General features: G+C 63.6%; 54 protein-coding genes, 2 tRNA genes and 1 pseudogene (2 of these 57 cut by a window edge). 20 read left to right on the top strand and 37 right to left on the bottom strand.

Translation table 11 applies throughout. From position 1 onward, the window contains the following. Positions 1 to 1774 carry the 5' portion of an ATP-dependent helicase gene (locus tag CXR43_RS13680; RefSeq protein ID WP_103334600.1) on the bottom strand. Its footprint begins 605 nt before the window's first position, so 1774 of the gene's 2379 nt are visible here — the first part of the coding sequence; its start codon is at positions 1772 to 1774; its stop codon lies beyond the left edge, outside the window. Between the two features lie 228 nt (positions 1775 to 2002). Between CXR43_RS13680 and CXR43_RS13675 the strand changes: the two genes are divergently transcribed. Beyond that, entirely contained in the window at positions 2003 to 5464 is a 3462-nt protein-coding gene (locus CXR43_RS13675) for a pyruvate carboxylase (RefSeq protein ID WP_103334599.1), read from the top strand. Positions 5465 to 5615: 151 nt separating this feature from the next. Then, positions 5616 to 5690, top strand: a tRNA-Gly gene (locus CXR43_RS13670). Between the two features lie 56 nt (positions 5691 to 5746). Here CXR43_RS13670 and CXR43_RS13665 read toward each other — a convergent pair. Beyond that, positions 5747 to 6073, bottom strand: a complete 327-nt coding sequence (locus CXR43_RS13665) for a hypothetical protein (RefSeq protein ID WP_103334598.1) — start codon at positions 6071 to 6073, stop codon at positions 5747 to 5749. Positions 6074 to 6264: 191 nt separating this feature from the next. Further along, positions 6265 to 6348 (bottom strand) — tRNA-Tyr (locus tag CXR43_RS17940). A 142-nt stretch (positions 6349 to 6490) separates the two neighbouring features. Between CXR43_RS17940 and rlmB the strand changes: the two genes are divergently transcribed. Then, positions 6491 to 7300, top strand: coding sequence for a 23S rRNA (guanosine(2251)-2'-O)-methyltransferase RlmB (rlmB, locus tag CXR43_RS13660; RefSeq protein ID WP_103334597.1), 810 nt, complete (start codon positions 6491 to 6493; stop codon positions 7298 to 7300). Positions 7301 to 7439: 139 nt separating this feature from the next. Continuing rightward, positions 7440 to 7865: a CoA-binding protein gene (locus CXR43_RS13655; protein ID WP_103334596.1), complete on the top strand. Its 426-nt coding sequence runs from the start codon at positions 7440 to 7442 to the stop codon at positions 7863 to 7865. Between the two features lie 58 nt (positions 7866 to 7923). Here the strand turns inward: CXR43_RS13655 and CXR43_RS13650 are convergent, their stop codons facing one another. The 3 genes from CXR43_RS13650 to hisA form a co-directional block, all read right to left on the bottom strand. Then, positions 7924 to 8241 (bottom strand): phosphoribosyl-ATP diphosphatase, encoded by a 318-nt coding sequence (locus CXR43_RS13650; RefSeq protein WP_103334595.1) that lies wholly within the window; start codon positions 8239 to 8241, stop codon positions 7924 to 7926. Further along, a complete protein-coding gene (hisF, locus tag CXR43_RS13645) occupies positions 8238 to 8999 on the bottom strand; it encodes an imidazole glycerol phosphate synthase subunit HisF (protein WP_103334594.1) in 762 nt (253 codons plus the stop codon). The genes CXR43_RS13650 and hisF overlap by 4 nt, the downstream gene beginning before the upstream one ends. A gap of 96 nt (positions 9000 to 9095) precedes the next feature. Further along, positions 9096 to 9815, bottom strand: a complete 720-nt coding sequence (gene hisA, locus CXR43_RS13640) for a 1-(5-phosphoribosyl)-5-[(5-phosphoribosylamino)methylideneamino]imidazole-4-carboxamide isomerase (protein WP_103334593.1) — start codon at positions 9813 to 9815, stop codon at positions 9096 to 9098. 133 nt (positions 9816 to 9948) lie between these two features. On the opposite strand from hisA, the gene CXR43_RS13635 reads away from it, so the two are divergent. Continuing rightward, positions 9949 to 10344 (top strand): DUF2147 domain-containing protein, encoded by a 396-nt coding sequence (locus CXR43_RS13635; protein WP_103334754.1) that lies wholly within the window; start codon positions 9949 to 9951, stop codon positions 10342 to 10344. A gap of 73 nt (positions 10345 to 10417) precedes the next feature. Next, positions 10418 to 10654, top strand: coding sequence for an Ada metal-binding domain-containing protein (locus CXR43_RS13630; protein ID WP_103334592.1), 237 nt, complete (start codon positions 10418 to 10420; stop codon positions 10652 to 10654). On the opposite strand, the gene CXR43_RS13625 is transcribed toward CXR43_RS13630, so the two are convergent. The 7 genes from CXR43_RS13625 to CXR43_RS13595 form a co-directional block, all read right to left on the bottom strand. Beyond that, complete coding sequence (locus CXR43_RS13625; protein ID WP_103334751.1) at positions 10624 to 11544, bottom strand: glutaminase; 921 nt, start codon at positions 11542 to 11544, stop codon at positions 10624 to 10626. The genes CXR43_RS13630 and CXR43_RS13625 overlap by 31 nt on opposite strands. After that, entirely contained in the window at positions 11541 to 12179 is a 639-nt protein-coding gene (gene hisH / locus CXR43_RS13620) for an imidazole glycerol phosphate synthase subunit HisH (RefSeq protein ID WP_103334591.1), read from the bottom strand. Before hisH ends, CXR43_RS13625 begins: the two co-directional genes overlap by 4 nt. 70 nt (positions 12180 to 12249) lie before the next feature. Further along, positions 12250 to 12837, bottom strand: coding sequence for an imidazoleglycerol-phosphate dehydratase HisB (gene hisB, locus CXR43_RS13615; protein WP_103334590.1), 588 nt, complete (start codon positions 12835 to 12837; stop codon positions 12250 to 12252). A gap of 29 nt (positions 12838 to 12866) precedes the next feature. Beyond that, positions 12867 to 13736, bottom strand: coding sequence for a metal ABC transporter permease (locus tag CXR43_RS13610; protein WP_103334589.1), 870 nt, complete (start codon positions 13734 to 13736; stop codon positions 12867 to 12869). Next, positions 13729 to 14586 carry a metal ABC transporter permease gene (locus CXR43_RS13605; RefSeq protein ID WP_103334588.1) on the bottom strand — a complete coding sequence of 286 codons (858 nt, stop codon included), beginning with the start codon at positions 14584 to 14586 and terminating at the stop codon, positions 13729 to 13731. Before CXR43_RS13605 ends, CXR43_RS13610 begins: the two co-directional genes overlap by 8 nt. Next, positions 14583 to 15389: a metal ABC transporter ATP-binding protein gene (locus CXR43_RS13600; RefSeq protein ID WP_103334587.1), complete on the bottom strand. Its 807-nt coding sequence runs from the start codon at positions 15387 to 15389 to the stop codon at positions 14583 to 14585. The genes CXR43_RS13605 and CXR43_RS13600 overlap by 4 nt, the downstream gene beginning before the upstream one ends. Further along, positions 15382 to 16344 (bottom strand): metal ABC transporter solute-binding protein, Zn/Mn family, encoded by a 963-nt coding sequence (locus CXR43_RS13595; RefSeq protein ID WP_103334586.1) that lies wholly within the window; start codon positions 16342 to 16344, stop codon positions 15382 to 15384. Before CXR43_RS13595 ends, CXR43_RS13600 begins: the two co-directional genes overlap by 8 nt. 208 nt (positions 16345 to 16552) lie before the next feature. Here CXR43_RS13595 and CXR43_RS13590 point away from each other — a divergent pair, with 208 nt between their 5' ends. After that, positions 16553 to 17554, top strand: a complete 1002-nt coding sequence (locus CXR43_RS13590; RefSeq protein ID WP_210402094.1) for a GT-B fold glycosyltransferase domain-containing protein — start codon at positions 16553 to 16555, stop codon at positions 17552 to 17554. An 11-nt stretch (positions 17555 to 17565) separates the two neighbouring features. Here the strand turns inward: CXR43_RS13590 and CXR43_RS13585 are convergent, their stop codons facing one another. Further along, positions 17566 to 18159, bottom strand: a complete 594-nt coding sequence (locus CXR43_RS13585) for a LysE family translocator (RefSeq protein WP_103334585.1) — start codon at positions 18157 to 18159, stop codon at positions 17566 to 17568. A 72-nt stretch (positions 18160 to 18231) separates the two neighbouring features. Between CXR43_RS13585 and CXR43_RS13580 the strand changes: the two genes are divergently transcribed. Together CXR43_RS13580 and CXR43_RS13575 are read left to right on the top strand one after the other, a co-directional pair. After that, on the top strand, positions 18232 to 18684 hold the full coding sequence (locus tag CXR43_RS13580; protein WP_103334584.1) for an Lrp/AsnC family transcriptional regulator: 453 nt from the start codon (positions 18232 to 18234) through the stop codon (positions 18682 to 18684). Between the two features lie 176 nt (positions 18685 to 18860). Then, positions 18861 to 20153, top strand: a complete 1293-nt coding sequence (locus CXR43_RS13575) for an O-acetylhomoserine aminocarboxypropyltransferase/cysteine synthase family protein (RefSeq protein ID WP_103334583.1) — start codon at positions 18861 to 18863, stop codon at positions 20151 to 20153. A 79-nt stretch (positions 20154 to 20232) separates the two neighbouring features. Here the strand turns inward: CXR43_RS13575 and CXR43_RS13570 are convergent, their stop codons facing one another. Then, positions 20233 to 20937 (bottom strand): SIMPL domain-containing protein, encoded by a 705-nt coding sequence (locus CXR43_RS13570; protein ID WP_103334582.1) that lies wholly within the window; start codon positions 20935 to 20937, stop codon positions 20233 to 20235. 173 nt (positions 20938 to 21110) lie between these two features. On the opposite strand from CXR43_RS13570, the gene CXR43_RS13565 reads away from it, so the two are divergent. Continuing rightward, the gene (locus CXR43_RS13565; protein WP_103334581.1) at positions 21111 to 24299 is read left to right on the top strand and encodes a hypothetical protein; all 3189 of its coding nucleotides are present in this window, start codon (positions 21111 to 21113) and stop codon (positions 24297 to 24299) included. Between the two features lie 16 nt (positions 24300 to 24315). Here the strand turns inward: CXR43_RS13565 and cobT are convergent, their stop codons facing one another. Then, positions 24316 to 25323 (bottom strand): nicotinate-nucleotide--dimethylbenzimidazole phosphoribosyltransferase, encoded by a 1008-nt coding sequence (gene cobT / locus CXR43_RS13560; protein ID WP_103334580.1) that lies wholly within the window; start codon positions 25321 to 25323, stop codon positions 24316 to 24318. 79 nt (positions 25324 to 25402) lie between these two features. Between cobT and CXR43_RS13555 the strand changes: the two genes are divergently transcribed. Continuing rightward, the gene (locus CXR43_RS13555) at positions 25403 to 26158 is read left to right on the top strand and encodes an adenosylcobinamide-GDP ribazoletransferase (protein WP_246831389.1); all 756 of its coding nucleotides are present in this window, start codon (positions 25403 to 25405) and stop codon (positions 26156 to 26158) included. A 45-nt stretch (positions 26159 to 26203) separates the two neighbouring features. On the opposite strand, the gene CXR43_RS13550 is transcribed toward CXR43_RS13555, so the two are convergent. The 5 genes from CXR43_RS13550 to CXR43_RS13530 all read right to left on the bottom strand — a co-directional run bounded on the left by CXR43_RS13550 (position 26204) and on the right by CXR43_RS13530 (position 31274). Next, entirely contained in the window at positions 26204 to 26713 is a 510-nt protein-coding gene (locus CXR43_RS13550; RefSeq protein ID WP_103334578.1) for a CarD family transcriptional regulator, read from the bottom strand. Between the two features lie 323 nt (positions 26714 to 27036). Then, positions 27037 to 27375, bottom strand: coding sequence for a ferredoxin FdxA (gene fdxA / locus CXR43_RS13545; protein ID WP_103334577.1), 339 nt, complete (start codon positions 27373 to 27375; stop codon positions 27037 to 27039). 51 nt (positions 27376 to 27426) lie between these two features. Further along, entirely contained in the window at positions 27427 to 27747 is a 321-nt protein-coding gene (locus CXR43_RS13540) for an RNA-binding S4 domain-containing protein (protein WP_103334576.1), read from the bottom strand. A gap of 3 nt (positions 27748 to 27750) precedes the next feature. After that, complete coding sequence (locus tag CXR43_RS13535; RefSeq protein WP_246831388.1) at positions 27751 to 30690, bottom strand: helicase-related protein; 2940 nt, start codon at positions 30688 to 30690, stop codon at positions 27751 to 27753. Positions 30691 to 30716: 26 nt separating this feature from the next. Then, positions 30717 to 31274, bottom strand: a complete 558-nt coding sequence (locus CXR43_RS13530; RefSeq protein WP_103334744.1) for a tetratricopeptide repeat protein — start codon at positions 31272 to 31274, stop codon at positions 30717 to 30719. A gap of 68 nt (positions 31275 to 31342) precedes the next feature. Between CXR43_RS13530 and CXR43_RS13525 the strand changes: the two genes are divergently transcribed. After that, entirely contained in the window at positions 31343 to 31630 is a 288-nt protein-coding gene (locus CXR43_RS13525; RefSeq protein ID WP_103334575.1) for an SCP2 sterol-binding domain-containing protein, read from the top strand. Next, positions 31627 to 32574: an alpha/beta fold hydrolase gene (locus tag CXR43_RS13520; RefSeq protein ID WP_246831387.1), complete on the top strand. Its 948-nt coding sequence runs from the start codon at positions 31627 to 31629 to the stop codon at positions 32572 to 32574. Before CXR43_RS13525 ends, CXR43_RS13520 begins: the two co-directional genes overlap by 4 nt. Before the next feature lie 24 nt (positions 32575 to 32598). On the opposite strand, the gene CXR43_RS13515 is transcribed toward CXR43_RS13520, so the two are convergent. The 5 genes from CXR43_RS13515 to CXR43_RS13495 all read right to left on the bottom strand — a co-directional run bounded on the left by CXR43_RS13515 (position 32599) and on the right by CXR43_RS13495 (position 37352). Then, entirely contained in the window at positions 32599 to 33321 is a 723-nt protein-coding gene (locus tag CXR43_RS13515; RefSeq protein WP_103334574.1) for an Ntn hydrolase family protein, read from the bottom strand. A 92-nt stretch (positions 33322 to 33413) separates the two neighbouring features. Further along, on the bottom strand, positions 33414 to 34079 hold the full coding sequence (locus CXR43_RS13510) for a hypothetical protein (protein WP_103334573.1): 666 nt from the start codon (positions 34077 to 34079) through the stop codon (positions 33414 to 33416). Positions 34080 to 34175: 96 nt separating this feature from the next. Then, positions 34176 to 35003, bottom strand: a complete 828-nt coding sequence (locus CXR43_RS13505; protein WP_103334572.1) for a transglutaminase family protein — start codon at positions 35001 to 35003, stop codon at positions 34176 to 34178. Then, a complete protein-coding gene (locus CXR43_RS13500) occupies positions 35003 to 35953 on the bottom strand; it encodes an alpha-E domain-containing protein (RefSeq protein ID WP_103334571.1) in 951 nt (316 codons plus the stop codon). Before CXR43_RS13500 ends, CXR43_RS13505 begins: the two co-directional genes overlap by 1 nt. Positions 35954 to 35960: 7 nt before the next feature. After that, the gene (locus CXR43_RS13495; RefSeq protein WP_168219841.1) at positions 35961 to 37352 is read right to left on the bottom strand and encodes a circularly permuted type 2 ATP-grasp protein; all 1392 of its coding nucleotides are present in this window, start codon (positions 37350 to 37352) and stop codon (positions 35961 to 35963) included. 191 nt (positions 37353 to 37543) lie between these two features. Here CXR43_RS13495 and CXR43_RS13490 point away from each other — a divergent pair, with 191 nt between their 5' ends. The 3 genes and pseudogenes from CXR43_RS13490 to CXR43_RS17930 all read left to right on the top strand — a co-directional run bounded on the left by CXR43_RS13490 (position 37544) and on the right by CXR43_RS17930 (position 42273). Continuing rightward, positions 37544 to 38596, top strand: coding sequence for a ligase-associated DNA damage response exonuclease (locus CXR43_RS13490; RefSeq protein WP_103334569.1), 1053 nt, complete (start codon positions 37544 to 37546; stop codon positions 38594 to 38596). Continuing rightward, a pseudogene (locus CXR43_RS17935) lies at positions 38593 to 40152 on the top strand (ATP-dependent DNA ligase); the annotation flags it as partial. The gene CXR43_RS13490 and the pseudogene CXR43_RS17935, both read left to right, overlap by 4 nt. A gap of 294 nt (positions 40153 to 40446) precedes the next feature. Beyond that, positions 40447 to 42273 (top strand): M3 family oligoendopeptidase, encoded by a 1827-nt coding sequence (locus CXR43_RS17930; RefSeq protein ID WP_168219840.1) that lies wholly within the window; start codon positions 40447 to 40449, stop codon positions 42271 to 42273. 10 nt (positions 42274 to 42283) lie between these two features. Here CXR43_RS17930 and CXR43_RS13480 read toward each other — a convergent pair whose 3' ends face one another. The 7 genes from CXR43_RS13480 to CXR43_RS13450 form a co-directional block, all read right to left on the bottom strand. Continuing rightward, complete coding sequence (locus tag CXR43_RS13480) at positions 42284 to 43105, bottom strand: cobalamin B12-binding domain-containing protein (protein WP_103334567.1); 822 nt, start codon at positions 43103 to 43105, stop codon at positions 42284 to 42286. 191 nt (positions 43106 to 43296) lie between these two features. Further along, positions 43297 to 44289, bottom strand: a complete 993-nt coding sequence (locus CXR43_RS13475) for a Gfo/Idh/MocA family protein (protein WP_103334566.1) — start codon at positions 44287 to 44289, stop codon at positions 43297 to 43299. 73 nt (positions 44290 to 44362) lie between these two features. After that, positions 44363 to 44986: a class I SAM-dependent methyltransferase gene (locus tag CXR43_RS13470; protein WP_103334565.1), complete on the bottom strand. Its 624-nt coding sequence runs from the start codon at positions 44984 to 44986 to the stop codon at positions 44363 to 44365. A 1-nt stretch (position 44987) separates the two neighbouring features. Then, positions 44988 to 45743, bottom strand: a complete 756-nt coding sequence (gene pssA, locus CXR43_RS13465) for a CDP-diacylglycerol--serine O-phosphatidyltransferase (RefSeq protein WP_103334564.1) — start codon at positions 45741 to 45743, stop codon at positions 44988 to 44990. Next, positions 45740 to 46432: a phosphatidylserine decarboxylase gene (locus tag CXR43_RS13460; RefSeq protein WP_103334563.1), complete on the bottom strand. Its 693-nt coding sequence runs from the start codon at positions 46430 to 46432 to the stop codon at positions 45740 to 45742. Before CXR43_RS13460 ends, pssA begins: the two co-directional genes overlap by 4 nt. Positions 46433 to 46654: 222 nt before the next feature. Next, positions 46655 to 47548 carry an RNA polymerase sigma factor RpoH gene (rpoH, locus tag CXR43_RS13455; protein ID WP_103334562.1) on the bottom strand — a complete coding sequence of 298 codons (894 nt, stop codon included), beginning with the start codon at positions 47546 to 47548 and terminating at the stop codon, positions 46655 to 46657. 167 nt (positions 47549 to 47715) lie between these two features. Further along, positions 47716 to 48774 (bottom strand): RluA family pseudouridine synthase, encoded by a 1059-nt coding sequence (locus CXR43_RS13450; protein ID WP_103334561.1) that lies wholly within the window; start codon positions 48772 to 48774, stop codon positions 47716 to 47718. Here CXR43_RS13450 and CXR43_RS13445 point away from each other — a divergent pair. After that, positions 48773 to 49081 carry a DUF6476 family protein gene (locus CXR43_RS13445; protein WP_103334560.1) on the top strand — a complete coding sequence of 103 codons (309 nt, stop codon included), beginning with the start codon at positions 48773 to 48775 and terminating at the stop codon, positions 49079 to 49081. The genes CXR43_RS13450 and CXR43_RS13445 overlap by 2 nt on opposite strands. Before the next feature lie 3 nt (positions 49082 to 49084). On the opposite strand, the gene irrA is transcribed toward CXR43_RS13445, so the two are convergent. Next, positions 49085 to 49501: an iron response transcriptional regulator IrrA gene (gene irrA, locus CXR43_RS13440; RefSeq protein ID WP_103334559.1), complete on the bottom strand. Its 417-nt coding sequence runs from the start codon at positions 49499 to 49501 to the stop codon at positions 49085 to 49087. A gap of 164 nt (positions 49502 to 49665) precedes the next feature. On the opposite strand from irrA, the gene fabA reads away from it, so the two are divergent. From fabA to CXR43_RS13425, 3 genes are read left to right on the top strand one after another with little or no spacing between them, the layout of a single operon-like run. Further along, the gene (gene fabA / locus CXR43_RS13435) at positions 49666 to 50175 is read left to right on the top strand and encodes a bifunctional 3-hydroxydecanoyl-ACP dehydratase/trans-2-decenoyl-ACP isomerase (RefSeq protein ID WP_103334740.1); all 510 of its coding nucleotides are present in this window, start codon (positions 49666 to 49668) and stop codon (positions 50173 to 50175) included. Positions 50176 to 50196: 21 nt separating this feature from the next. Then, complete coding sequence (gene fabB, locus CXR43_RS13430; protein WP_103334558.1) at positions 50197 to 51426, top strand: beta-ketoacyl-ACP synthase I; 1230 nt, start codon at positions 50197 to 50199, stop codon at positions 51424 to 51426. A 10-nt stretch (positions 51427 to 51436) separates the two neighbouring features. Continuing rightward, entirely contained in the window at positions 51437 to 52225 is a 789-nt protein-coding gene (locus CXR43_RS13425; RefSeq protein ID WP_103334737.1) for an enoyl-ACP reductase FabI, read from the top strand. 51 nt (positions 52226 to 52276) lie between these two features. Here CXR43_RS13425 and CXR43_RS13420 read toward each other — a convergent pair whose 3' ends face one another. The 3 genes from CXR43_RS13420 to CXR43_RS13410 all read right to left on the bottom strand — a co-directional run. After that, the gene (locus CXR43_RS13420; RefSeq protein ID WP_103334557.1) at positions 52277 to 53671 is read right to left on the bottom strand and encodes a glutamine synthetase family protein; all 1395 of its coding nucleotides are present in this window, start codon (positions 53669 to 53671) and stop codon (positions 52277 to 52279) included. Between the two features lie 7 nt (positions 53672 to 53678). Continuing rightward, on the bottom strand, positions 53679 to 55043 hold the full coding sequence (locus tag CXR43_RS13415) for an aspartate aminotransferase family protein (RefSeq protein WP_103334556.1): 1365 nt from the start codon (positions 55041 to 55043) through the stop codon (positions 53679 to 53681). Between the two features lie 152 nt (positions 55044 to 55195). After that, positions 55196 to 55931, bottom strand: the 3' portion of a protein-coding gene (locus CXR43_RS13410; protein WP_103334734.1) for a quinone-dependent dihydroorotate dehydrogenase. The gene runs 323 nt beyond the window's last position; the window shows 736 of its 1059 coding nt (coding positions 324–1059); its start codon lies beyond the right edge, outside the window; its stop codon occupies positions 55196 to 55198.

The raw sequence follows: 55931 nt of genomic DNA, 5'->3' as shown, positions 1-55931 counted from the left end.
CGAGGCCCTTGGCGGCGTGCAGGGTCATGATCGAAATCTTTTCCGACGCCTCTTCGGTCTCGTTGTCCATGATCAGGCTGACGTGTTCGAGAAAGCCTTGAAGATTGTCGAACTGTTCCAGCGCCTTGACCAGTTCCTTGAGATTTTCCAGACGGCCCGGTCCTTCCGGTGTCTTGTCGTTCTGCCACATGGCGGTGTAGCCCGATTCGTCGAGGATCTGCTCGGCGAGGGCGATGTGGTTGTATTCGGGTACCAGTGTGGCAGCGTGCCAGCGGTCCACCCCTTCGACGAACTGGCGCAGCTGGCCGCCGCCCTTGCCGCCGATCGTGCCCTTGGCCACCGCCTCGCGCGCGCCATCCAAGAGCGGCACACCGGCGGCGCGCGCCATGCGCTGGATGTCGCCCTGCGCCTTGTCACCTAGGCCCCGCTTGGGGGTGTTGATGATCCGCTCAAAGGCCAGATCATCCTCGGGCGAGACGGCGAGGCGGAAATAAGCCATGGCGTCGCGGATTTCGAGGCGCTCGTAAAAGCGCGGGCCGCCGATGACGCGGTAGGGCAGGCCGATGGTCAGGAAGCGGTCCTCGAAGGCGCGCATCTGGTGTGAGGCGCGGACCAGAATCGCCTGATGATCAAGGCTGACCGGACCCATGCCACGGGTGCCGCGTTGCACGGCCTCGGCCTCCTCCCCGATCCAGCGCGCCTCTTCCTCCCCATCCCAATGGCCGATCAGGCGCACCTTTTCGCCCGGCTCCCCCGCCGTCCACAGGGTTTTGCCAAGGCGGCCCTTGTTGGCGGAAATCACTCCGCTTGCGGCGGCGAGGATATGGGCGGTGGAGCGGTAGTTCTGTTCCAGCTTGATCACGGTCGCGCCGGGAAAGTCCTTTTCGAACCGCAGGATATTGCCGACCTCGGCCCCGCGCCAGCCGTAGATGGACTGGTCGTCATCACCCACACAGCAGATGTTCTTGTGCGATTGCGCCAAGAGGCGCAGCCAGAGGTATTGGCAGACGTTGGTATCCTGATATTCATCCACCAGAATATAGCGGAACCAGCGCTGGTACTGGCCCAGCACATCGGGGTGGGCCTGAAAGATGGTGACGCAATGCAGCAGAAGGTCGCCGAAATCGGTGGCATTGAGCGTGCGCAGACGATCCTGATAGGCGGCGTAAAGCTCGGTCCCCATGTTGTTGAAACCCGACGCCTCGGCCGATGGCACGTTCATCGGCGTCAGCGCGCGATTCTTCCAGCCGTCGATCATCCCGGCCAACATCCGGGCGGGCCAGCGTTTTTCGTCAATATCGGCGGCGGCGATCAGTTGCTTGAGCAAGCGGATCTGATCGTCGGTGTCCAGAATGGTGAAATTTGGCTTGAGGCCCGCCAGTTCGGCATGACGGCGCAGGATTTTCACCGACAGCGAGTGGAAGGTGCCCATCCATGGCATGCCTTCGGCCACCTGGCCCAGCAGGCGGCCGACGCGCTCTTTCATCTCGCGCGCGGCCTTGTTGGTGAAGGTCACCGACAGGATTTCATTCGGACGGGCGCGCTGGGTGTTCAGAAGGTGCACGATACGGCTGGTCAGCGCCTTGGTCTTGCCGGTTCCGGCGCCTGCCAGCATCAGGACCGGGCCATCCAGCGCCTCGACCGCCGCGCGTTGGGCGGGGTTCAGGTCATCCAGATAGGGCGCGGGCCGGGCGGCCATGGCGCGCTGCGACAGCGGCACGGGCTGCGGTGCGGTGGCGGCCTCGAAGGCATCATTTTCATCCCAATCGGTCATGAGCCATTTATACGCCGGATTGGCGGGATGAAAAGCGTCTGTTCGTGACTTGTTCACATTTTCACCCGCGGAAAGCGGAATATCGCGGCGCGCGCGCCGCTGGTGCAAAAGTTGCAAACTTTAGGCTCTGGCCGCACAGCGCCCTTGCGCTGCAGTGCAGCGCCAATAGAGTGAGACGCAATGCCGCGCCATTGCCGCGCCGCCGCCACCTCTTTGATGGAGTGACCGATGCCCGAATTCCGCAAGATCCTTGTCGCCAACCGGGGCGAAATCGCCATCCGGGTGATGAGGGCCGCCAATGAAATGGGCAAAAAGACGGTGGCGGTCTTTGCCGAAGAGGACAAGCTGTCGCTGCACCGGTTCAAGGCCGATGAAGCCTACCGGATCGGCGAGGGCCTGTCGCCGGTGGGGGCTTACCTGTCGATCCCGGAAATCATCCGCGTGGCCCGGATGTGCGGCGCGGATGCGATCCACCCCGGGTACGGCCTGCTGTCGGAAAACCCGGATTTTGTCGATGCCTGCGATCAGGCCGGGATCACCTTCATCGGGCCACGGGCGGAGACGATGCGCGCCCTTGGCGACAAGGCATCGGCGCGGCGGGTGGCCATCGAGGCCGGGGTGCCGGTGATTCCGGCGACCGAAGTGCTGGGCGAGGATATGGCGGCGATCAAGGCCGAGGCCAAGGCGGTTGGCTATCCGCTGATGCTCAAGGCCAGCTGGGGCGGCGGCGGTCGCGGCATGCGGCCGATTGCGTCCGAGGAAGAGCTGGAAGCCAAGGTCCGCGAAGGCCGGCGCGAGGCAGAGGCGGCCTTTGGCAATGGTGAAGGCTATCTGGAAAAGATGATCCTGCGCGCCCGCCATGTCGAGGTGCAGATCCTGGGCGACAAGCAGGGCCAGATCTATCACCTGTGGGAGCGCGATTGCACCGTACAGCGCCGCAACCAGAAGGTGGTGGAGCGGGCCCCTGCCCCGTATCTGACCGAAGCACAGCGCGCCGAGGTCTGCGAGATGGCGCGCAAGATCTGTGCCCATGTGAATTACGAATGCGCCGGAACGGTCGAGTTCCTGATGGATATGGATGATGAGAAATTCTATTTCATCGAAGTGAACCCGCGCGTGCAGGTGGAGCACACCGTCACCGAGGAAGTCACCGGCATCGATATTGTGCAGGCGCAGATTCTGATCGCCGAGGGCAAACCGCTGGCCGAGGCCACCGGTGTGGCCGATCAGACCGGGGTCAAGCTGAACGGCCATGCGCTGCAATGCCGGGTCACCACCGAAGATCCGCTCAACAACTTCATCCCCGATTACGGGCGGTTGACGGCCTATCGCTCGGCCACCGGCAATGGCATCCGGCTGGATGGCGGCACCGCCTATGCGGGGGGGGTGATCACGCGCTATTATGATTCGTTGCTGGTCAAGGTCACCGCCCATGCGCAGACGCCGGAAAAGGCCATTGCGCGGATGGACCGGGCGCTGCGCGAATTCCGCATCCGGGGCGTGGCGACAAATATCGAATTCGTCATCAACCTGTTGCAGCACCCGACATTCCTTGATGACAGCTATACCACCAAATTCATCGACACGACGCCGGACCTGTTTGCTTTCCGCAAGCGGCGCGACCGGGCAACCAAGATCCTGACCTATATCGCTGATATCACCGTGAACGGGCATCCGGAAACGGCGGGGCGCGCCAAGCCCGCGGCCGAGGCCAAGGCGCCCAAGGCGCCAAAGGTGCGGGCGGAACCGGCCATGGGAACCCGCAACCTGCTGGAGCAAAAGGGCCCGCAGGCGGTGGCAGACTGGATGCGCGCGCAGACCAAGGTGCTGATCACCGACACCACCATGCGCGACGGCCACCAGTCGCTGCTGGCCACGCGGATGCGGTCGATCGACATGATCAAGGTGGCCCCTGCCTATGCCGCCCATCTGCCGCAACTGTTCAGCGTGGAATGCTGGGGGGGGGCCACGTTCGACGTGGCCTACCGCTTCTTGCAGGAATGCCCGTGGCAGCGGCTGCGCGACCTGCGTGCGCAGATGCCGAACCTGATGACCCAGATGCTGCTGCGCGCCAGCAACGGTGTGGGATACACCAATTACCCTGACAATGTTGTGCAGGCCTTTGTCAAACAGGCGGCGGAAACCGGGGTAGACGTGTTCCGCGTGTTCGACAGCCTGAACTGGGTGGAAAACATGCGCGTGGCGATGGATGCCGTGCTCGACTCCAACAAGGTCTGCGAAGGCAGCATCTGCTATACCGGCGATCTGCTGGACCCGGACCGCGCGAAATACGATCTGAAATACTACGTCGAGCGCGCGCGCGAGCTGAAGGGGGCGGGCGCGCATATCCTTGGCCTGAAGGATATGGCCGGCCTGCTGAAGCCGGCGGCGGCGCGGGTGCTGATCAAGGCATTGAAGCAGGAGGTGGGCCTGCCGGTGCATTTCCACACCCATGACACCAGTGGCGCGGCGGCGGCGACGATTCTGGCCGCCTGTGACGCCGGGGTGGATGCGGTGGATGCGGCAATGGATGCGTTTTCGGGCGGAACGTCGCAGCCCTGCCTTGGGTCCATTGTCGAGGCCTTGCGCCATACCGAGCGCGACACCGGGCTGGACATCGCCGCGATCCGCGAGATTTCCAACTATTGGGAACAGGTCCGCGCGCAATATGCCGCCTTCGAATCGGGCACCCCTGCCCCGGCATCGGAGGTTTATCTGCACGAAATGCCCGGCGGCCAGTTCACCAACCTGAAAGCGCAGGCGCGGTCCTTGGGGCTGGAGGACCGTTGGCCCGAGGTGGCGCAGGCCTATGCCGATGCCAACCAGATGTTCGGCGATATCGTGAAGGTCACGCCATCCTCAAAAGTGGTGGGTGACATGGCGCTGATCATGGTGGCGCAAGGGTTGAGCCGGGCGCAGGTGGAAGACCCGTCGGTCGAACTGGCCTTCCCCGACTCGGTGGTCGATATGCTCCGGGGCAGTCTGGGGCAGCCGCATGGCGGTTGGCCCGAAGGCATCCTGAAAAAGGTGCTGAAAGGCGAGGCCCCGCTGACCGAACGGCCGGGCAAGACCTTGCCCCCGGTCGATCTGGATGAGGTGCGGGCCAAGCTGGCGCAGGAACTGCATCTGGGCCAGGACGAGGCCGATGGCGAGATGCTGGATGAGGAAGACCTGAACGGATATCTGATGTACCCCAAGGTCTTCATGGATTACCGCGCCCGCCACCGGCTCTATGGCCCGGTGCGGGTGCTGCCGACCCGCACATTCTTTTACGGCATGGCCTCGGGCGAGGAAATCACCGCCGAAATCGACCCCGGCAAGACGCTGGAAATCCGGCTGCAGGCGGTGGGCGATGTATCGGAAGACGGCGATGTGAAAGTGTTCTTCGAGCTGAACGGCCAGCCACGGGTGATCCGTGTGCCCAACCGTGCCGTCAAGGCCAAGACCGCGGCGCGCCCAAAGGCGGCCGAGGGCAATGCCGCCCATATCGGCGCGCCAATGCCGGGGTCAGTGGCCAGCATCGCGGTCAGTGTGGGCCAGACGGTGCGGGCAGGCGATTTGCTGCTGACCATCGAGGCGATGAAGATGGAAACCGGGCTGCACGCCGACCGAGAGGCCGTGATCAAGGCGATTCATGTGCAGGCGGGCAGCCAGATCGACGCCAAGGATTTGCTCGTCGAACTGGAATAGGTAAATATTCCAGATGCTTGAAGGCCCCGCCCTTGGGACGGGGCCTTTCTTTCAGCCGCCAGACAAGACGGCGCGAAAAATGCGGCGGGCCGTGCATTTTCCTCTTGCAGGCACCCGCGCCATCCCCTAAATCACCGCTTACCGAAACGGTGCGGGCGTAGCTCAGGGGTAGAGCATAACCTTGCCAAGGTTAGGGTCGGGCGTTCGAATCGCCTCGCCCGCTCCATTTCGGTCTGAAACGGGCAGCATTCGCTGCCCTTTTTCATTTGTGCGAAGCGACCATCATTCCGGCTTGTGCATCACCAGCACGGCCGCAAGCGCAAGGGTCACGCCAAGCCCATCGCGCAGGCCGAAACTTTCCCGAAACACCATTACACCCAGCAAGGTCAGCAGGATCAGCGTGGCGGTGGAATACAGCACCGCGACCATTGCAAGGCTATGGGTCTGCATCAAAGCATACCAAGCAACGGCAGGGGCCCCATAACACAGTGCCCCGATCGCAAACTGTGCCGACCGCAGACCCTGCGGTGACAGCGTTGCAAGCTTGATCAGATAATCGCCCATAATCGTCAACAAAGTCGCAAGCGCAAGCCAGAACAAAGTGGCCATAAGAACCTCTTAAAAACTAGGAAACGTGAGAGTCGCAGGAAATTACGCGCAGATCGTGCGGATGGCGCCCTGATCTGTCAAGAATGAGGAACAGCGTCCCAAGGGGGAACGCCGCGCCATCCCTCCGATTGCAACGCCAAAAAAAACCGCCCGAAGGCGGTTTGTTTTGTCGGTGTCATCCCCATGAAACATGGTGGGTGACCCTGGAATCGAACCAGGCGTGGGTCGCCCCGGCGGAGTTACAGTCCGCTGCCGCACCTTGCAGCTCGTCACCCGACGGGGGCGGAATACCCAAGGGGCCGGGGGGCGTCAAGCACCGAATGCAAAACCGATTGCATTGGAGCGCCAAGAGTTTTGGCTTGCGCATCCCCCCCGCCCCGCCGCATTCTGCACCACTGAAAAACCAAAGGCTGCGAGATGAAGACCGGAACCACCAAACCGACCTGGGTGATCGACAAGGAACGCGGCAAGCGGGCCGAGGCCAAGGAAACCGTCTGGCTGTTCGGCCTGCACGCGGTACGCGATGCGCTGGTCAATCCGGCGCGTGAAAAGCTGCGGCTGGTGCTGACCAAAAATGCGCTCGACAAGCTGGAAGAGGCCGTGGCGCAGTCGGGGATCGACCCCGAGATTGCTGACCCGCGCAAGTTCGACGTGCCGATCGACGAAGGCTCGGTGCATCAGGGCGCGGCGATGGAAGTGCGCCCGCTGAATTGGGGCAAACTGGCCGATGTGGCGATTTCGGGCGCAGGCGCGCCGCTGGTGGTGCTTCTGGACCGGGTGACCGATCCGCATAACGTGGGTGCGGTGCTGCGCAGCGCCGAGGTCTTTGGCGCGCGGGCGGTCATCGCCCCCCGCCACCATTCGGCACCGGAAACCGGGGCCCTGGCGAAAACCGCAAGCGGTGCTCTGGAGCGCCAGCCCTATCTGCGGGTGGGCAATCTGTCCGATGCCATGCAGGAATTGCGCGACATGGGATATATCCTGATCGGGCTGGAGGGCGAGGCCGAGCACACGCTGGAAGGCGCATTGGATCTGGCCAGCAAGCGCCCCACCGCGCTGGTGATGGGGGCCGAAGGGCCGGGATTGCGCGAAAAAACCCGCGAGACCTGCGATTATCTGGCGCGGATTCCTTACACGGGTGCCTTTGGCAGTCTGAATGTTTCAAACGCGGCGGCAGTGTCGCTTTATGCAGCCAGCCAGCGGCTGGTTCACAAAACCGCGACATGAGCTTTAAGCCCGAACAAAACTGCCTATTTGACGTTGAGGGGATGCGGGCTGGAACTCCCGCCTCTCAATCACTGTCCCTCGTTCCGCGACTGGCGCCCGGGCTTACCCCCGTGGCGCCTTTTTCTTTACAGGTGATCTGATGACCAAGACCGAAGACGCGCGCATCGCCGGGCTTCTGACCCGCTGCCGCACGATTGCACTGGTTGGCTGGTCTCCCAACCCGGACCGGCCAAGCCATCGGGTGGCGGCGTTTCTGGCGCGGCAGGGCTACCGCGTGATCCCGGTCAACCCCGGTCAGGCCGGGCAGATCGCGCTGGGGGAAACGGTGCGCGCCAGTTTGGGCGACATTGAGGGCCATGTCGACATGGTGGACATTTTCCGCCGGTCCGAGGCGGCGGGCGCGGTGGTGGATGACGCCTTGGCCCGGTTTCCCGAACTGGTCTGCGTCTGGATGCAGCTGGGCGTCGAGGATGAGGCGGCCGCCGCACGCGCCCGCGCGCGCGGGGTGGAGGTGGTGATGAACCGCTGCCCCGCCATCGAGATTCCCCGGCTTGGGCTGGGATAAAAAAGCGCGGCTTGCAGCCTTGCGCTCCTTGCTGACCGGTGGGCACGAAGACCCGCGGTCAGGGCTGCCGGGCAGCTTTTTCGGCCAGGCCGGACAAGCCTTCGCGCCGGTCGAGTTCTGCCAGAACTTCCGTCAGCGCCACATCACGCGCCGCAAGCATCACCAGCAGGTGATAGAGCACATCCGCTGCCTCGGATGTCAGTTTGGCGCGGTCGCCCTTCACCGCCTCGATGATCGCCTCAATTGCCTCTTCACCGAATTTCTCGGCGCATTTCTCGGGGCCCTTGGCCAGCAGTTTGGCGGTCCAGCTTGAGTCGGGGTCCGCGCCCTTGCGCGCGGCGATTGTGGCGGCAAGGCGGTTGAGGGTATCGGTCATGTCAGCCGCACCGGGATACCGGCTGCGGCCATATGAGCCTTGGCCTGACCGATGGTGAACGTGCCAAAGTGGAAGATGCTGGCCGCGAGCACGGCGCTTGCATGGCCGTCGGTTACCCCTTCCACCAGATGGTCCAGCGTCCCGACCCCGCCCGAGGCGATGACGGGAATGCTGACCGCATCGGCAATGGCCCGGGTCAGCGGCAGGTTGTAGCCGCCCTTGGTGCCGTCCCGGTCCATGCTGGTGAGCAGGATCTCTCCCGCGCCCTTGGCGGCTACGGTGCGGGCAAAGGCGACCGCGTCGATGCCGGTGGGTTTGCGGCCGCCATGGGTAAAGATCTCCCATTTGCCGGGGGCGACGGTCTTGGCGTCGATGGCCACCACGATGCACTGGCTGCCGAAGCGGTCGGCAGCATCGGCCACCACATCGGGGTTTGCCACCGCCGCCGAATTGAAGCTGACCTTATCGGCCCCGGCCAGCAGCAGTGCCCGCACATCGTGATGCGTGCGCACCCCGCCGCCAACGGTCAGCGGCATGAAGCACTGTTCCGCCGTGCGGGTCACCAGATCGAACATCGTGCCCCGGTTTTCATGGGTGGCATGGATGTCGAGGAACGTCAGCTCATCCGCGCCCGCCGCATCATAGGCGCGCGCGGCAGCGACCGGGTCGCCGGCGTCGATCAGGTTGACGAAGTTCACGCCCTTGACCACGCGGCCATCAGCGACATCAAGGCAGGGAATGATGCGGGTTTTGAGCATATGCAGAGCCTAGCGCCTGTGGGGGGCCGGGGAAAGGGGGGCGCTGCCCCCCGCGCGTGCCGCGCTCCCCCCGGGATATTTGGAAACAGATAATGATCAGTCTTTGAGCCTGTTCAGGGCTGTGGCGAGGTCGATGGCCCCGTCATAGAGCGCGCGGCCCGAGATGGCGCCTGCGATGACCCCGGTGGCCTTCAGTGCCGCAAGGTCGGCCAATGAGGAGACGCCGCCGCTGGCGATCACGGGGATCGTGACAGCGCGCGCGAGGGCCTCGGTTGCCGAGATGTTGGGGCCCTGCATTGCGCCGTCGCGGTCGATGTCGGTGTAGATGATCGCGGCGACGCCGGCATCCTCGAAGCTGCGGGCGAGGTCGGTGGCCTGCACGGTGGTCTCATGCGCCCAGCCCTTGGTGGCGACAAAGCCGTTGCGGGCGTCGATGCCGACGGCGACCTGCCCCGGAAAGGCACGGGCCGCCTGTTTCACAAGGTCCGGGTCTTCCACCGCAACGGTGCCGAGAATGACACGGGCGAGACCTTTGGCCAGCCACATCTCGATGGTGGCCATGTCGCGGATGCCGCCGCCGAGTTGGGCGGGGACGGTGATGCGGTTCAGGATCGCCTCAACCGCCGCCGCGTTGACCGGCTGGCCAGCAAAAGCCCCGTTAAGATCAACCAGGTGCAGCCATGTGCAGCCCGCAGCCTCGAACTTGGCGGCCTGCGCGGCGGGATCATCGCCGAAGACCGTGGCGGCGGACATCTCGCCGCGCAACAGGCGGACACATTGGCCATCTTTCAGGTCTATGGCAGGATAGAGGATCATGGCGCACCCTTTGACTTTCCCCCCCTTTGGCATGGCAGGCCGCCGATGCCAAGAGGGCCGCAACGCCACGTCATGCTTGCAAGGCAGTGGGCGGTTTGTCGATGATCGCGACAGCTTCAGGGAGGAGCCCATCATGAACAGATTCGCGAAACGGCTGGCATTGGCGGCAGCTTTTGTCGTGGCAGGCGGCGCGGCCTTTGCCGAGCCGATTGTCGGGCTGTGGCAGACACAGGAAGACGACGGAGCATATGCCCATGTGCAGATTGCGCCTTGCGGCGGAAATTTCTGCGGCACCATAGTAAAGACCTTCAGGGCCGGGTCCGAATACGCATCGGAAAACATTGGCAAGCAACTGGTGCGCGACATGGCCGCAAAGGGCAATGGGGCCTATGAAGGCAAGGTGTGGCGACCTTCGAACAACAAGGTCTACATGGGCAAGGTCGCGATCAGTGGCAGCAACATGAAGCTGTCGGGCTGTGTTGCGGGCGGACTTATCTGTTCCAAACAGGACTGGAAAAAAATAAACTAACCGCAGGCTTCGGGTCGCCAACAGGCACGGCCAAGGGCATCCTGGCCGTGCCTTTTCAGTTTGGAGCGCGGGCATGACAGATCATCATATAACAGATCAGGACTGGGCGGATCTGGTAGCGCGGCGGGCGCGGCCGGGGGTGATCGGAGTGACAAGCACCGGACTCTTCTGCGGCTTCGGCTGCGTCGCGCGCACGCCCCTGCGCCGCAATGTGCGGCTGTTTGACAGCCGCGAGACGGCGGTCGCGGCGGGGTTGCGGGCCTGCAGGCGTTGTGGCGGTCAGCCAAAGACCGACCAGCCCGTGGCCTGAGCCAACCGCTCCATCGCCTCTGCCCCCAGTTTGGAATTGCCCTGTTCGTTCAGGCCCGGCGACCACACGGCAATGCTGGCCTGTCCCGGTGCGATGGCAAGAATGCCGCCCCCCACGCCGGACTTGCCGGGCAGGCCCACCTGATAGGCGAAATCGCCCGAGGCGTCGTAATGGCCACAGGTCAGCATCAGCGCATTGATCCGGCGCACGCGGGACGGCGACACCAGCCGCGGCGCATCCTCGAAACCCGCCAGAAAGCGCCCGGCCCGGGCCAGTTGCACGCAGGTCATCTCCACCGCGCATTGATGGCAATAGGTGCCGATGGTCAGCGCCGTGGGGTTTTGCATGTTGCCATGGGCCGCCATGAATTCGGCCATGGCAATGTTGCGATGCGCATGGGCGCGTTCCGACAGCGCCACATCCTTGTCGATATGGATGTTGTCATCCTCGGCTGCCGTGCGCAGGAATTGCAGAAGTTCGGCCAGCACATCGCGCGGCTGCAGGCCGTGCAGGATGGCATCGGTCACCGCGATTGCGCCGGGATTGACGAAAGGATTGCGCGGAATGCCGTTGTTATGCTCCAGCGCCACGATGGAGTTGAAGGCCAGCCCCGAAGGTTCACGCCCGACGCGGGCCCAGAGGCTGTCGCCCAGGCGACCAAGGGCGATGGCGAGGGTGAAGACCTTGGAAATCGACTGAATGGAGAAGGGCGTGCGCGCATCGCCCGCCTGCAGGGTTTCGCCGCCGGGCAGGCACAGGGCGATGCCGAATTGGCCGGGGTCCACATCGCCCAGTTCGGGGATATAGGTGGCAGGTTTGCCGCGGTCGGTCGCCTCTGCCATCTCATGTGCGATTGCGTCAAGGATGTGCTGCAGATCGACCGGGGTCATGGCGTCCATTGCAGGAAATTCGCAATCAGGCGCAGACCGGTCGCTTGCGACTTTTCGGGGTGGAACTGGGTGCCGACCATGGTTCCGCGCCCGATGATGGCGGTGACATCGCCGGCATAGTCGACATGGGCCAGACGCTGGACAGGGTCGGTGACGCGGAAATGGTAGGAATGGACGAAATAGGCGTGGTCGCCGGTTTCGATCCCCGCCAGCACCGGGTGCGGGTGGTCGATCACCAGATCGTTCCAGCCCATATGCGGCACTTTCAGGGCCGGATCGGCGGGGGTGATTTTCACCACTTCGCCTGGCACCCAGTCAAAACCCCTGGTGTCCGAATATTCGCGGCCCCAGCTTGCCATCATCTGCATGCCGACGCAGATGCCAAGGAAGGGACGGGCCTTGTGTGTCACCGCCTCCTCAATCGCCTCGAACAGCCCTCCAACGTCGCCTAGTGCGCGGCGGCACGCCGGGAAGGCACCGTCGCCGGGCAGCACGATCCGGTCGGCACGGGCGACATCCTCGGGGCGGGAGGTCACGAGGATGGTTCCACCACCGGTCTCGGCCGCCATGCGCTGAAACGCTTTTTCGGCGGAGTGGAGGTTGCCGCTGTCATAATCGACGAGGACGGTGAGCATGATTCTGGGCCTTTGCGCGCGGCGGAGCTGTGTGAGCCTCCGGCGGGGATATTTCAGAACAGATAATGGGTCAGAGCGCGCCCTTGGTGGACGGGAGTTGACCTGCCATGCGCGGATCAGGTTCCACCGCCATGCGCAGGGCGCGGGCGGTCGCTTTGAACGCGGCCTCGGCAATGTGGTGGCTGTTCACCCCGTGGATGCGGTCGACATGCAGGGTGATGCCGCCATGGGTCGCAAAGCCCTGGAAGAATTCGCGCACGAGTTCGGTATCAAACGTACCGATCTTGGCGGTCGGGAAATCGACATTCCAGACCAGGAAGGGCCGGGCCGACAGGTCCAGGGCGCAGCCGATCTGGGTGTCGTCCATGGCCAGCGCAAAGTGGCCGTAGCGGCGGATGCCCTTTTTGTCGCCCAGCGCCCGTGCCAGCGCCTGACCGAGTGCAATGCCGCAGTCTTCGACCGTGTGGTGATCGTCGATGTGCAGGTCGCCCTTGGCACGCAGGGTGATGTCGATCAGCGCATGGCGGGCAAGCTGGTCAAGCATATGGTCGAAAAAGCCAACGCCGGTGTTCACATCATACTGGCCGGTGCCGTCGAGATTGATCGCGACGGTGATCTCGGTCTCGGCGGTTTTGCGGCTGATTTCGGCGGTGCGCATCGGGTTGCCCTCGCGTTGGGTTCGCCGCCTTATAGGGCGGCGCGGGCGAGATGGGAAGCGATGAGCGCAGACAGGGCCAGGAGGAGGCCGGAGACCGTGGCGATCATGCCAGAGGCCGAGAGGGTGAAAGGCAGGCCCAGCCACAAGGGCGCATAGCCGGCAAGGACATAGCCCAGCAGGGCCGAGGCGACGGCGAAGCCGAGCGAGGCCATGATCTGGGCGGGCAGCGTGCGGGTCAGCAACCGGGCAGAGGCGGCGGGGCAGATCAGCATGGCGATGGTCAGGATGGACCCTACCGCCTGAAAGGCGGCCACGGCGGCAAGGGCGGTGGCGGCGGTGAGGCCCGCGCGCAGCCAGCCGACAGGGATGCCTTGGGTCTGTGCGAACACCGGGTCGAAGGTGGCAAGCACAAGGGGCCGCCAGATCAGCCGCAGGGCAAGCGCAAGGCCCGTCGCGATGAGGGCAAGGCGCAGCAGTTCGGGCGGGGGGCCCCCCAGCCAGATGAGGCTTTCCAGATTGCCATAAAGCGCGTGTTCGACATCCAGATGCACGCCGGATGTGCCGGTGGTTTCCAACAGGACCACGCCCAGCGCGAACATCGTGGTGAACACCACGGCCATCGCCGCCCCCGGCTCCAGCCGCGCGCGGCGGGTGACCCATTCGATCAGCAGCGCCGACAGGCCCGCCGCTGCCAGCGCCCCCGCCCCCATCACCACGCCGCTGCCTGACCCCGTCAGCAGAAAGGCGGCAACGATCCCGGGCAGGACCACATGGCTCATGGCGTCGCCCAGCATGGCGCGGCGCGACAGCAACAGGAAATTGCCCGGCAGCACGCAGGCGATAGCGGCAAGCGAGGCGATCAGCATCGGCGGCAGGGAAAACAGCAGGAATTCATCCATCGCGGCGTCCCCGGATCAGCAGCGTCAGCCCAAAACCACCCGCTGCCAGCAGCACGATCACCGGACCGGTGGGAAGGTCGGGCACCGAGGCCGAGATCGCGGCACCAATGTAGCCGCAGACCGCGCCGATCACCGCCGACAAGGTTGCGGTGCCGGTGACAGTCGTGCTCCACATCCGGGCCGAGACGGCAGGGGTCACCAGAAGCGCCACGATCAGGATCAGCCCGGTGACGTTCAACCCGACGAGGACCACCGCCAGCACCAGCGCCATCAGCGTCGCATCCATCCGGCGCGGGTTCACGCCCATCATCCGGGCATGAAGCGGATCAAAGGCCACCATGGCCAGCGGGCGGCGCAGCGACCAGAGCGCGCAGATCACCGCCAGACCGCCAAAACCGATCACCAGCGCATCCGCGCGCAGCATCCCCGCGGTAGAGCCCAGGAGCACGGTTTCCAGCCCCGCCGGGCGCCCGGTGCCAAGGCCCTGGATCAAGGTCAGGATCACGATTCCTGCGCCATAAAAGCTGGCCAGCACCGCGCCGGTGGCCGCGTCTTCGTGCATTTGGCGCGCAAGGCGCTGCACCGCCCAAAGGCCTGCCGCAGCGGTCAGCGCTGCGCCCAGCATCAGCCCGGGCAGAAAACGCCCATCGCCGCCAAGCGCCACCATGGCCAGAAAAGCAAGGCCAATGCCCGGCAAGGTGGCATGGGCCATGGCATCCGACATCAGCGCCCGGCGGCGCAGGGTCAGAAACGCCCCCGCCGCACCAGCGGCAGCGCCCAAGAGGGCGGCCCCGAGGCTGACCAGCGCGGCGTTGTAACCGGCTTGCAGCAGCAGGGCCTGCCAGATCATGCGGCAGGCCTTTCCGTTGGGCCTTCGCTGCGCAGGTCTGTCGGATCAAGCATCAGGGCCGGGCCATAGGCCTGCGCAAGGGCCGCACGGGTGAAGGTCGTGGCAACCGGACCTTCGGCGACGGTACGACGGTTCATCAGCAACACCCGGTCAAAATAGGCGGCCACCGAACTGAGGTCGTGATGGACAGCGATGATGGTCGCGCCATCCTTGCGCAGGGCTTTCAGCACCGCGATGATGGCAGCTTCGGTCGCGGCATCAACCCCGGCAAAGGGTTCATCCAGCAAAAACAGATCCGCCCCCTGCGCCAAGGCCCGGGCCAGAAACACCCGTTGCTGCTGGCCGCCCGACAGCGCGCCAATCTGGCGGCGGGCGAAATCCTGCATGCCGACGCGGGCGAGCGCCGCCATGGCATGCGCAGACGTTGCGGCGTCGATCAGGCCCAGCAGGCCGGTCTTGCGATAACAGCCCATCAGCACGACATCGATCACCCGGACCGGAAAGCTCCAGTCCACTGCCGCGCGCTGCGGCACATAGGCGATGCGGGGCATCGACTGCGCCACCGGCCCGCCAAAGGCCGCCACCGTGCCCGCTGCCGCGACCAGACCAAGCACGGATTTCAGAAAGGTCGACTTGCCCGCGCCGTTGGGGCCGATGATGGCGGTCATGCTGCCGATGGGAAACTGCGCCGAGGCTCCGTCCAGCGCCAGCACCTCATTATAGCGCAGGGTCAGCCCCTGCACCCGGAGCGCCATCTGGTCGGCGGCCTGGACCGGCCGGTGGCCTGCGCCATCCTCAGCCATTTGCGGCCAATCTGCCTGAAGCCCCACGCTCTGGCGCGGTGCCGCCCAGAGCACGGGCGATGGTGGTCGCGTTATGATCCATCATGCCGACCCAGGTCCCTTCATAGCTGCCCTCGGGGCCCATGGCGTCGGAGAACAGCTCCCCCCCGATGCGGACGGTGTGGCCCCGCGCCGCCGCCCCCTCGATCAAGGCGCGCAAGGCGCGGTCAGAAACCGAGCTTTCAACAAAGACCGCAGGCACCTGCCGGTCAACCAGCAGATCGACCAGTTCCGCGATGCGTGACAGCCCGGCTTCGGAGTCGGTGGAAATGCCCTGCACCCCTTCCACCTCAAGCCCGAAGGCGCGGCCAAAATAGGCAAAAGCGTCATGCGCGGTGATCAAAAGAGGCGATGACACGGGAATGGTGCCCAGCACCTCCTTGGCATATCGCGCCATCGCATCGACCGATGCGCGGTATTCGGCCCCGCGGGCCGCCACGTCGGAGGCGAAAACGGACAGCGCCGGCTCCATGGCAAGGGTTGCCTGCGACCAGAGCGCCGGGTCGAACCAGATATGCGGATCCGGACGGTCAGGATAGGCGGGATCGGCCAGCAGCAGATCGGCCGGCAGGGTTTCCGCCACTGCAAGCACGCTGGCCTTTTGCGACAGGCCCGCCATAAGATCGGCAAACTGCGCCTCAAGGTTCAGGCCGTGCCAGAGCACGAGATCGGCACGCGACAGCGTCAGAATGTCGTTGCGGGTGGGGCGATGGCCGTGCGGGTCCATCCCCGGGCCGATCAGCGCCGTGACAGGCAACCCGGTCAGGGCGCGGGCCGCATCGGCGATCATGCCGGTGGTGGCAACGATGGCCGGGGCGGCAGCTGCCGTGTCGGCAAGGGCAAATCGAGGGGCAAGGCCCGCAGCGGGGACCAAAGCCCCGGCCATCAACCCCAGAAAACCGCGTCGCGCCAGCATGAAGGGTGTCCTTTACAGGTGCTACAACTTTGAATGAAAGATATGCGAATTATTCTCAATGTCAATAGTTTTGCGAACCGTTCGCAAGAGTAGGCCCAGCGACACTTGGGGCTGGCCGCGTCCGGCACAGGCTTTCGCAAGGCTGCAAAGCCCGTTAGACACGGCAATACGGCCTGCCCCGCAGGCCTAACCGTCTGTGGAAGCCCCGATGCCAGACCCCGGCCCGATGCAGCGACAGGATTTCACCATCATGGCCATTGGTCAGGCCGGACGGCTGCAATATGAGGCGATCCTGCTGGCCGGGTCGCTGCGGCTGACCAACCCTGATGTCACAGGCCGTCTGGTGATCTGCGAGCCGCAGCCCGGGCCGCTGTGGCAAAACGATCCGCGGATGACCGATGCAGCGCATGCGGTGCTCAAAGATCTGGGAGCGGTGATCATCCCCTTTCAGTCTCGGGTGTTCGGGCAGGATTATCCTTATGGCAACAAGATCGAGGCGCTGGCCGCTCTGCCCGATGCGCCGTTTCTGTTTCTGGACACAGACACGCTGATCACCGGCGATCTGGCCACATTGGCGATCGATTTCAGCCGCCCCTCTGCCAGCATGCGGCGGCAAGCGACTTGGCCAAAGACCGAGTTGTACGGGCCGGGTTACGGCACGATCTGGAAATCCCTTTATGATCGCTTCGGGCTGGACTTTGCCACTTCGCTGGATCTGGGTCAGCCGGATGAATACTGGCAGCGCTATCTCTATTTCAACGCTGGCTGGTTCTTTCATGACAGCCCGCGCCGGTTTGGCACCAGATTCCTGACCTATGCCAAGTCGATCCGCGACGACCCGCCGCCCGAACTGGTGCTGCAAGAGCTTGACCCCTGGCTGGATCAGGTGGCGCTGCCGCTGGTGATCCATTCACTGGGCGGCGGCAGGCCCGGGCCGGGGCTTGCCGGGCTTGATGGCGATGTGACCTGCCATTACCGCAGCCTGCCGTTGCTCTATGCCCGCGAAAGCGACCGGGCGGTCGAGGTGCTGGAGGCGGTGGCGAAAGCCCCCCCTCTGCGCCGGGTGCTGCGCGACCATCCGCCGGTCAAGTCGATGGTGCTGCAAAATCAGGGCCGCCGCGCGCGAGCGCTGTTTGACCGCGCCAACCTGCCCCACCGCGAACAGGTGATCCGCAACACGCTGAAACGTGAAGGATTGTGGCTGCGCTGAGCCCGGCTGCGCTAAAGCCGCAGGATGGGCCAGAGCGATGCCACCAGCAAGACTGCCATCGTCCAGTTGAACACCTGCAACCGCCGGTTCGTGGTCAGCCAGCGCCGCAGTTGCTGGCCCGCGACCGTCCAGACCGAGACCGAGGGCAGATTGACCATCGCAAACACAATGGCGACGGTCAGCATCGCCCACGCCCCCTGCCCGGCCGCATAGACAGTCACCGCCGTCAGCGCCATGGCCCAGGCCTTGGGGTTCACCCATTGGAAGGCCGCCGCTTGCAGAAAGCTGAACGGGCGGCCGCCGACCGTGCCCTCTTTGGGCGCGGCAGCATGGGCGATCTTCCATGCCAGCCACAGCATATAGCCAACCGAGGCGATTTTTAACAGCAGTCCCAGCGCAGGCAGGATCACAAACACCTGCGCCAAGCCCAGACCCAGCAAAAGCACCATCAGCGCATGGCCAAGGCTGATGCCCAGCATATGCGGCAAGCTGCGACGAAATCCGAAATTCGCGCCAGAAGCCAACAACATCATATTGTTCGGTCCCGGTGTGACCGAGGTCACGAAAGCAAAGCCGATCAAGGCGGTCAGAAGGTCATATGTCATCACGGAGTTTTGGCACGGCGCTTGCCGCATGAAATTGCGAACTGCGGCGCGGCATGCGATACAGCACAACAAATGACGAAGATTGACCAGACTAACGAAAAGATATTGCGCGAACTGACCCGCGATGGCCGGCAATCCAATCTGGAGCTTGCCGCGCGCATCAACCTGTCCGCTTCCGCCACCCTGCGTCGGGTGCAAGAGCTGGAACGGCAGGGCGTGATCAGGGGGTACCGGGCCGTGCTGGACCCTGCAGCCATCGGCGTGGGTTTCATCGCCTATGTCACGGTCGGGCTGAACGCCCACACCAAGCAGTCACAAGAGGCCTTTGAACGGGCCGTCGCCCGCGCGCCCCAGGTCACCGAATGTCACAATGTGACCGGCAGTGTCGAATACCTGCTGCGGGTCGAGGCGGCGGATCTGACGGCCTACAAGCACTGGCATACCGAAGTTCTGGGCGTTTTGCCCCAGGTCCGGTCGATCACCACCTTTGTGGTGATGGGCAGCCCGAAGGACCTACGCGCCTGACGGTACAGGCCGCTGCACCATGAACCTTTGTCAAATGCACGCGCCGCAGGCACCTCGGGGCGTATCCGGAAAAGGGTCAATGCACACCAGCGCCCCTGTTTTCAACCATGGCAACGGTTGATGGCTGCCGCAATCCCCGGTAGCGTCCGGCCACATCCATTACGGGGGGACATCAGATGACAGACACATCCAGCTACGGCTTTGACACCTTGGCGATTCATGCTGGGGCGGAGCCCGACCCGGCGACGGGCGCGCGGCAGGTACCGATCTACCAGACCACGGCCTATGTGTTCCGCGATGCGGATCATGCAGCCAAATTGTTCAACCTGCAGGAGGTGGGCAATATCTATTCCCGCCTGACCAACCCCACCGTATCGGCCCTGGCCAACCGGGTCTGCGCGCTGGAAGGCGGGGCCGGAGCGGTCTGTTGCTCATCGGGGCATGCGGCGCAGATCATGGCGCTGTTTCCGCTGATGGGACCGGGGCTGAACGTCGTGGCCTCGACCCGGCTTTACGGCGGTACGCTGACCCAGTTCAGCCAGACCATCAAGCGCTTTGGCTGGTCTGCCAAATTTGTCGATTTCGACGATCTGGCAGCGGTGGAAGCGGCGGTGGATGACAACACCCGCGCGATTTTCTGCGAAACCATCGCCAATCCGGGTGGCTATATCACCGATCTGGATGCGATTGCCGCGATTGCCGACAAGGTCGGCCTGCCGCTGATCGTCGACAATACCACGGCCACGCCTTACCTGTGCAAGCCGATTGAGCATGGCGCGACGCTGGTGGTGCATTCGGCCACCAAATACCTGACCGGCAACGGCACCGTCACCGGTGGTGTGGTGGTCGATTCGGGGAAATTCGACTGGTCGGCCAGCGGCAAGTTTCCGTCCCTGTCCGACCCCGAGCCTGCCTATCACGGGCTGGCCTTCCATCCGGCACTTGGCGCGATGGCCTTCACCTTCCATTCCATCGCCGTGGGCCTGCGCGATCTGGGCATGACGATGAACCCGCAAGGCGCGCATTACACGCTGATGGGAATTGAAACCTTGTCGCTGCGGATGCAGCGGCATGTGGAGAACGCGGTTGCCGTGGCCCGCTGGCTGGAGGCTGATCCGCGGGTCGAAATGGTAACCTATGCCGGTCTGGACAGCAGCCCCTATGCTGACCGAATTCCCCGGATCTGTCCGAAGGGCGCGGGAGCCCTGTTCACCTTTGGGCTGAAGGGCGGCTATGACGCCTGCGTCAAGCTGATCGACAACGTGAAGCTGTTCAGCCATGTCGCCAATCTGGGGGACACCCGCAGCCTGATCATCCACCCGGCATCGACCACACATCGCCAGTTGCCAGAGGCCGACCAGATCAGGGCCGGGGCCGGACCAAATGTGGTGCGGCTGTCGATCGGGATCGAGGATCTGGCCGATATCATAGCCGATCTGGATCAGGCCATGACGGCAGCGCTTGCCTGAGCTTTGGCTCGTAACAGGTTGATCCGAAATCAATCTGCCGGGAGCAGCGCAGATGCGCCCGGCAGATTGTGACGCGCGGCTATTGCGCGATCTCGAAGACGATGGTGACCGAGGCGGTGGTGGCGACTTCGCCAGCCGCGACCGGGACCGCTCCGGCTGAATCAGCAGACTGGCGGAACATCGGCTGAGGCGGCATGTACCCGCCACCTTCGGTGATCGATACGATCGGTCCCAGGCTGGCCCCCGCCGCCTCGACCAACAGCGTGGCGCGGGCGCGGGCATCTTCGACCGCCGCCTTGCGGGCGGCGTCCAGTGCAGGGCGCGGTTCGGACAGGCCGAAGCTCAACCCGTTCAGGGTATTGGCCCCATCCTGAATGGCGGCGTCCAACACTTGGCCCAGCCCGTCCAGATCGCGGATGCGGACGGTAAGCTGATTTGACGCAGTGTAGCCGTCGATGCGTTGGCGTGCACCGTTGTCATATCCTGTCCAGTTTGGATTGACCGACAAATTGGTGGTCTGCATGTCACGGTCGGCGATGCCCGCCGCTTTCAGCCGCGCCATGACCGCAGTGAGCGCCTCGGTGTTGCCGGCCATGGCGGCGGCCGCCGTTTCGCCCGTGGTGGTGACCCCCAGCGACAGGGTGGCAATGTCAGGAATTCCATCGACCACGCCTTCGCCGGTCACGGTGATCTGCGCGGTGGGCGCGGTGGTCTGTGCCTGCACCGCCGTCAGCGCGGTGGCCGAAAGCAGGGTGGCGACAAGGGCGGCGTTCAGAATGCGCATGAGGTGTTCTCCAAAAGGCTGCAATCAGTTTCCGGCTATGGAACGCGCGCCGCAAGGCGATCCTTGGCGCATCACGGGGCTTTTTCTTTCTTTCGGCGGAAAGCTGCTGTAGGAAAGACTTAGCCAGCAAGACGCGGTTCCCGCATCTTGCCTCATGATGCTAGAAGCCGAACATGACACCCAGTTTTGCCCTGAACTTGACCGAAGACAGCATCACGCTCCTGCACCGGACATCCGGGGGGTGGCGCGATCTGGGATCTGTGGCCTTTGACACGCCCGACCTGGCAGCCGCGCTGGACGATCTGCGCAGCCGCGCCGAGGCAGAGTCGCCCAAGGGCATCACCACCAAGCTGATCATCCCCGAGTCTCAGATCCTGTATCTGCAGATTGAGGCAGCGGGTCCGGATGACGCCAGCCGCCGCGCGCAGATCGAGGCAGCGCTGGACGGGCGCACGCCCTATACGCTGGATGAGCTGATTTATGACTGGTCGGGCACAGGGCCGATGGTGACCGTGGCGGTTGTGGCCCGCGAAACCCTGAGCGAGGCCGAAGCTTTTGCCACCGAGCATAAGTTCAACCCGGTGGCCTTCGTCGCCCGCCCGGAGACCGGGTTTGACAAGGAGCCGTTCTTTGGCCCCTCAACCCTGGCCCCCAGCCTGGTGAAGGCAGGTGAGAAGGTCGAGCCGGACCCGGCACCCGTCAAGGTCATCGGGCAAGAACAGCCGCAGGCCAAAGTGGCGGCCTTTGCCGAGGAACCGGCAGCGTTTGCAGGGGCCCCCGCACAGCCATCGGCCGCTGAACCAAGCGTCGCGCCGGCACCGCTTGCCGATGCACCGGTCGCAGAGCCTGCGCCAGCGACGGCTGCCGATCTGCCAGGGCCAGAGATGCCGGGCCCCAGTGCGCCGGAACCTGAAATGCCCGATCCCGGCCTGCCAGAGCCGGCACCGACGCCAGAGCCTGTTCCCGGCCCCACCCCAGAGCCTGATCTGCCGCCGCAGGCCCCACCCCACGCTCCGCCTGCCAGTCCGGTGACCGAGCCCGACCTTCCCCCGCCAGCGCCTTCCGGGCCGCAGTTCACCGCTGCCTCGCGGGGTCAGGACATCTTGCCGTCTGCGCGGCGGGCCACGCCAGAGCCAAAGGCAGAGGCAGAGGCAAAAGCTCGTCCGGATCAGGTCGCAGCAAAGACCAAGGCAGAAGAGTCGGAAGCCCCGATGGCGGTGGATGTGCCGGCCGAAGACGGTTTTGATGATGTGCCGCCCATGCCGCCGGGCGCACGCGCTTCGGTTCTGGCCTCCCGTCAGGCCCCCGCCGACGACGATCTGCCGCCGCCGCCTTCGGCAGCAGCGCTGACCGCATTTGCCAGCCGCAGGCAGGAGGGTCAGCCGCGCCCCTTGGGGGCTGCGACGGGGTCTGACACGGCCCCCGCCCGGCCGGCCGAACCAAGCGTCGCACGCCCCGCCGCGCCGCCCAAGCCCGTGGTAGAGCGGCCCGCCGCCGCCCGACCCGCCCCGAAGTTCAGCTATGACGATCCGGTGCCACCGCCGCCCCGCCTGCCCGGCGACCCGCCGACGCCTTCGGCGGCGGTCGCGGGCAAGACGGGCAAGGGGTTTCGCGGTCTTGGCGGGCTTGTGACTGCCCCCAGCATTCCGGGCACCCGAAAGAAAAAACCGACCCTGAATGGTGCGACAGCCAGCGGGGTCCGCCCCGCCGCCCTGACCGCCGGATCGACCCTTGCGGCACCGCTGGATGGATCTGCGGCCACGGTCCGGGCGGCGTCCCAGTCGCTGGGGCGTCAGCAACCGGTGTCGCCGGATGCGATCGCCAAGGGTCTGAGCGCGCGGACGATGCCGCAGCGGGGCAAGCCGAAGTATCTGGGGCTGATCCTGACGGCGGTGCTGCTGCTGCTGCTGGCGCTGGTTGCGGCCTGGTCATCCTTCATCATCGCCGGTGGCGATGATCCGGCAACCGAAGTGCAGGTTGCCACCGTCGATGACGAAGCGCTTGCAGATGGTCAGGTGCCGGCTGCAGAGGCCGAGATGTTGGCCGATCTGCAAGACCCCGCGGATCTGCCCGTCGATGTGGATCTGACGGCGACGGAAGAAGCGGTCGGCGTCGCACCGGTAGACAATCTGGCCGAGATCACACCCGCGCCAGAGAGTGCCGTCGCAGAGCCAGGCGCTGCGGACCCCGCTGTCGCAGAACCTGTCAGCGCGGAACCCGCACCGCAGACCGGCATGCAGGATGTGGTCGCCGAGGCAACCCAGCCCGACCCGGCCAATCAGGACGAGATTTTTCTGGCTGGCATGGATGTGCCTCCCGCGTTGAGCGATCCGCTGGTGCTGCCCGCGCCTGCGGCGCAGGGCGATGCGCCACCCGCAGCCCAGATGCCGCCCCCGCCCTTTGGCACAGTGTATCAGTTTGACGCCGATGGCCGCATCGTGCCGACCGCCGAAGGGATCATGACGCCCGAAGGGGTGCGGCTGGTGGCGGGCCCGCCGTCGGTCGTGCCACCGCCCCGTCCCGCTGCGGCGGCTGCGCTGGCCGAGACGCCAGCCGCCCCGGCCGAGGCAGGAAATGCATCAACGGCGGCAATCACCAGTGCCGTAGCCGAGGCAACAGCCCCGCCCGCCGATGGCGATCTGCTGCCTGCACAGACCTTTGCCGCGGACCCGGCCCTGGCAAATGCTCGCCCGCGCTCGCGTCCCGAAGGGCTTGCCGCGCAAGCCTCGGGTGAGGATGACGCTTCGCTGGCCCCGGCCGAGGACAGCCGCTTCGCCAGCCTGCGCCCGCGTTTGCGCCCTGCTGCAATTCTTGCAGCGGGCGAAGCGGCACGCCAGGCCTCCGAGTCTGCATCGCTGGCAGTGCAGATGGCCGTGGCCGAGGCCGCAAGTGACGGAAGCATCAGCCCGCTGGCCGTATCGGTGTCGCGCGTCCCTGCCCCACGCCCGCGCGATCTGAGCAGCGCTGTCGAGGCGGCCGTCGCCGCAGCCACCCGCCGCGCTGCGCCGGATGTGCTGGCCTCTGCCTCGACCGCAGCCCCTGCGGCCCGCTCTGGCCCTGCTGCAGATGAGGCGGATGACGAACCCGAAGTCGCAAGTGCCGCCCCGCGCATTCCAACCCGCGCCAATGTTGCCAAGCAGGCGACTTTCGTGAATGCGATCAACCTGTCGAAGATCAATCTGATCGGGGTCTATGGCACGCAATCCAACCGCTATGCCCTGGTGCGCCAAGCGAATGGCCGCTACCGGAAGGTGGGCGTCGGCGACAATCTGGATGGTGGCCGGGTCCAGGCGATCACCGCATCGGAAGTGCGCTATCAGAAGGGTGGACGGATGTTGGCCCTTGCAATGCCAAAGGGCTGAGCCTTTCCCCAAGAGTTCAGGCCCCGCTGACCCCGGCTTCGGCAAAGGTCGCCATTCCCGAATGGCAGGCGACAGCCCCCTTAACGATCCCCAAGGCCAGTGCCGCGCCCGAGCCCTCGCCAAGCCGCAGACCAAGGTCAAGCAGCGGCTTCTTGTCGAGTGCGGCCAACAGGCGACCATGGCCTACGTCGGCGCTGACATGGCCGGCAAGGCAATGATCGAGCGCACCGGGCTGCGTCTGTTGCAGCACTAAGGCGGCGGCGCAGCAGATGAAACCGTCCAGCACCACCGCAATGCGCTCAGCCCGAGCGCGGGCGATGGCCCCGGCCATGGCGGCAATCTCGCGCCCGCCAAGGCAGCGCAACACCTGCAACGGATCTGACAGCAGCGCCGCATGGGTGGCAAGCCCCGCGCGGACAGCCGCGGCCTTGCGGGCAAGGCCATGGTCATCCACGCCCGTGCCGCGCCCCACCCAGTCTTCGACCGCACCGCCCAGCAGAGCCGCCGCGATAGCGGCAGCAGAGGTGGTGTTGCCGATGCCCATCTCGCCGGTCACCAGCAGGTCGGCCTTTGGGTCAACCGCGTCCCAACCGATCGTCAAGGCTGTCATCACCTCTGTCTCGGTCATCGCCGGGCCTTGGGTGAAATCGGCGGTGGGGTGATCAAGGTCAAGGGCATGAACGGTCATCGCTGCGCCGAAGGCTTTCGACAATTGGTTGATGGCTGCGCCGCCATGCCGGAAATTCGCAACCATCTGCGCCGTCACCTCGGCCGGAAAGGCAGACACGCCACGCGCGGCGACGCCGTGATTGCCAGCAAAGATCACCACCTGTGGCGCATCGGCGCTTGGCATCTCGCGCCCCTGCCATCCGGCCAGCCAGATCGCCAGATCTTCCAGCCGTCCCAACGCGCCGGGCGGTTTGGTCAGCTGGCCATTGCGGGCTGACGCCGCAGCACTGGCGGATGTGTCGGTGCCGGGTTGCGCGGCCAGTGCGGCGCGAAAGCAGACAGGCGAGGTGAACATGGACAGGGTCCTGCGTTGCAAGGGGCTAAGCCCTTGGCTACAGACAGACGCAACAAGATTCCAGCCGGGAAGGGACAGGGTGACCACCGAACGCGACAGACCTGTCTGGCTCCTGGCCGACCTGGCTTCGGCCTTCGGCCTGCTCAGCCGCCTGCCCTTGCCACAGACCCGCCACCACAGAGCCGCGGCCTGCTGGGCCTGGCCGCTGGTCGGGCTGGTGGTGGGCGCGCTGGCGATGGCCGCCGGCTGGGGCGCGATGGCGGTCGGCCTGCCTGTCGGGCTGGCGGCGGCGCTGGTGCTGGCGGTGGGGGCCATGGCGACGGGTGCGCTGCACGAAGACGGGCTGGCGGATACCGCCGACGGGCTGTTCGGCGGTTGGACGCGCGAACGACGGTTGAGCATCATGAAAGACAGCCAGATCGGCAGCTATGGCACGCTGGCGCTTCTGCTGGTGACACTGGCATCCTGGTCGGCGCTTGGGGCCTTGCTGACCGCCGAAGCCTATGGGGCGATTGTGGCGGCGGCGGTGATCTCCCGTGCCCCTATGGCAGTCATCATGGCGGCCCTGCCCCATGCACGGGCGGACGGCTTGTCGCGCAGTGTGGGGCGGCCATCGCGGCTGGCGGCACTGTGCGCGGTGGCGGTGGCGATGGGGATTGCAGGGCCGCTGGGGCTGGTGGCCGGGGGGATGATCGGGGCCGCAGCGGTTGCCTCTCTGATGGTTGCCGTGCTGGCGCAGGCGCGGATCGGGGGGCAAACCGGGGATATTCTTGGAGCAAGCCAACAGCTTGCCCATCTGGCGGCACTGGCCACTGCGGCGGCCATGCTGGCATGAAAACGGCGGCCCCAAGGGCCGCCGTTTCCAAATACCTAGGATGAGTTACGCTGCGCGGCTGACCAGAACGTCATCGACCGTTTTCGCGGCAGAGCCTGCATCGATGCCGGACACGGCAGCAACTTCGCGGGTCAGACGCTCGAGGGCGGCTTCGTACAGCTGCCGCTCAGAATACGACTGCTCACGCTGGTCATCGCTGCGATGCAGGTCGCGCACCACCTCGGCAATGGCCATCAGGTCACCGGAGTTGATCTTTTGTTCATATTCCTGCGCGCGGCGGGACCACATGGCCCGCTTGACCTTGGCCTTGCCCTTCAGCGTATCCAGCGCCTTGGACACCACATCGGGGGCCGACAGCGCGCGCATGCCGATTTCGGTGGCCTTATGGGTGGGAACCCGCAGTGTCATCTTGTCCTTTTCGAAGGTGATGACGAACAGCTCCAGCTTGAACCCGGCAATTTCCTGCTCTTCGATGGACATGATCTTGCCCACGCCATGAGCGGGATATACAACGAATTCATTCGGGCGGAACTCGGGTCTTTTGGACTTGGTCATTCAGTCGCTTCCTAACAGCGGAGGCCCTCTGGCGACAAAAGAACCGCCTAGACCTGAAAAGGTCCGGCGATGCGGCAGCAGATGTCACAAGAATTTCCATCTCAGGCGAGCAGCGCTGAGCGGAGGTCAGGCGTCCATGATTGTTTGTCATATATGTATAGCACAAATTTCACCTGATTCCAACTGCTCCAAATCAGAGCGCGTCGGGCATCCACTGTTGAAATCATTGGCCTTTTTTAGGCAGCGCCGAATCAAGGTTGCAGCGTTGCCGAATCACTGCCTGTGAGGGCGCTACCGTCACGCGCGGTTAAGCCGCGCCGACGTCAGCTGCCTTCGCCCGGCGCTTCCGAGAAATACTTCTCGCGCTTGTCCTTTTCGCCATCCCGCGCCTCTGCCTCGGGCAAGGGGTCGCGGCGCACTGTGATCACCGGCCACATTTCGGAGTACTTGCGGTTGAACGATACCCAGGCGTCCATATCCGGTTCCGTATCCGGGCGAATGGCGTCGGCAGGACATTCAGGTTCGCACACGCCACAGTCGATGCATTCATCCGGGTGAATGACCAGCATATTCTCGCCTTCGTAAAAGCAGTCCACCGGACAGACTTCTACGCAGTCGGTGTATTTGCAGGCAATGCAGTTATCAATCACCACATAAGTCATCGGATCAGGCCTTTGGCTGGGTCGGGTCACTAGCTAGAGCAAGCCGGAGGATCATTCAAGCGCCTCTGGCAGCGGGGGTGGGTCAAGGTCGAGATAAAGCGATTGCGCCTCGGCAGCCGGGCCGCGCCGCAGCCCAAGCGCCTGAACCTTGATGACCCGGACCTGCTGGCCTTGAACAAAGGTCAGCACATCCCCGATGCAAATGCCGTGGCCGGGCTTTTTCGTGCGCTGACCATTCACGCGGCAATGTCCGCTTTCGATCACCTCGGCAGACAGGCCGCGCGATTTGAAGAACCGCGCCTGCCAGAGCCATTTGTCCAGCCGCAGACGCGGCCGGGCATCGGGCGCGGGTTTCGCCCCCGGCCCGGCCAAGCGTCAGACCTTGCCCTTCAGTGCAAGCAGTGCGGCAAAGGGGTTGTCCGGGTCGATCGGTTTGTCGGCACGCTGTGGGCGGGCCTCGAACTGACGTGGCTTGTTGGCATCGTTCCGGTCGGGGCGGTCGCCCTTGCCCTTGGGCTTGCCACGGTCACCCTTGGCATGGGGTTTGCCATCCCCCTGCGGACGCGGCCCACGGTCGCCCTGCGGCCTATCCCCTTGCGGCCTGTCCCCCTGCGGTTTGTCGCCGCGCGGGCGGTCTCTCTTGGGGCGATCCGCCTGCGGGCTGTCACCTTGCGGACGGTCTGCTTGCGGACGCTCGCGCCGGTCACCCTGCGGACGAGGGCCGCGTTCCGGGCGGGCATTGCGCGGCTTGGGGGCCCAGGTGAAGGTGTAAAACGACTCCATCTCAGGTGCGGCGGCCTCGGCCTCTGGGGCCTCCGGCGCAGCCTCTGGCACCGGAGCCAGCACCGACACTTCCTCGGGAATCGGGTTCTGCGGCAGCTCGGGATCGACCGTGGGCAACACCACCGCCGGCTCTGCAGCCTTGACCTTGGGACGTTCAGCCTTTTCGCCCTTGTAGCCCAGACCAGCCATCAGATCGGCGAATTGGTCCAGCGTCATGCCCGTGATCGACAGCATGTCGGGCGTTGCCTCAAACCCGGCGCGGCTGTCTTTCTGGCGCAGGATATCGGCCAGACGTTCCAGCATATCAATGCGGATCGCGCGGCTGCCAGCCGGGTGGTAACCGGCCAGCGTGTAATGCGCCTTGGGCACCTCGGCCACATTCGGGATGGTGACCAGACCGGGGGGCGGACTTTCGGGAAATTCGTCCAGACCGTTCCACAGCGACCACAGCACCAGACGCAACCGTGTGGGTGCGGGCTTCAACAGCAACGGCAGGAAGATGGTGAACTGGCCAAAGCGCACCCCATGCTTGCGCAGAGCACCGCGCGCCTCCTGGTCCAGTTCCTTGACATCATTTGCCACCACGTCGCGCGGCAGCACGCCCAGGCCTTCGACCAGACGGAAAGCAAAGCCGCGCGCCAGCCCGGTCAGCGCTTCATCGCGGCTCATGGCGGCCAGCGGCTCGAACTGCGCCGCCACCTTGCGGTCGATGAAATGCTGCAGGCGACGACGGACCTTTTCGGCAACCTCGAAGCCGGCCTCGTCATCGACGAAAGCCTCGACCGACGGGCGCAGCGCCTCGGCCCCCTTGACCAGCTTGCCGACAGCGGTGGTGCCCCACATCAGCCCCCCCTGCTCGGTGAAATCCATCTCGGTATCGGGTGCGTTGTAGAAACGATCCGCCCGCAGGTGGAATTCCGGCTTGAGCGCCTGAACGGCAGCCTGCGCCATCACCTTTGCCTCGTCAGGTGACGTGCTGGCATCCTGGCGGAACCGGAATCCCTCCAGCTTGCCGACAAACTCGCCCTCAACCGTCACTTCGCCTTTGTCATTCACCTCGGCCACGAGGGTCTCCTTCTGCTTCAACCGGCGAAGCAGCACACTTGTCCGCCGGTCTACAAATCTCTGCGTCAGTCTTGCGTGCAATGCATCTGACAGGCGGTCTTCTACAGCGCGCGTCTCGTCGCGCCAATGGCTTTCGTCATCGACCCAGCCTTTGCGCTGCGCAATATAGGTCCAGGTGCGAATATACGCCAAACGTTTGGAAATGGCATCAATATCGCCATCGGTCCGGTCGATGCGCGCGACAGCCTTGCCGATCCAGTCCGAAGGGACCCTGCCCCCGCCCAGCCCCCGACCGCAAAGGTATTCGAAGATGCGCGCCAGAAGGCCCGCATGGTCGCTGTCACTTGACCCGCGGAAATCGGGGATGCGGCAGACATCCCACAGCAGTTGCACGCGCTTGGGGCTGGTCAGGCGGTCGCGCACCTCGGCCATTTCCACCAGCGCCTTGAGTGCCAGCACATCATCGGCATCGCGGGCGCGGGTCAGCCATTCGTTGGATGTATGCTCTTCAAGACTTCGGATCAGGCGGTCGGCCGTGCCGAAATCGAGCGCATGGTTGCGCCACATCAATTTGCGCACCGGGGCGAACTGATGGTTTTCGATGGCCTCGATGATCTCTTCGTCAAAGGGCCGGGCCTCGCCCGTCACCCCGAAGGTGCCGTTTTCCGTGTGCCGTCCGGCCCGGCCCGCGATCTGCGCCAGCTCTTGTGGATAGAGCGCGCGCATGCGGCGGCCATCGAATTTGGAAGTGGCGGAAAAGGCGATATGCTTGATGTCCAGGTTCAGACCCATGCCGATGGCATCGGTGGCGACCAGATAATCGACATCGCCGTTCTGATACAGCGCCACCTGGGCATTCCGGGTCCGGGGGGAGAGCGCGCCCATCACCACCGCGCACCCCCCCTTTTGACGGCGGATCAGTTCGGCAATGGCATAGACGTTTTCAACCGAAAAGCCGACAATGGCGCTGCGTGGCGGCATCCGGCTTATCTTTTTCGAACCCGTATAGGTCAGAGTGCTGAACCGCTCGCGCTTCAGGAAGGTCACGCCCTGCACCAGACCTGCAATCGCCGGGCGCATGGTTTCGGCCCCCAGAAAGAGCGTTTCATGCAACCCGCGCGCCCGCAGCAGACGGTCGGTGAAGACATGGCCCCGATCCGGATCGGCACAAAGCTGGATTTCGTCGATCGCCACAAAATCCGCGCCGATTTCCAGCGGCATCGCCTCGACCGTGCAGACCCAGTATTGCGTGCGGTCTGGCACGATGCGCTCTTCCCCTGTCACCAGCGCCACCACCGATGGCCCGCGCAAGGCGACGATGCGGTCATAGACTTCGCGTGCCAGCAGACGCAGCGGCAGACCGATGACGCCGGTGCGGTGGCCCAGCATCCGGTCGATGGCGTAATGCGTCTTGCCGGTGTTGGTCGGCCCAAGGACTGCCGTGACCCGGCCGGTGGTCGCGCTCATGCTTTCGGTGCCTTTACGCCCTGCCGTTACAGATCGGTGCCCGCGACCTTTGCCTCCAGCCGCTCTACCGCCTCTGATACGCCGCGCAGGTTGGGATGTATAGCCAAAGCGGCGCGGTACACCTCAAGCGCCTTTTGCGGATTGTCCAACTCTTCATACATCGCGCCCAGTCCCGCCATCGCCCCAAAATGCCGGTCATTCAGGGTGAGCGTTCGGGCAATGTCCGCAATGGATGGGCCGAACTGGCCGGCCTGGTAATAGGCGGTGGCCCGGGCGTTCCAGCCTTCGGCAAAATCCGGGGCATGATCGGTCAGCGCGGTCAGATGATCAATCGCCTCACCCGGGTTGCCTGCGGCCAACGCATCACGCCCGCGTTGCAACAACAGATCCATCGCGGGCGAGCCGCTTTTGGACCATTCGTTCCAGATCTCACGCTCCAGCCTGGCGGCGGCGCGGGCATCGGCAGATTTCAGCCGGTCGAAAAGCCCGTCAAGCGGTTCTTCCGCGACAACGGGCGTCGCCAGCAGAAAAACTGCAAGAAGTGCCGCAACGGTAGGATTGAGAAACTGACGATGAACTTTCATATGATGATGGTAGCGCATTGGCGCAAGAACACCATATCCAAGCCGTCACAAGGCAGAGAGGACGTTACATGAGCGACGTGGTAACAGAAGCCGTCGAAGTGCTGTCGAAAAAGCTGTCTGGCGGCTTTGACGGTGTCGCAAAATTCGTGATCGAAGGCGAAGGCGCGATCATGCTGGACCCGACCGGCGTGCGTGCCGGCGACGAACCGGCCGAAGTGACGATGACGGCCAGTGCCGATGTGTTCAAGCGCATTCTGGATGGCGACCTGAACCCGACAATGGCCTTCATGCAGGGCAAGCTGGCTGTGGATGGCAGCATGGGTCTGGCGATGAAACTGGGATCGGTTCTGGGGTGACAGAGGGGCCGCTGCTCACTGCACCATTCTACGCCGACCTCGCCCTTGGCCCAGAGGGCGGGGAGGCGTTCTGGCTTGTCACCGAGGACAGGCTGCGCATCCGTGCCGGTGTCTGGCCGATGGGGACGAAAGGGACCGTGCTGCTGTTTCCCGGCCGCACGGAATATGTCGAGAAATACGGGCTGGCCGCCGCAGATCTGCAGGCCCGCGGCTATGCGACGGTGGCGATTGACTGGCGCGGGCAGGGTCTTGCCGACCGGATGCTGGACAACCGCATGCTGGGCCATGTGGCCCGGTTTCAGGATTACCAACGGGATGTGCAGGCTGTTCTGGGGCTGATCCGGCGGCTTGGCTTGCCCGAACCCTTGTATCTTCTTTCGCATTCGATGGGCGGTGCCATCGCCCTGCGCGCCTTGATATCCGGCTTGCCGGTAAAAGCCGCCTCGTTTTCGGCCCCGATGTGGGGCATTGCCATGGCGTCCTGGATGCGGCCCCTTGTGCAGCCGATGGCGCAGCTCTCGGGCTGGTTCGGGCAGTCACACCGGCTTGCACCCAGTACATCGGACAAAAGCTATATCGCAGAGGCGGACTTTGGCGGCAATGTGCTGACCACTGACCCCGGGATGTGGCGCTACATGAAGCGTCAGGTGACAGAGCGGCCCGAGCTGGCGCTTGCCGGTCCCAGCATGGGCTGGCTTCAGGCTGCCCTGGCGGAGTGCCGTGAACTGGCGCTGGCCCCCGCCCCGGATTATCCGGCGCTGACCGCTTTGGGCACGGCAGAAAAGGTGGTGGATCTGGCCCCCATCCACCTTCGAATGGCCGGATGGCGCGGTGGACGGCTGGAAATGTTCGTGGGGGCCGAGCATGAGATCCCGATGGAAACGCCAGATCGGCGCAAACGGTTCTTTGATCTGACGGCCGGCCTGTTTGACTCAAATCGCTGACGGGGCTGCCGGGGCACCGGCAGGTCAGATCGTGATCTGGCTGAAACCGTCACGCAAGGCATGGGACCAGGCGTCGCTCATGGCACGAAAGGATTCGTCCCCCGCCTCGATCCGGCGCAGGGTGCAGATACGGAATTCGTCACGGTTGATGACGCACAGATCCAGCGGCATGCCAACCGACAGGTTGGACCGCAGCGTGGAATCCATTGACAGCAGCACGGCCTTTTGCGCGTCGCCAAGCGATGTGCTGGGTTTTACCACCCGGTCGAGAATGGGCTTGCCATATTTGTGCTCGCCGATCTGAAGGAAGGGCGTGTCTTCTGTCGCCTCGATGAAATTGCCTTCTGGATAGATCAGAAACATCCGCATGCCGCCGCCCTTGCGCTGGCCGGCCACGATCATCGTTGCACTGGCCCCCTGTGACATCGACAGCTTCTCATCGATGTCGCGCCGGACCTTTGCCAGCACATCACCGATGATTTCCGCTACAGCCAGCATCGTGGGTGCCAGCAGGACCGACGTCTGCGGCGTGGCATCAGGACTGTCAATGGCATCGCGCAGGCGAGCGATGGTGGTCTGAGTCACCGACAGGCTTCCGGCGGTCAGCACGGTGATGATCCGTTCGCCCGGGTTTTCGAAATGGAACATTTTCCGGTAGGTGGAAATGTTGTCGAGACCGGCATTGGTGCGCGTATCGGACAGCAGCACCATGCCTTCGTTGAGCAAAAGTCCGACACAATAGGTCATTTCACGGTCCCCATGACATTCCGGCTGCACGCTAGCGCCGGGGCGCGGCGATGGAAAGGGGCGACGGTGCCACACGCCCGGCTGTACATCGCTTACAGGCTGGCAATGACGGAAAGTGCCGGGCCGCTGACCATCTGCATCGCCCCAAGCATCAGAACGGCGGCGGCAGCGATCCGGAAATACCGGCTTTGCCAGAAATTCAGGCGGGCCGGGCTTTGGGCGGCCGGTGGCGGCGCATCGCTCAGGGGCTGCGTTTCAAACCGGGGTGGTGCAGAGCCGCGGCGGGGCAGCACACGCCCAGCGCTTTGATCGGGGTTTGGATTCCGCACCGGGGTACCTGCGGCCGCGCTGTCATCGGGACGCGCCGCCTCCAATGCCTCCAGAAAGGCTCCCAGACGAAACACATCGCCGCCCTCGGCACAGTCCTCGGGCCGGGGCAAGGCAAAGCGGGGGGCATTTTCGGCCAGCCGCTGGATCAGGTCCAGCCGCGCGGCTTCATCGCCGGGCGGGTATCGGCCAGCCGGGGCACCGGAGGAGTAGGTGTTCAACCCGAAGCCCGAGTCCAGCAGATAACTGCGCAGGCCGGAAGGCGCACGGCGCAGCGCCGCGGCGGTGCGCGGGTCCCGAAACAGAGCGACCGTGGCGGCATCCTGCGGCCCTGCGACACCCACATCCTTCAAGAGCCCGGCAAGCGCCGGATCTGATGGCCCGAAATCAGGGACGATCCTGAAAATGTCAAAGTCATAGGCCAAGGCCATGGTGTATCCCTCGCGACCCTCTCGCAGACAGGACGCTGCCCAGAGGATGTGGCAAGAGCGCGGCAAAATAAGGGAAATCTACCGCGAAACCTGGACCTATTGCTGCGTTTGCGACTGCGTTTGCGAGGCCTGCACCGTGACCGAGACATCAAGGCTTTCCTCGCCCTGCCCCCGCGCGATCCCCCGGATCATCGCGGCGTGCAGCGAATCGAGACCCGACCCAAGCCGGATATAGCGGTCGTCCGGGCAGCAGCGGTTGGCAGGATCAAAGCCCACCCAGCCAAGACCGGCAATGAACACCTCGGCCCAGGCATGCGCGGCCTCATCCGCGGCACCATCGACGCCGACCAGAAGATAGCCCGAAACATAGCGTGCCGGCAGGCCGATGTGGCGCGCTACGGCAATCACCGCATGGGCCTGATCCTGACAGACGCCAGTGCCTTGCGCCAATGCCTCGGCGGCGGTGGTATGGGCAGTGGTGGTGTCGGAGGTGTAGACGATTGCATCGGACACCCGGGCCGATATTTCATGCGCGGCGGCAAGCGCATCCTGTAACGGTGCCAACCCATCCGCAAGCGCGGCAAGGGCAGCATCGGCCTCGGTCGGGTGTGTGCTGCGCAGATAAGCCTCGGGCGGGGTCAGTTCCTTGTGGCCGCGCAGCACGCCGGCCATGTCGACCGTTTCGATCTGCCCGGTCACCCGCACGGTGATTTCATTCACCGGGCCAAGCACGGTCCAGCCCTGCACCCAATCGCCCGCGCCGTCGCGGAAGCCGCCACCCATCTGGCCATCGCTAACGCTGACCTTCCAGCTCACCAGCTTCTGGCCGGCGCATTGCGACGGCATCAGGCGATGGCTTTGCACCACGCCGCGCACCGGCTGATCATAATAGTAGCGAGTGACATGATCCACACTCAACAGCATCAGCGCACATCCCCATTCAGATAGCAGTCACGGATGACAGAGCCGGCCTGTGCCATATCCCCGATGAAACGGCTGAGAAATTCGTGCAGCCCTTCTTCGAAGATATCCTCGACCCGCAATTCGGCCAGTTCGGCCTGGATCCCGCGCGCCTTTTCCTGAGCGCGCGTCTTGCGCTGATAGCCGCGCGCCAACCGGTCCAGATGGTTGGTCATGCCTTCGACACTGGTGATCAGGCTGCGCGGACATTGCGGGTTCAGGATCAGGAAATGCGCGATCTTGGGTGCCGTCACCTCACCGCCATAGGCCCAGTGAAACGCCCGGTGCGACGACATGGCGCGCAACAACGTGGTCCACTGGTAATTGTCGAGACCCGAGCCGACAAATTCGATCTTGGGCAAAAGGACGTAATATTTCACATCCATCAGCCGCGCGGTGTTATCAGCGCGTTCCAGATAATAGCCAAGGTTCAGGAAATCCCAGCCATCATTGCGCAAAAGCGTGGCATCGATCGATCCGCGCACCAGCGCGGTGTTGCGCATGGTCCAGTCGGTCAGCAACGACAGGTCAAGCTCAGACCGGGGGCGGCGTTCCAACTGGCGCAAGTCCTGAAAGGCGGTGTTCAAGGCATCCCAAACCTGCGTGGTCAGCGCAGTGCGCACGATACGGCCGTTTTCGCGCGCCGCCGTGATGCAGGACATCACCGAGGACGGATTGTCGGCATCGAAAAAGAACCAGCTTTCCAGATTGCGCTGGACGGCATCGCCGTATTTCCTGGCAAAGCCATCGGCCGTGCCACTGGCGTGCAAAAGCGATTCCCATTCGTTGCGATAACCTGCGGCGGAGGGCATCAACGCGATGCGCGCCCCCACCTCAAGCAATCTGGCCGAGGTTTCTGCGCGTTCCAGATAACGGGCAAGCCAGAAAAGATTGTCTGCGGTTCTGCTCAGCATGATCTGTTCACTCCGCCAGCACCCAAGTGTCCTTGACGCCCCCGCCCTGCGACGAGTTCACCACCAGCGATCCTTCGGTCAGGGCCACACGGGTCAGGCCACCGGGCACAAGTTCGATCCGTTCCCCCACAAGGCAATAGGGGCGCAGGTCAACATGACGGGGCGCAATGCCTTCGGCCACAAAGGTCGGTGTGGTGGACAGCGCCAGCGTGGGCTGGGCAATGTAGTTGTGCGGGTTGGCAGTGATGCGGGCTCGGAACTGCTCGACCTGCTCGGCCGAGGCCTTGGGCCCCACCAGCATGCCGTAGCCGCCCGAACCATGGACCTCCTTCACCACCAGATCCTTGAGGTTGGACAGCACATATTTGCAATCATCCGCTTTGCCACATTGCCAGGTTGGCACGTTTTTCAGGATCGGCTCCTCGCCCAGATAGAACCGGATCATTTCGGGCACATAGGTATAAACCGCCTTGTCATCGGCAACGCCGGCCCCCGGTGCCGAACAGATGCTGACCCCCCCGGACCGGTACACATCCATCAGACCCGGAATGCCCAGCATGGAATCGGGTCGAAAGCACAGAGGGTCGATGTAGGCGTCATCCAGACGGCGATAGATCACATCCACCCGGCGCGGGCCTTCGGTGGTGCGCATGAACACAAACTCGCCTTCCACAAACAGATCCTGCCCTTCGACCAGTTCGACGCCCATCAGATCGGCAAGGAAGGAATGTTCATAATAGGCCGAATTGAAATGGCCCGGCGTCAGGATCACGACAGTCGGGTCGCGGTCACATTTTGCAGGAGCCACCGAGGCCAGCGTGCGGCGCAGGATTTCGGGATAGCTGTCCACCGGCTCGATCCGGTTCTCGCGGAACAGATCGGGGAACATCCGCATCATGATCTCGCGGTTTTCCAGCATGTAGCTGACACCCGATGGCGTTCGGCAATTGTCCTCCAATACGAAAAACTCATCCGGCCCGGTGCGGACAAGGTCGATGCCGACAATATGGGAATAGACGCCTTTGGGTGGCACAAAGCCCACCACCGATTTCTCATAGGCTTCGTTCAGATAGACCAGCCGGCCCGGAATGCGGCCTGCGCGCACGATTTCGCCCCGGCCATAGACATCGACCAGAAAGGCATTCAGTGCCCGCGCCCGTTGTTTGATGCCGCGCTCCAGCTTGGCCCATTCGGCCCCGGAAAACACGCGCGGAAACATATCGAACGGGATCAGGCGGTCGGGATCTCCGCCCTCGCCATAGACGGCAAATGTAATCCCGATGCGGCGAAACAGTGCCTCAGCCTCGGCCTGTTTCATCTGGCGCAACTCGGCCGGCATGGAGGTCATCCAGTCTTGCAGCCGCGCATAGGGTGCGCGCACGGCGCTGCCCTGATACATTTCATTGAAGTAACTTGTCACAAACGGCCCCCGTGCCCTCGTCCTTACGGGTCAGTTAATCAGGCCGTTTCCATCTGTGAAAGAGGGAGCCTGCATTTCCTGCCCGTATTCCCCCCATTCGCCCGCATTTTGTGCGGCGCGAATGTGTCCTGTGACCTTTCCCGTTGGACCGGACGTGCTAGGCTCTGGTCATGTCCTCAGAATTGCTCAGTTTTAGCGAACGCGGCATCTATTGCGCCGATGGCGGGTTCTACATCGACCCCTGGCGTCCCGTAGACCGGGCGCTTATCACCCATGGCCACAGCGACCACGCCCGATGGGGACACGGCCACTATCTGTGCACGCATGCTGCGCTGCCGGTCATGCGGCACCGGTTGGGGGATATACATGCCGAGGGCATCGCCTATGGCGAAACCCGGCAGGTCGGTGGGGTCAAGGTCAGCTTTCACCCTGCCGGCCATGTGCCTGGATCGGCGCAGATCCGGGTGGAGCGCGGTGGTGAGGTCTGGGTCGTCTCGGGCGATTACAAGGTCGAGGATGACGGGTTGTCCGAGGCATTCGTGCCAGTGCCCTGCCATACGTTCATCACCGAATGCACCTTCGGGCTGCCATTGTTTCGCTGGCAGCCGCAACATGTGATTGCCGATCAGCTTGCCGCCTGGTGGCAGGCCAATGCGGCCCAGGGGCGGGTTTCGATCTTGGCGGCTTACGGTCTGGGCAAGGCGCAGCGGTTGATGACATTATTGCCGGATGCCGGGCCGATCCTGACCCATGGCGCAGTCGAGGAAACCACGCGCATCCTGCGCGATCAGGGCTATCCCCTTCCCGCCACACTTCGCGTCACACCCGGGATTGATGCGAAATCTCATCCCGGCGCATTGGTCATCGCCCCCCCATCGGCGCTTGGCACGTCTTGGGCGCGACGCTTTGGCCCAACGGCCGAGGCCTTTGCCAGCGGCTGGATGGCGCTGCGCGGCATCCGCCGCCGCCGGGGTTTGGGCACCGGCTTTGTCATTTCGGACCACGCCGACTGGCCTGGCCTGAACACGGCGATCCGCGCCACCGGGGCGGAACGGGTCTTTGTCACCCATGGCTACACCACGCCCTTCCGCCGTTGGCTGGAGGAACAGGGCTATGAGGCCGGGATCGTTCAGACCGAATTTGGCGGCGATGAGGCCGATACCGACACCGCCACAGACACCGGGCCGGACACCGGGTCAGACACGGGGGCGGACACAGCATGAAACGCTTCGCCGCCCTGTTCAACGCGTTGGATGCCACCACCAAAACCGGCGAAAAAACCGCAGCCTTGGCCAGCTATTTCGGCACCGCGCCCGAGGCCGACCGGGTCTGGACCATTGCGCTTCTGTCGGGCCGTCGGCCGAAGCGGGCGGTCAATGCCACCGAACTGCGCGTCTGGGCGGCAGCAGAGGCAGGCGTTCCGCTGTGGCTCTTCGAAGAGTCCTACACCATCGCCGGCGATCTTGCTGAAACCATCGCCCGCCTGCTGCCTTTGCCGGCCCATGAAACGGACCCGTCGCTGGACAGCACCCTCCGCGCGCTGATTGCGCTGACCGGACGGCCAGAGGCCGAGCGCCGCGCCTTTGTCACCACGTCCTGGGCGGCTTTGGGGCCGGATGAGCGGTTCCTGTTCAACAAACTGCTGACCGGCGGCTTTCGCATGGGGGTCAGCCGGGGGTTGATGACCCGGGCCCTGGCGCAGGCGACGGGGGTGGAAGAGGCGGTGATGGCACACCGGCTGATGGGGGATTGGGACCCCGCCCGCACCCGCTTTGCCGATCTGACGCAGGAGGGCGGATCAGATGGCGCAGCACGGCCCTACCCATTTGCGCTGGCCAGCCCGCTGGAGGCCGCGCCAGACACTCTGGGCCCGGCGACCGACTGGCTGGCCGAATGGAAATGGGATGGCATCCGGGGGCAAATCATCGCGCGGCCCGGGGCCTTTGCGATCTGGAGCCGTGGCGAGGATCTGATCACCGACCGCTTTCCTGAATTTGCGCCGCTGCAAGACCATCTGCCCCCCGGAACGGTGCTGGATGGCGAGATCGTTGCTTGGGGTGGCACGGCCCCCCTGCCCTTTGCCGAGCTGCAAAAGCGCATTGGCCGCAAGACCGTGCCGAAAAAGCTGCTGGCCGAGACACCGGGGCATTTTCTGGCCTATGATCTGCTGGAAGCCGATGGCGCGGACCTGCGCGACGCGCCCCTATCAGAGCGCCGGGCGCGGCTGGAAGCCTTGCTTGCGGCCTTGCCGCCGGGCCTGCCGCTCTCGCCTTCTCCGGTTGCGTCAGGGGATTGGGCAGACCTGACCGCCCTTCGCGCAAAGGCGCGGGACCGAATGGCCGAGGGGCTGATGCTCAAGCGGTTGTCGTCGCCCTATCACACCGGGCGGAAGCGGGGCGACTGGTGGAAATGGAAGCTGGACCCGTTCACCGTTGATGCGGTGATGCTCTATGCCCAGGCGGGCCACGGGCGGCGGGCCAACCTGTTCACCGACTTCACCTTTGCGCTGCGTGACGGCAATGATCTGGTGCCTTTCACCAAGGCCTATTCCGGCCTGACCGATACCGAATTTGCCGAAATCACCCGCTGGGTGGGCAAGCACACGCTGGAACGCTTTGGCCCGGTACGCCGTGTGGTGCCAGAGCTGGTGTTTGAAATCGGGTTCGAAGGCATTCAGGCCAGCCCCCGCCACAAATCCGGTATCGCCTTGCGGTTTCCGCGCATGCTGCGCTGGCGCAAGGACAAGGGCGTGGCAGAGATTGACACGCTGCAAGGCTTGCGCGACATGTTGCGGCAGGTGTCCGAGCCTGGGCTTCTGGTGGCGGGAGAAAAAGAGACAGGGGCTTTGCCCGCCGATAAAGGACAAACGGGGGCGTCGCCCGCCGATAAAGGGAAAACGGAGGCTTTGCCCGCCGATAAAGGAAAAGCGGGGGCTTCGCCCGCCGATAAAGGAAAAACGGGGGCTTCGCCCCCCGGACCCACAGGATATTTGAAGACTGAAAATGGGCGGTGGGTTGTCTTTCAGGTGTCGGCGGCCCTATCTGAGAGAAAGAGTTTTCAGGAAGGATGGTCCATGACCCTGCCGATGCCCCGCCCCGTTTTTGATGCCAACGCAGCTTCTGGCGGGTTTGGGAACCTGCCCGAATGGGATTTGCGCGATCTTTATCCTTCGCCGGAGTCCAAAGAGTTTGCGGCAGATATGGGCTGGCTGGAGACGGCCTGTGCGGAGTTTGCCGCCGCCTATGAGGGCAAGCTGGCTGACCTGGACGCGCAGGGCCTGCTGGATTGTGTGCGGGCTTATGAACAGATCGATATCACCGCCGGGCGGCTGATGTCCTTTGCCGGTCTGCGCTATTATCAGAACACCATGGACAGCGACCGCGCCAAGTTCATGGCCGATGTGCAGGACAAGATCACGACCTTCACCACGCCGCTGGTGTTTTTCAGCCTCGAATTCAACCGGCTGGAAGACGCGCGCCTAGATGACCTGATTTCTGCCAATGTCGATCTGGCGCGCTACAAGCCGGTGTTTGACCGGATGCGCGCGATGCGGCCGCATCAGCTGTCGGATGAGTTGGAAAAATTCCTGCACGACGAATCCGTGGTGGGCGCCAGCGCCTGGAACAAGCTGTTCGACGAGACCATGGCCGGTCTGATGTTCACGGTCGAGGGGGAAGAGGAAGAGCTGAACCTGGAGGCGACGCTCAACCTTCTGACCGACCCGGACCGCACCAAGCGCGAGGCCGCAGCACGGTCCTTGGCGGTGGTATTTGACAAGAACATCAAGCTGTTTGCCCGGGTTCACAACACTCTGGCGAAAGAAAAGGAAATCCACGACCGCTGGCGCAAGATGCCTTCTCCGCAACACGGGCGGCACCTGTCGAACCACGTCGAGCCGGAAGTGGTTGAGGCGCTGCGCAATGCGGTGGTTGCGGCCTACCCGAAGCTGAGCCACCGCTATTACCGCTTGAAAGCGAAGTGGCTGGGGCTGGAACGGCTGCAGGTCTGGGACCGCAACGCTCCACTGGCACTGGAAACGCCGCGTGTGGTCGGCTGGGAGGAAGCGACCAAGACGGTGCTGGACGCCTATGGCAGCTTTGCCCCGGAGATGGCAGATATTGCCAGACCGTTTTTTGACAAAGGCTGGATCGATGCCGGGGTCAAGCCGGGCAAGGCGCCCGGTGCCTTCGCGCATCCCACAGTGTCGACCGTGCATCCCTATGTGATGCTGAATTATCTGGGCAAGCCGCGCGACGTGATGACGCTGGCACATGAACTGGGGCATGGCGTGCATCAGGTCCTGGCGGCGGGTCAAGGCGAGCTCTTGTCATCGACCCCGCTGACGCTTGCCGAAACGGCAAGTGTGTTCGGCGAGATGCTGACCTTCCGCAAGCTGCTGGATCAGGCGAAGACCCCCGCCGAGCGCAAGACTCTGCTGGCGGGCAAGGTCGAAGATATGATCAACACGGTTGTCCGCCAGATTGCGTTCTATGACTTCGAGTGCAAATTGCACGCGGCGCGCGCCGAGGGCGAGCTGACACCGGACGACATCAACGCCTTGTGGATGAGCGTGCAGGCGGAATCGCTGGGTGATGCCTTTGATTTCATGGACGGCTATGAAACCTTCTGGGCCTATATCCCGCATTTCGTGCATTCGCCGTTCTACGTTTATGCCTATGCCTTCGGCGATGGGCTGGTCAATGCGCTTTACGCGGCCTACGAGGATGGCCTGCCGGAGTTTGAGGCGAAATATTTCGAGATGCTGAAAGCCGGAGGGTCGAAGCATCACAAGGAGTTGCTGGCTCCCTTCGGGCTGGATGCCTCGGATCCGAAATTCTGGGACAAGGGCCTGTCGATGATCGCGGGCTTTATCGATGAGCTGGAGGCGATGGAGGGCTGATCCTCCGCGCCTACACGCGGTTGGACCGGCGCTCTACCAGGCTGGCGAGGTGGGCAAGCATCAACTGCTCGGCCGCCTCGGCCGAATTGGCGACGGCATCGGCACCGGTAAGGTCCAGCAGATCAGGCTCTTGGGTGGTGATCGCACCGCCGATCATCACCCAGACGCCGGGAATATGCGCGCGCAGCGCCACCACCAGCCGGGTCAGCGGCAGGGTCATGTCCGGTGATGTCGCCCCAAGCGCCACGCTGATCGGGGCGCGACGTTCGATATCGGCGATCAGGCCATCATGGTCATCGTTGGACACCAGTTCTATTTCCCAGCCCCGACGGCGCAGATCATCGGCGGTCATGGTCAGGCCGATCATGTGGCCTTCCTGCGGACAGGGCGCGAAGACCGCGTGCTGTCCCGGTTTGCGGTCCGATATCTGCACGAACACATCGCGCAGATCATTCATGATCCGCCAGACCCGGTGCGAGGTGCGCAGCATCGCAGGCATTGCAATACCATCCCGCGCCCAGGTATTGCCGACCTGCTGCACCGCGCCGGCCAGCAGCCCATAATACAAGGTGTCGGCCGTCATGCCCCCCAGCCGCGCGTCGCGCACGAAATCTGCCGCAGAGGCATCGTTCTCTGACAGCAGGGCCTTGCTCAACTGGGCGATTTTCGGAGCCGTCGCTTCAACCCGGTCACGCCGCGCCTGTGCCGCAACGCGCAGAATGACCTCTTCGGCAAAGGAATGGAGACTGGCTGTCGGAGCCGCGCTGCGCTTGCCGCCGGAACGGAATGCGCTGTCGGCCTCAGCCGATGACGCTGGAAAACGTGTTGCCATGTCAGGTCACTTTAATCTTGAGCCGCGCGTTGATCAGGCCGATCGGGCCTTGTGACGCGGGGCAGTCCCCCCGGACGATTCCTGTCCTTGGATCAACTGTTGTCGAAAAGTGTCAACCTGTCCAGTCAAGTTTTGCAGAAAACCGCGCCGCACCAATTTGCTGCGGCGCAGAAATCATTGGATTTTTCGCCCTACAGCGCAATTTCCTGTGCCGTATCAAGGGCGCGGTCCATCATCGCCTGCGTCCCGCGCACAAATTCAAGCGGGCAAGGATAAGCGGCCCCGGTGCGGATGCTGCGGCCGAAGGCTTCGACCTGCAACTTGTAATGGTTGTCGGTCGGAAACCGGTCAGTGATCACCCGCTGGCCGGGCAGATGCAGTTCCACTTCTGCCACGTCATGCACATTGGCGTTGAAGGGTGCCGAGCCGACGCGGATCATGCCCTTGTCACCCTGAAACACCACTTCCTGCCGGTTGGCCAGCCGCATCGAGGTCATCGAGCGATAGGTGAACCGCCCCGTCGGCCCCTGCATCATCGCATTCACATCGGCAAAGACCTCGACCCCGGCTTCCATGATAACGCGGGCCGCCACATCCTCGGGCTCTGCGCCGGTGACAAAGCGCATGGAGCCAATGGTATAGACCCCGATGTCCCGCAGCGACCCGCCGCCGGTGTCGGGGCGGTTGCGGATATTGCCCGGCTCTGCCGCGTTGTTATAGCTGAAGGCCGCGTCGACATGGCGCAACTGGCCGATCTTGCCCTCTGCCAGCCACTCTTTCGCGCGCTGCCATTGCGGGTGATGCACGATCATGAACGCCTCAGCCGCCAGCAGACCGCTGGCATCGCGGGCAGCGATGATCTGGTCGATCTGCTCGGCGCGCAGAGCGATAGGCTTTTCGGTCAGCACATGCTTACCGGCGGCCAGCGCCTTGAGCGTCCATTCCACATGCAGATGGTTGGGCAACGGCACATAGACCGCATCGATGGTCGGATCGGCGAGCAGCGCGTCATAGCTGGAATGCACCTGCAACCCGGGGCAGAACGCGCGGAACCCTTCGGCCTTGGCGGCGTCTGACGTCGCAAGCGCCGCAAACTCGGCCCCTGCGGCAGCGTGGATGGCGGGGGCCATGTGATCACGCGCAAATTTGGCAGCGCCAAGCACGCCCCAACGAACTGGTTTCATCTGCTGTCTCTCCCTGTTAGCGCAATCAACCTAACGGCTTGCGGCCACAGGGGGAAGCCATTTTGGACCCAAGTCAGTCCTTGCGGAACCGCATCAGGGTCATCATGCCGAAGGGCGGCAGCGCCACCTCTTCGATCAGGGTCAGCCCGCGTGTCTCGGTCACGGTGCTGCGGTGGAAATCGGAATGCCAGCCCAGACGATCGGCAAAGGGCGCAAACACCCGTTCAAGCCAGGGAAGCGCGCCTTTATCCTGCGGGTCGCGGGCAAAGTGGTTCACCATGACAATGGTGCCGCAAGGGCGCAGCACGCGGGTCATCTCCGCCATCACCCGTTCCGGCTCTGGCACGACCGACATGATGTGCAAGGCAGAGATATGGTCAAAACTGCTATCAGAAAACTCCAGCGCCCGCGCATCCATCAGCCGCAGCGCCTCGACATTGGACAGGCCAAGCTCTGCCACCTTTTGCTGTGCCTTTTCCAGCATTTCGGCACTGGCGTCGATGCCGGTTACCGACACCTCGCGTCGGTAGGCCGGCAGCGACAGACCGGTGCCAACGCCCACCTCCAGAACCCGCCCGCCCAGACCATTCAGCACCGACACCGCCCGCCGCCGTCCGGCCTTTGTGATCCTGCCAAAGGTTGCGTCATAAATCGGTGCCCAGCGGGCATAGGATTTGCGGACGGCGCGGATATCCATGTCAGACGACACTCCTCAGAGAGCGGGCACTTTTGCGCCAAAGGAACAGGATGGCTGCCAGATAGATCACATCCAACAACAGCAATGTGACCCAAGGATAGGTCAACAGCGCGGCGATGAGCGCCACCGAACCCACCAGGATGAAGCGGGCATTTTCGGCATAGATCCGGACCCCCTTGAACGACGGCGTCGGCATCCGCGAAATCATCAGCGCGCCAATAAAGACCATCCAGATCGCCACGGCCCATGCGGGCAGGCGCAGGGCGTTGTCAAAGCCGTAGGCCAGATAGATCGGCAGCAGCGCCAGCATCGCGCCGGCGGGCGAGGGCACGCCGACGAACCCCTTTGGCTTTGCATCGACATCCGGTTCGCGATTGCCGACATTGAAGCGCGCGAGGCGGAGCATGCAGCAGACGGCATAGATCAGCACCGCAATCCAGCCCAAGGCCGTATCTGAATGCATGCCCCAGAAATACAGCACCAAGGCAGGGGTCACGCCAAAATTCACCAGATCGCACAAGGAGTCGAGCTCGGCACCGATAGCACTTTCGGATTTCAGCATCCGCGCCAGCCGGCCATCAATCCCGTCAAGCGCGGCGGCAAGCCCGATCAGCGCGACAGCCCAGCCAAAGCGGCCTTCCACCGCCATGCGGATCGCGGTCAGCCCGGCGCAAAGCGCGATGACCGAAATCAGGTTGGGCAATAGATGCAGAATATGCATCCGGCGGCGCAGCGGCAGTTTGGGATCTTCGGTCATTCCACACGGGCCATGGTTTGCGGCAGATCACGCCCCAGCACCGCCAGCACGGTTTCGCCCGCCACCATCGTCTGGCCCAAGGCGACCTGCGGGCTCACGCCTTCAGGCAGATAGACATCCACCCGGCTGCCAAAGCGGATCAGGCCAAAGCGTTCGCCGGTGCGCAGCCCCTGCCCTTCCGCCACCCACCACATGATGCGGCGGGCCACCAGACCCGCAATCTGCACCACGGCAATCTGGCGGCCATCGGCCAGGTCGATCCGCAGCGAATTGCGTTCATTATCCACCGACGCCTTGTCAAGCGAGGCATTCAGGAACTTCCCGGGCCGATAGCTCATGGCGCCGATCGTGCCGGCAATGGGGGCGCGGTTTACATGGCAGTTGAACACGTTCATGAAAACCGAAACCCGCATCAAGGCCTCTGGCCCCATGCCCAGTTCCGGCGGTGGCACCGCGCGTTCGATCAGGCTGATCACACCATCGGCCGGAGAAACCAGAAGGCCCGCACCCTGCGGAACAGACCGCTTGGGGTCCCGGAAAAAATAGTAGCACCAGACCGTCAAACCGACGCCGATCCAGCCCAACGGCTCCCACAACCAGAACAGCACAAGGGTAATCGCGGCAAAGATCGCCACGAACTTGTACCCCTCGGGATGCATCGGTTTGAGAAATGTGCCCAGCATGGTCATGGTTGGTCTCATCCTTTCAACCAATGGCAGATGACGTAGCCTGCCAACCACCATGGGGCAAACAAAAACGACACATCAGCCAACAAAAACGTCATCTCTTCGGCGAATGTCCGCCACAAGTGCAGGCAGTGGTACCGGTCTGAGGCGCGAAGGCCAAGGGCTTGCAGACATGCAAAAGGCGGCCCGTCGCCGGTGCCGCCTGGTGCAGACCCTGAGCAACGCTCAGCCCGGAACCACCATGCCTTTGCCCTTGGCAAGTTCGCGCATCTTGGTCTGCAGCTTTTCAAACGCGCGCACCTCGATCTGGCGGATGCGTTCGCGGCTGACCGAGTGCTTTTCCGAGAGCGTCTCAAGCGTTACCGGCTCATCCGCCAGACGGCGCTGCATCAGGATTTCCTTTTCCCGATCGTTCAGCACAGACATCGCCTGCACCAACAGGCGGCGCCGGATATCCAGCTCATCGCTTTCGGCGTAGGCTTCGGCCTGATCGCTGTTTTCGTCTTCCAGCCAGTCCTGCCACTGTGCGCCTCCGTCTTCGGACCCGACCGTTGCGTTCAGCGACGCATCGGCCCCCGCCATACGGCGGTTCATGGCGATGACCTCTTCTTCGGTCACCGACAGATCCTTGGCGATCTGGGCCACGTTTTCCGGGCGCAGGTCACCTTCTTCGAGTGCCCCCAGCTTGGCCTTGGCCTTGCGCAGATTGAAGAACAGCTTTTTCTGCGCCGAAGTGGTCCCCAGCTTCACCAGACTCCACGACCGCAGGATATATTCCTGAATGCTGGCGCGGATCCACCACATCGCATAGGTCGCCAATCGGAAACCGCGTTCCGGATCAAACCGCTTGACCGCTTGCATCAAACCGACATTCGCTTCGGAAATCACCTCGGCCTGCGGCAGGCCATAGCCACGATATCCCATAGCGATCTTGGCCGCCAGACGCAGGTGGGATGTCACCAGCTTATGGGCTGATGCGCTGTCCTGCCGGTCGACCCAGGCCTTGGCCAGCATGTATTCTTCTTCCGGTTCCAGAAGCGGAAATTTGCGGATTTCCTGCATGTACCGGTTCAAGCCCTGTTCCGGGCTTGGCGCAGGTAGATTGGTATAGGTGCTCATCTGTCGCCCCCTGTTTGCCCCGGTGCCATCAGCCCCCGGGGGACCACATCACCTAAGGTCTGCGGACCGCTCCTTCAAGGACACGGCGTATCATACCTTAGTAAACGCCGAATGAAGGCTTGTCCGTTCCGACAGGAAAGGGTTATGTCGGCATTTTCACGCGAATGTCAGTCCTTGGGCCTGCGCAGGACGTCCAAGAGCCCCGCCATATCGTCCGGCAGGGGGGACGAAAATTCCAGCCATTCATCGGTGACCGGGTGGGTAAAGCCCAAAGTGGCTGCGTGCAGCGCCTGGCGCGGAAAGGCATTGCCCAGGTCCGCCGCCAGGGATGTCAGCGCCTTGGGCGACAGCTTGCGCTTGCCACCATAGGTCTGGTCGCCCAAGAGCCCGTGCCCGGCATGCGCCATATGTACCCGGATCTGATGGGTGCGCCCAGTTTCCAGCCAGCATTCCACCAAGGCGGCCTGATCGGCAAAGGCCTCCAGCACCCGCACCCGCGTGACCGCGTGCCGGCCATCATGCCAGACCACGGCCTGACGCTGACGGTCGGTCTTGTGGCGGGCCAGCAACGTGGCAATCTTGATGATGCCGCCGGTCTCGAACGAGACCCCCTTGATCCCACGCAGGCGCGGGTCGGCAGCGTTGGGCACGGCATGGACCAGCGCGACATAGCGGCGGTTCACGTCATGGCGTTCGAACTGGGTGGCCAGCCCATGATGCGCCTTGTCGGATTTCGCTACCACAAGCAGTCCAGTGGTATCCTTGTCGATCCGGTGGACGATGCCCGGGCGACGCTCGCCCCCGATCCCCGACAGCGTGTCGCCACAATGCGCCAGCAGCGCATTCACCAGCGTGCCAGAGGGCGTGCCGGGGGCCGGGTGGACCACCATGCCGACAGGTTTATCGACAACGATCAGATGCTCATCCTCATAGATCACCGTCAGCGGAATATCTTCGGCCAAAGTATCCACACTGACCGGCGGATCGAGAAACAGGGTGATCACATCACCCGCCTCGGCCCGGATCTTGGGATCGGTCAGCGCTTCGCCCCCGCGCCAGACGGCACCATCGGCGATCATCTTCATCAACCGTGTGCGCGACAGCGCCGCTTCCTCTGGCACTGACCGCGCCAGCGCCTTATCAAGACGGTCAGCGCAGCCATCGGCAATCGTCACCTGCAGGGTGAGATCCTCGTCTTCGGTCGCATCGGCAAAAGGGCCTGACATGAACAACACTCCTGAAACCGAAGCGCTTCCGCCTTCGCTGAGACTTCTGAAATGGCTGGTGATTGTCCTCACCGCCACGATGATTGTCGGTGTCATAACCGTGGTCGGGCTGCTTGTCACCCGTATGCCGGACATCACTCCGCTGGCCACGCCCGATCAACTGGCCCTGCCCGAGGGCACGCAGGCGGCGGCTGTCACCATGGGGCGTGATTTCATCGCAGTGGTGACAGAGGATGACCGCATCCTGATTTTCGAGCGTGACGGCAGGTTGCGGCAAGAGGTTGAGGTGGTTCCGGCGCAGCCCTGAGCGTCAGAGGCGCTTGAGCCGGATCACGACATCCACACGCGAAATTTCGGTGCCCTCGGGGGCATCCGGCAAGCCGCTGATTTCCAGTTGATCCTTCGGGGCATCGGTCAGCTCTGCGGTGTCTTCCCAATAGAAATGGGGGTGGTCATCCATCCGGGTGTCGAAATAGCTTTTCGATCCGTCCACCACCACTTCATTCATCAACCCCGCCTCACAGAACGCCCGCAAGGTGTTGTAAACGGTGGCAAGGCTGACCCGGTCCCCTGACTCTACCGACAGCGCAAACAGGCTTTCTGCGGTGACATGACGATCCACGCCGTCGCCCACCAGAAGACTGGCAAGCGACAATCGCTGACGCGTCGGGCGCAATCCACCCCGTGCCAGCCATTCTGTGGATCGTTCCTGTGCCGTCATCCGCATGTGTCATCCTGTCGTTACGCCTATATAAAGCGCCTGACCTCCAGATTTCAATGGAAAAGCGGGAAAGTGCCGGCCAGGCGGCGCGCGCGGCACCCTTGCCTCTGACTCGCAGCAAGTGTTACAGCGTTGAAACGAAGGACACGAAACCGGGGGAACAATCGGCGATGGGGCACTTTCCGTCCAGCTTTGACAAAGACGCACTTCTGGCCTGCGCGCGCGGCGAATTGTTCGGCCCTGGCAATGCCCAGCTCCCCGCGCCCCCGATGCTGATGATGGACCGCATCACCGAGATTTCCGAAGATGGCGGGGAATTCGGCAAGGGCCATGTGGTGGCCGAATTCGACATCACCCCCGACCTCTGGTTCTTTGACTGCCATTTCCCCGGCAATCCGATCATGCCCGGCTGCCTTGGTCTTGACGGGCTCTGGCAGCTGACCGGGTTCAACCTTGGCTGGCGCGGCTGGCAGGGGCGCGGTTATGCGCTTGGCGTCGGTGAGGTCAAGCTGACCGGCATGGTACGGCCTGACCGCAAGATGCTGCGGTATTTCGTCGATTTCACCAAGGCACTGTCGACCCGCCGCCTGACCATGGGTGTCGCCAATGGCCGGGTGGAAGCCGATGGTGAAGTGATCTATCAAGTGACCGATATGAAAGTGGCCCTCTCGGCCAACTGATCCCCAACGAAGGAGGCGCCCATGCGTCGTGTTGTCATCACCGGCATCGGCATTGTTTCCCCCATCGGCAACACCGCCGCTGAGGTTGAAGCATCCCTGCGGGCCGGGAAATCCGGCATCGTCTTCGCCCCCGAATATGCTGAGCGCGGGTTCCGGAGCCAGGTGCACGGGCAGCCACAGATCAGTCTGGAAGACAATATCGACAAGCGCGACCTGCGCTTCATGGGTGATGGCGCGGCCTATAACTTCATCGCCATGCGCCAGGCGATCGAAGATTCGGGGCTGGAGGCGTCGGACATCTCGAACGATCGCACCGGCATCATCGTCGGCTCGGGCGGGCCATCGACCAAATCCTTCTTCAAAGCCCACAACATTGTGCGCGATTCAGGCAGTCCGAAACGGATCGGGCCGTTCGGGGTCACCAAGGGCATGTCCTCGACCAACTCCGCCTGTCTGGCCACGCCGTTCAAGATCAAGGGTGTGAACTATTCGATCACCTCGGCCTGCTCGACCAGCGCCCATTGCATCGGCAATGGCACCGAGCTGATCCAGTTCGGCAAGCAGGACATCGTCTTTGCCGGTGGCGGCGAAGAGCTGGATTGGACCCTGTCGTGCCTGTTCGACGCCATGGGCGCGATGTCTTCCAAGTACAATGACACGCCGGAGCTGGCCTCCCGCGCCTTTGACGCAACCCGCGATGGTTTCGTGATCGCGGGCGGCGGTGGTGTGGTTGTGCTGGAAGAGCTGAACCATGCATTGGCGCGTGGGGCAAAAATCTATGCCGAAGTCACCGGTTACGGTGCCACATCGGACGGGCATGACATGGTTGCCCCATCGGGCGAAGGCGGCGAGCGGTCGATGCGGCAGGCGATCTCCACGCTGCCCGAAGGGCGGAAGATCAGCTATATCAACGCCCATGGCACCAGCACCCCCGCAGGTGACGTGACCGAGGTCAAAGCCGTGCGCCGCGTGTTCGGTGACGGTTCTGTGCCCCCGATCTCTTCCACCAAATCGCTGACCGGTCATAGCCTCGGGGCCACCGGCGTACACGAGGCGATCTATTCCCTGCTGATGTTGCAGGGCAATTTCATCACCGCCTCGGCCAATGTTACCCAGCTTGACCCCGAGCTTAAGCCCGAGGAAATCGCCACCACCTACCGCGAAGGTGTGGAGATGGACTCGGTCCTGTCCAACAGCTTTGGCTTTGGCGGCACCAATGCGACATTGGTGATGAGCAAGTATCGCGCGTAAGGGACAGATGATGGCCGGATGGATGAAGGGCAAGCGCGGGCTTGTCATGGGCGTGGCGAACGAACGCTCGATCGCCTGGGGCATTGCCAAGACCCTCGCGGATGAGGGCGCAGAGCTGGCGTTTTCCTATCAGGGTGATGCTTTCGGCAAGCGGGTGGAGCCGCTGGCAGCCTCGGTCGGGTCTGATCTGCTGGTTGATGTCGATGTGACCAATGACGACAGCATGGATGCCTGCTTTGCCGCGCTGAAGGACCGCTGGGGCACGATGGATTTCCTGATCCACGCCATCGCATTTTCCGACAAGAATGAACTGACGGGCCGCTTCATCAACACCTCACGCGGGAATTTCCAGAACTCGCTGACGATCTCGTGCTTCTCTTTCATCGACGTGGCGCGCCGCGCATCCGAGATGATGCCAGAGGGCGGCAGCCTGATCACCCTGACCTTTCAGGGCTCGAACCGGGTGTCGCCGAATTACAATGTGATGGGTGTGGCGAAGGCCGCGCTGGAATCAGCCACGCGCTATCTGGCCAATGATCTTGGGCCGCAAAAGATCCGCGTGAATGCCATTTCGCCCGGCCCGATGAAAACCTTGGCAGGCGCGGCCATTGGTGGCGCGCGCGCCACCTATCGCCACACCGAGGAAAACGCGCCCTTGCGCGCCAATGCGACGCTCGATGCGATTGGCGGAACAGCCGCATGGTTGTGCTCGGACTTTGGGGCTTCGACCACCGGCGAGGTGATCCATGTCGATGGCGGATATCATGTGCTGGGCTTTCCGCAGCCCGCCAACATGTAAGCGCTTCGCCCTTATCAAAAAGCCCGGCACTCTGGCCGGGCTTTTGCATCTCTACACCGTGTGCAGATACAGATCGAAATCGACCTCTGACACGGTTCGCATCACCCGCGCATATTCGGCGGCCTTGATGGCGGTAAAGGTGCGGTGCATATCTTCCCCCAAGGCATCCTTGAGGAAGACAGAAGCCTTTGCCACCTCGATCGCCTGCCGCCAGTCCAGAGGGATTGCAGGCGCATCCTGTCCCGCCTCATAGCCGTTACCAACCGTTTCCGGCCCCGGGTCCATGCTGTGCTGCAGACCGTGACGGATACCTGCCAATACAGTTGCCGCAACCAGATAGGGGTTTGCATCAACCCCGGCCGGCCGATGTTCAATCCGTCGCGCGTTGATATCCCCCGCCGGAATCCGCAGGGCGACAGACCGGTTGTTCACCCCCCAGGTCGGGCTGACCGGCGCATAGCTTTGCGCCGCAAAGCGCCGCCAGGAATTGGCGTGTGGGGCAAAGACCAGCATCGATTCCCCCATGGTCGCGCGCAAGCCGCCCAAGGCGTGCAGGATCGTGGGGTTCCACTTCCCCTCCTCCGCCTCGACAAAGACATTCGTGCCCGTGTCATCCATCATCGAGACGTGGAAATGCATGCCGGACCCGGCGTAATCCTCATTTGGCTTGGCCATGAAACAGGCGGTCACGCCATGAGCCCGTGCCTGAGCCCGCACGATGCGCTTGAGCCGCATCAGATCATCCGCCGCCTGCATCACATCGGTGCGGTAATGCAGGGTCAGCTCATACTGGCCGGGCGCATATTCGGAAATCATCGTCTCGGCGGTGATGCCCGCCTTGGCAGCCCCGGCGTAGATATCGGAGAACAGCGGCAACATGCCGTGCAGATGGTCAACCGAGTAGACCTCGGTCTTGGACGATTTGCGCCCATCGAGCACATCCCGCGCGGGCTGCATCTTGCCATCAGACCTGCGCTCATTGGCCAACAGGAAAAATTCCAGCTCAAACGCGCCGGCCGGAAACAGGCCCTCGCCTGCCAGCGCATCGATCTGCCGCTTCAGCGCATGGCGTGGGTCCGAGGGCATTGGTTTGCCGTCCAGATCATACATCGACATCAGCACCTCACCGCGCGGCGGTGTGGTATTGTGCAAAGGCACAAGGCTGCCCGGAATCGGCCAGGCCCGCAGATCGCCATCGCCCTGATCCCAGATCAGGCCGGTTTCATGCACATCCTCGCCACAGATATCCAGACCCAGGATAGAAATCGGCAAATGCCGCCCATTCTTGTAAAATGACAACAATTCGTGGCGCCGGATGATCTTGCCGCGGCCAATGCCATTCGAATCGTGCAAGATGATGTCAAACGCTTCGATTTCCGGATGGGCGGCAAGGAAGGCTTCGGCCTCGGCGATGGTCGAACCGGAGGGGCGGTGCAATGCGGTCATGGGACACTCAGGCAAAAAGTTCGGACAGGATTTCGTCAAAGGCCAGACCCAGTCGGTCAATCTGGCGCGGTCGGGTGGCCGGGCTGACCAACATCATGTTGTGAAACGGTGCGATCAGGCAGCCCCGGTTCAGCAGCGCGGTGTGCATGGCGGCTTCGACCTGCGGCTGATGCGCGGTGGCGGCCTCTGCCCCATTGCGCAACGGGCCCGGGGCACAGATGAACTCTACCCGCGCGCCGACCCGCACCACATGCCAGGGCGCGCCATGGCTCAGGATCGACGCCTGCAAAGCCGCCGCCAGCCGGCCTGCCCCTTTGTCCATATGGGCATAGGCGTCTTCGGTCATGACCTTGGACAAGGTGGCCACAAGACAGGCAAATTGCATCGGATTGGCCGACAGGGTGGTGCCCATGCCCGAATGGCCCGCCGGTCGCGCGGCGTCATAGGTCGCAAAGCGCGCGGCAACAGGTTCGGTCATGCCCCAGACCGCTGTAGGCATCCCCCCCGCCACGCATTTGCCAACGACGAACATATCAGGCGACAACCCATGCGTCCGCGTATACCCGCCCAGACCGGTGGAAAGCGTATGGGTTTCATCCATGATCAGCAGCGTGCCATAGCGCTGCGTGAGCGCGCGCAGCCCATCGTGAAAACCTGGATCGGGCAGGACCATGCAGGAATTGGTCATCACCGGCTCGGTAAGGATGGCGGCTACGTCGCCCTTGGCCAGCGCAGCCTCAACCCCGGCCAGATCGTTGAATTCGCAGACCACAGCGCCGAGGCTCAGATCCTGCACCTGCCCGACCAGGCCGGGGCGGTTGACCGTGCGGCCCTGTGCAAGTTCGACCATCGTGTCATCCAGCGTGCCATGGTAGCAGCCGTTGAACACCAGCACCTTTGGCCGCCCGGTTACCGCCCGCGCCACGCGCACAGCAAAGCGATTGGCGTCTGTGGCCGTGGTGGCGATCTGCCAGCGGAAGGCCCCGAAACAGTCGGTCAGCAAACGACCCGCCTCCAGCGCAGATTGGGTCGGCAGCATATAGGTCAGTCCATTGCGCGCCTGTTTGCGGATCGCATCGGCCACGGGCTTGGGCGAATGGCCAAACATGCTGCCGGTGTCTCCCAGACAGAAGTCGTCGATGCCATAGCCGTCAATATCGGTGATCCGCGCCCCTTTGGCCTTTGCGACCAATGGCAGATGCGGCATCGGCCAGTCGCGCATCCAATGCATCGGCACATCGTTGAGGAAGGTTCCAGCCCCATCGGCCAGCGCCTTGGCCGATTTTGGACGCGACCGGGCATAGCGTTGCGCCTCACGCGCGGCAAAGGCCGTCAGGCGGTCGGTCGGCACTCCGGCAATGGTCTGTGACATGGTGATCCCTCTGGCTGCCGCAGTATTGCCGGGAATTTGATCAAATTCAAGAGCCGGCGATCGGCGAATGTGCCGAGCGGCAGGCCGGTTTTACCGGCACAACACTGCGTATCTGGAAACGGTGCAACTTGCAGCGGCAAAGCCAGTCCGGGTCACAGCCAGTCTGCACGGCCACTTCCGCATGCTGCCGCAACCGTTTCGAACCCGTCTCGGGCCAGCAGCGCATCAAGACCCTCGGCGATGCGGCCGGCAATGCCGATGCCTTCATAGACCATCGCAGTGTAAAGCTGCACTGCCGACGCCCCGGCGCGGATCTTGGCATAGGCCTGCTCGGCACTGCCGATACCACCCACCCCGATCAAAGGGATCTGGCCCTTGGTGGCCAGCGACAGATGCGCCAGCACCCGCGTAGACTTTTCGAACAAGGGCGCGCCGGAAAGACCGCCCATTTCGCTGCGGGATGCATTTTTCAAACCATCTCGTGACAGAGTGGTATTGGTTGCGATGATGCCGGCCAACTCGGCCGCCACCGCGATTCCCCCGATTTCGGCGATCTCATCCAGTGTCAGGTCGGGGGCGATTTTCAAAAACACCGGGATCGGCGTGACAAGCGCCTCCCGCACTTCCATCACCCGCGCCAGCAGCGCGGTCAGGGCTGCCGCCCCCTGCAGATCCCGCAGCTTTTCGGTATTCGGCGAACTGACATTGACGGTCGCAAAATCCACATGCGGCCCGCAGGTCGCAAGCACATTGGCAAAATCGGCGGCGCGATCGGTCGAGGTTTTGTTTGCCCCCAGGTTGAGCCCGATGGGCAGGGTGCGGGGGCGCTTTGCCAGACGCGTGGCAATCGCCTCCATTCCGTCATTGTTGAAGCCAAAGCGGTTGATG

The organism is Pseudotabrizicola formosa (assembly GCF_002900965.1).
GTDB lineage: Bacteria > Pseudomonadota > Alphaproteobacteria > Rhodobacterales > Rhodobacteraceae > Pseudotabrizicola > Pseudotabrizicola formosa.
Note: the sequence above shows the minus strand (reverse complement) of the source record. Positions and strands in the feature narration are given on the sequence as shown.

Coding starts and splice junctions, on each gene's coding strand:
- CXR43_RS13675 (WP_103334599.1), top strand. CDS start 2,003: ATGCCCGAATTCCGCAAGATCCTTGTCGCCAACCGGGGCGAAATCGCC.
- CXR43_RS13665 (WP_103334598.1), bottom strand. CDS start 6,073: ATGGCCACTTTGTTCTGGCTTGCGCTTGCGACTTTGTTGACGATTATG.
- rlmB (WP_103334597.1), top strand. CDS start 6,491: ATGAAGACCGGAACCACCAAACCGACCTGGGTGATCGACAAGGAACGC.
- CXR43_RS13655 (WP_103334596.1), top strand. CDS start 7,440: ATGACCAAGACCGAAGACGCGCGCATCGCCGGGCTTCTGACCCGCTGC.
- CXR43_RS13650 (WP_103334595.1), bottom strand. CDS start 8,241: ATGACCGATACCCTCAACCGCCTTGCCGCCACAATCGCCGCGCGCAAG.
- hisF (WP_103334594.1), bottom strand. CDS start 8,999: ATGCTCAAAACCCGCATCATTCCCTGCCTTGATGTCGCTGATGGCCGC.
- hisA (WP_103334593.1), bottom strand. CDS start 9,815: ATGATCCTCTATCCTGCCATAGACCTGAAAGATGGCCAATGTGTCCGC.
- CXR43_RS13635 (WP_103334754.1), top strand. CDS start 9,949: ATGAACAGATTCGCGAAACGGCTGGCATTGGCGGCAGCTTTTGTCGTG.
- CXR43_RS13630 (WP_103334592.1), top strand. CDS start 10,418: ATGACAGATCATCATATAACAGATCAGGACTGGGCGGATCTGGTAGCG.
- CXR43_RS13625 (WP_103334751.1), bottom strand. CDS start 11,544: ATGACCCCGGTCGATCTGCAGCACATCCTTGACGCAATCGCACATGAG.
- hisH (WP_103334591.1), bottom strand. CDS start 12,179: ATGCTCACCGTCCTCGTCGATTATGACAGCGGCAACCTCCACTCCGCC.
- hisB (WP_103334590.1), bottom strand. CDS start 12,837: ATGCGCACCGCCGAAATCAGCCGCAAAACCGCCGAGACCGAGATCACC.
- CXR43_RS13610 (WP_103334589.1), bottom strand. CDS start 13,736: ATGGATGAATTCCTGCTGTTTTCCCTGCCGCCGATGCTGATCGCCTCG.
- CXR43_RS13605 (WP_103334588.1), bottom strand. CDS start 14,586: ATGATCTGGCAGGCCCTGCTGCTGCAAGCCGGTTACAACGCCGCGCTG.
- CXR43_RS13600 (WP_103334587.1), bottom strand. CDS start 15,389: ATGGCTGAGGATGGCGCAGGCCACCGGCCGGTCCAGGCCGCCGACCAG.
- CXR43_RS13595 (WP_103334586.1), bottom strand. CDS start 16,344: ATGCTGGCGCGACGCGGTTTTCTGGGGTTGATGGCCGGGGCTTTGGTC.
- CXR43_RS13590 (WP_210402094.1), top strand. CDS start 16,553: ATGCCAGACCCCGGCCCGATGCAGCGACAGGATTTCACCATCATGGCC.
- CXR43_RS13585 (WP_103334585.1), bottom strand. CDS start 18,159: ATGACATATGACCTTCTGACCGCCTTGATCGGCTTTGCTTTCGTGACC.
- CXR43_RS13580 (WP_103334584.1), top strand. CDS start 18,232: ATGACGAAGATTGACCAGACTAACGAAAAGATATTGCGCGAACTGACC.
- CXR43_RS13575 (WP_103334583.1), top strand. CDS start 18,861: ATGACAGACACATCCAGCTACGGCTTTGACACCTTGGCGATTCATGCT.
- CXR43_RS13570 (WP_103334582.1), bottom strand. CDS start 20,937: ATGCGCATTCTGAACGCCGCCCTTGTCGCCACCCTGCTTTCGGCCACC.
- CXR43_RS13565 (WP_103334581.1), top strand. CDS start 21,111: ATGACACCCAGTTTTGCCCTGAACTTGACCGAAGACAGCATCACGCTC.
- cobT (WP_103334580.1), bottom strand. CDS start 25,323: ATGTTCACCTCGCCTGTCTGCTTTCGCGCCGCACTGGCCGCGCAACCC.
- CXR43_RS13550 (WP_103334578.1), bottom strand. CDS start 26,713: ATGACCAAGTCCAAAAGACCCGAGTTCCGCCCGAATGAATTCGTTGTA.
- fdxA (WP_103334577.1), bottom strand. CDS start 27,375: ATGACTTATGTGGTGATTGATAACTGCATTGCCTGCAAATACACCGAC.
- CXR43_RS13535 (WP_246831388.1), bottom strand. CDS start 30,690: ATGAGCGCGACCACCGGCCGGGTCACGGCAGTCCTTGGGCCGACCAAC.
- CXR43_RS13530 (WP_103334744.1), bottom strand. CDS start 31,274: ATGAAAGTTCATCGTCAGTTTCTCAATCCTACCGTTGCGGCACTTCTT.
- CXR43_RS13525 (WP_103334575.1), top strand. CDS start 31,343: ATGAGCGACGTGGTAACAGAAGCCGTCGAAGTGCTGTCGAAAAAGCTG.
- CXR43_RS13515 (WP_103334574.1), bottom strand. CDS start 33,321: ATGACCTATTGTGTCGGACTTTTGCTCAACGAAGGCATGGTGCTGCTG.
- CXR43_RS13510 (WP_103334573.1), bottom strand. CDS start 34,079: ATGGCCTTGGCCTATGACTTTGACATTTTCAGGATCGTCCCTGATTTC.
- CXR43_RS13505 (WP_103334572.1), bottom strand. CDS start 35,003: ATGCTGTTGAGTGTGGATCATGTCACTCGCTACTATTATGATCAGCCG.
- CXR43_RS13500 (WP_103334571.1), bottom strand. CDS start 35,953: ATGCTGAGCAGAACCGCAGACAATCTTTTCTGGCTTGCCCGTTATCTG.
- CXR43_RS13495 (WP_168219841.1), bottom strand. CDS start 37,352: ATGTATCAGGGCAGCGCCGTGCGCGCACCCTATGCGCGGCTGCAAGAC.
- CXR43_RS13490 (WP_103334569.1), top strand. CDS start 37,544: ATGTCCTCAGAATTGCTCAGTTTTAGCGAACGCGGCATCTATTGCGCC.
- CXR43_RS17930 (WP_168219840.1), top strand. CDS start 40,447: ATGACCCTGCCGATGCCCCGCCCCGTTTTTGATGCCAACGCAGCTTCT.
- CXR43_RS13480 (WP_103334567.1), bottom strand. CDS start 43,105: ATGGCAACACGTTTTCCAGCGTCATCGGCTGAGGCCGACAGCGCATTC.
- CXR43_RS13475 (WP_103334566.1), bottom strand. CDS start 44,289: ATGAAACCAGTTCGTTGGGGCGTGCTTGGCGCTGCCAAATTTGCGCGT.
- CXR43_RS13470 (WP_103334565.1), bottom strand. CDS start 44,986: ATGGATATCCGCGCCGTCCGCAAATCCTATGCCCGCTGGGCACCGATT.
- pssA (WP_103334564.1), bottom strand. CDS start 45,743: ATGACCGAAGATCCCAAACTGCCGCTGCGCCGCCGGATGCATATTCTG.
- CXR43_RS13460 (WP_103334563.1), bottom strand. CDS start 46,432: ATGACCATGCTGGGCACATTTCTCAAACCGATGCATCCCGAGGGGTAC.
- rpoH (WP_103334562.1), bottom strand. CDS start 47,548: ATGAGCACCTATACCAATCTACCTGCGCCAAGCCCGGAACAGGGCTTG.
- CXR43_RS13445 (WP_103334560.1), top strand. CDS start 48,773: ATGAACAACACTCCTGAAACCGAAGCGCTTCCGCCTTCGCTGAGACTT.
- CXR43_RS13450 (WP_103334561.1), bottom strand. CDS start 48,774: ATGTCAGGCCCTTTTGCCGATGCGACCGAAGACGAGGATCTCACCCTG.
- irrA (WP_103334559.1), bottom strand. CDS start 49,501: ATGCGGATGACGGCACAGGAACGATCCACAGAATGGCTGGCACGGGGT.
- fabA (WP_103334740.1), top strand. CDS start 49,666: ATGGGGCACTTTCCGTCCAGCTTTGACAAAGACGCACTTCTGGCCTGC.
- fabB (WP_103334558.1), top strand. CDS start 50,197: ATGCGTCGTGTTGTCATCACCGGCATCGGCATTGTTTCCCCCATCGGC.
- CXR43_RS13425 (WP_103334737.1), top strand. CDS start 51,437: ATGGCCGGATGGATGAAGGGCAAGCGCGGGCTTGTCATGGGCGTGGCG.
- CXR43_RS13420 (WP_103334557.1), bottom strand. CDS start 53,671: ATGACCGCATTGCACCGCCCCTCCGGTTCGACCATCGCCGAGGCCGAA.
- CXR43_RS13415 (WP_103334556.1), bottom strand. CDS start 55,043: ATGTCACAGACCATTGCCGGAGTGCCGACCGACCGCCTGACGGCCTTT.